The sequence below is a fragment of the Yoonia ponticola genome, from assembly GCF_014199395.1.
Taxonomy (GTDB): Bacteria; Pseudomonadota; Alphaproteobacteria; order Rhodobacterales; family Rhodobacteraceae; genus Yoonia; species Yoonia ponticola.
On sequence record NZ_JACIJM010000001.1, the window covers coordinates 452761 to 509016 of the forward strand.

Annotated in this window: 56 protein-coding genes and 1 pseudogene (2 of these 57 cut by a window edge); 39 read left to right on the forward strand and 18 right to left on the reverse strand. The window is 55.0% G+C overall.

Features of this window, described 5'->3' with window-relative positions; translation table 11 throughout:
* Together betB and betA are read left to right on the forward strand one after the other, a co-directional pair.
* Positions 1-1133, forward strand: partial view of a betaine-aldehyde dehydrogenase gene (gene betB, locus FHS72_RS02275; RefSeq protein WP_183524889.1) — the 3' portion only. It extends 319 nt beyond the left edge of the window; the window shows 1133 of its 1452 coding nt (coding positions 320-1452); the start codon falls outside the window, past its left edge; it ends in the stop codon at positions 1131-1133.
* Positions 1133-2791: a choline dehydrogenase gene (gene betA / locus FHS72_RS02280; protein WP_183524902.1), complete on the forward strand. Its 1659-nt coding sequence runs from the start codon at positions 1133-1135 to the stop codon at positions 2789-2791. The genes betB and betA overlap by 1 nt, the downstream gene beginning before the upstream one ends.
* Here betA and FHS72_RS02285 read toward each other — a convergent pair.
* Together FHS72_RS02285 and FHS72_RS02290 are read right to left on the reverse strand one after the other, a co-directional pair.
* Entirely contained in the window at positions 2788-4188 is a 1401-nt protein-coding gene (locus FHS72_RS02285; protein ID WP_183524904.1) for a helix-turn-helix domain-containing protein, read from the reverse strand. The two genes, betA and FHS72_RS02285, sit on opposite strands and share 4 nt — an antisense overlap.
* Before the next feature lie 57 nt (positions 4189-4245).
* Positions 4246-5460 (reverse strand): multidrug effflux MFS transporter, encoded by a 1215-nt coding sequence (locus FHS72_RS02290; protein ID WP_183524906.1) that lies wholly within the window; start codon positions 5458-5460, stop codon positions 4246-4248.
* 202 nt (positions 5461-5662) lie between these two features.
* On the opposite strand from FHS72_RS02290, the gene FHS72_RS02295 reads away from it, so the two are divergent.
* From FHS72_RS02295 to FHS72_RS02320, 6 genes are all read left to right on the forward strand, one after another.
* Positions 5663-7192, forward strand: coding sequence for an acyl-CoA carboxylase subunit beta (locus tag FHS72_RS02295; protein WP_183524908.1), 1530 nt, complete (start codon positions 5663-5665; stop codon positions 7190-7192).
* 60 nt (positions 7193-7252) lie between these two features.
* The gene (locus tag FHS72_RS02300) at positions 7253-7639 is read left to right on the forward strand and encodes a DUF6497 family protein (RefSeq protein WP_183524910.1); all 387 of its coding nucleotides are present in this window, start codon (positions 7253-7255) and stop codon (positions 7637-7639) included.
* 196 nt (positions 7640-7835) lie between these two features.
* The gene (locus FHS72_RS02305; protein ID WP_183524912.1) at positions 7836-7976 is read left to right on the forward strand and encodes a hypothetical protein; all 141 of its coding nucleotides are present in this window, start codon (positions 7836-7838) and stop codon (positions 7974-7976) included.
* Positions 7977-8000: 24 nt separating this feature from the next.
* Entirely contained in the window at positions 8001-8354 is a 354-nt protein-coding gene (locus FHS72_RS02310) for a hypothetical protein (RefSeq protein ID WP_183524915.1), read from the forward strand.
* Positions 8355-8676: 322 nt separating this feature from the next.
* Positions 8677-8886: a hypothetical protein gene (locus FHS72_RS02315; protein WP_183524917.1), complete on the forward strand. Its 210-nt coding sequence runs from the start codon at positions 8677-8679 to the stop codon at positions 8884-8886.
* Between the two features lie 92 nt (positions 8887-8978).
* A complete protein-coding gene (locus tag FHS72_RS02320) occupies positions 8979-10976 on the forward strand; it encodes an acetyl-CoA carboxylase biotin carboxylase subunit (protein ID WP_183524920.1) in 1998 nt (665 codons plus the stop codon).
* Between the two features lie 25 nt (positions 10977-11001).
* On the opposite strand, the gene FHS72_RS02325 is transcribed toward FHS72_RS02320, so the two are convergent.
* A complete protein-coding gene (locus tag FHS72_RS02325) occupies positions 11002-11436 on the reverse strand; it encodes a DUF4174 domain-containing protein (RefSeq protein WP_246414421.1) in 435 nt (144 codons plus the stop codon).
* 90 nt (positions 11437-11526) lie between these two features.
* Here FHS72_RS02325 and scpA point away from each other — a divergent pair, with 90 nt between their 5' ends.
* From scpA to FHS72_RS02355, 6 genes are read left to right on the forward strand one after another with little or no spacing between them, the layout of a single operon-like run.
* Entirely contained in the window at positions 11527-13653 is a 2127-nt protein-coding gene (gene scpA / locus FHS72_RS02330) for a methylmalonyl-CoA mutase (RefSeq protein ID WP_183524926.1), read from the forward strand.
* Entirely contained in the window at positions 13654-14253 is a 600-nt protein-coding gene (locus FHS72_RS02335; protein ID WP_246414423.1) for a VOC family protein, read from the forward strand. It begins immediately after the preceding gene.
* Entirely contained in the window at positions 14253-14726 is a 474-nt protein-coding gene (locus FHS72_RS02340; RefSeq protein WP_221235312.1) for a GNAT family N-acetyltransferase, read from the forward strand. Before FHS72_RS02335 ends, FHS72_RS02340 begins: the two co-directional genes overlap by 1 nt.
* Before the next feature lie 31 nt (positions 14727-14757).
* Positions 14758-15462: a molecular chaperone DjiA gene (locus FHS72_RS02345; protein WP_183524932.1), complete on the forward strand. Its 705-nt coding sequence runs from the start codon at positions 14758-14760 to the stop codon at positions 15460-15462.
* A gap of 8 nt (positions 15463-15470) precedes the next feature.
* Positions 15471-16481, forward strand: coding sequence for an endonuclease/exonuclease/phosphatase family protein (locus FHS72_RS02350; RefSeq protein WP_183525325.1), 1011 nt, complete (start codon positions 15471-15473; stop codon positions 16479-16481).
* Positions 16482-16517: 36 nt separating this feature from the next.
* Complete coding sequence (locus tag FHS72_RS02355; RefSeq protein ID WP_183524935.1) at positions 16518-16889, forward strand: hypothetical protein; 372 nt, start codon at positions 16518-16520, stop codon at positions 16887-16889.
* Between the two features lie 55 nt (positions 16890-16944).
* On the opposite strand, the gene FHS72_RS02360 is transcribed toward FHS72_RS02355, so the two are convergent.
* From FHS72_RS02360 to FHS72_RS02375, 4 genes are all read right to left on the reverse strand, one after another.
* Positions 16945-18495, reverse strand: coding sequence for a Ppx/GppA family phosphatase (locus FHS72_RS02360; protein ID WP_183524938.1), 1551 nt, complete (start codon positions 18493-18495; stop codon positions 16945-16947).
* Positions 18496-18564: 69 nt separating this feature from the next.
* Positions 18565-20742: an RNA degradosome polyphosphate kinase gene (locus FHS72_RS02365; protein WP_183524941.1), complete on the reverse strand. Its 2178-nt coding sequence runs from the start codon at positions 20740-20742 to the stop codon at positions 18565-18567.
* Between the two features lie 60 nt (positions 20743-20802).
* The gene (locus FHS72_RS02370) at positions 20803-21471 is read right to left on the reverse strand and encodes a P-loop NTPase family protein (protein ID WP_183524946.1); all 669 of its coding nucleotides are present in this window, start codon (positions 21469-21471) and stop codon (positions 20803-20805) included.
* A 3-nt stretch (positions 21472-21474) separates the two neighbouring features.
* On the reverse strand, positions 21475-22533 hold the full coding sequence (locus FHS72_RS02375; protein WP_183524949.1) for an AI-2E family transporter: 1059 nt from the start codon (positions 22531-22533) through the stop codon (positions 21475-21477).
* Between the two features lie 133 nt (positions 22534-22666).
* On the opposite strand from FHS72_RS02375, the gene proS reads away from it, so the two are divergent.
* From proS to FHS72_RS02390, 3 genes are all read left to right on the forward strand, one after another.
* Complete coding sequence (gene proS / locus FHS72_RS02380; RefSeq protein ID WP_183524953.1) at positions 22667-24004, forward strand: proline--tRNA ligase; 1338 nt, start codon at positions 22667-22669, stop codon at positions 24002-24004.
* 256 nt (positions 24005-24260) lie between these two features.
* Entirely contained in the window at positions 24261-25550 is a 1290-nt protein-coding gene (locus FHS72_RS02385) for an ABC transporter permease (protein ID WP_183524956.1), read from the forward strand.
* The gene (locus FHS72_RS02390; RefSeq protein WP_183524959.1) at positions 25543-26223 is read left to right on the forward strand and encodes an ABC transporter ATP-binding protein; all 681 of its coding nucleotides are present in this window, start codon (positions 25543-25545) and stop codon (positions 26221-26223) included. Before FHS72_RS02385 ends, FHS72_RS02390 begins: the two co-directional genes overlap by 8 nt.
* Before the next feature lie 93 nt (positions 26224-26316).
* Here FHS72_RS02390 and FHS72_RS02395 read toward each other — a convergent pair whose 3' ends face one another.
* On the reverse strand, positions 26317-26751 hold the full coding sequence (locus tag FHS72_RS02395) for a DMT family transporter (RefSeq protein ID WP_183524962.1): 435 nt from the start codon (positions 26749-26751) through the stop codon (positions 26317-26319).
* Positions 26752-26850: 99 nt separating this feature from the next.
* Between FHS72_RS02395 and FHS72_RS02400 the strand changes: the two genes are divergently transcribed.
* Positions 26851-27246 (forward strand): c-type cytochrome, encoded by a 396-nt coding sequence (locus FHS72_RS02400; RefSeq protein ID WP_183524966.1) that lies wholly within the window; start codon positions 26851-26853, stop codon positions 27244-27246.
* An 85-nt stretch (positions 27247-27331) separates the two neighbouring features.
* Positions 27332-27973, forward strand: a complete 642-nt coding sequence (locus FHS72_RS02405; protein ID WP_183524969.1) for a DUF3047 domain-containing protein — start codon at positions 27332-27334, stop codon at positions 27971-27973.
* Positions 27974-28196: 223 nt separating this feature from the next.
* Here the strand turns inward: FHS72_RS02405 and FHS72_RS02410 are convergent, their stop codons facing one another.
* Positions 28197-30164 (reverse strand): DNA gyrase/topoisomerase IV subunit B, encoded by a 1968-nt coding sequence (locus FHS72_RS02410; protein ID WP_183524972.1) that lies wholly within the window; start codon positions 30162-30164, stop codon positions 28197-28199.
* Positions 30165-30360: 196 nt separating this feature from the next.
* On the opposite strand from FHS72_RS02410, the gene FHS72_RS02415 reads away from it, so the two are divergent.
* The gene (locus FHS72_RS02415) at positions 30361-31299 is read left to right on the forward strand and encodes an isopenicillin N synthase family dioxygenase (RefSeq protein WP_183524976.1); all 939 of its coding nucleotides are present in this window, start codon (positions 30361-30363) and stop codon (positions 31297-31299) included.
* 219 nt (positions 31300-31518) lie between these two features.
* Entirely contained in the window at positions 31519-32814 is a 1296-nt protein-coding gene (locus FHS72_RS02420; RefSeq protein WP_246414424.1) for an MATE family efflux transporter, read from the forward strand.
* Positions 32815-32908: 94 nt separating this feature from the next.
* Here FHS72_RS02420 and FHS72_RS02425 read toward each other — a convergent pair whose 3' ends face one another.
* From FHS72_RS02425 to FHS72_RS02435, 3 genes are all read right to left on the reverse strand, one after another.
* Positions 32909-33187, reverse strand: a complete 279-nt coding sequence (locus FHS72_RS02425) for a hypothetical protein (protein WP_183524982.1) — start codon at positions 33185-33187, stop codon at positions 32909-32911.
* A gap of 221 nt (positions 33188-33408) precedes the next feature.
* Positions 33409-33822, reverse strand: coding sequence for a hypothetical protein (locus FHS72_RS02430; protein ID WP_183524985.1), 414 nt, complete (start codon positions 33820-33822; stop codon positions 33409-33411).
* Between the two features lie 80 nt (positions 33823-33902).
* Positions 33903-35105, reverse strand: a complete 1203-nt coding sequence (locus FHS72_RS02435; protein ID WP_183524987.1) for a pyridoxal phosphate-dependent aminotransferase — start codon at positions 35103-35105, stop codon at positions 33903-33905.
* Positions 35106-35187: 82 nt separating this feature from the next.
* Between FHS72_RS02435 and FHS72_RS02440 the strand changes: the two genes are divergently transcribed.
* The 3 genes from FHS72_RS02440 to FHS72_RS02450 all read left to right on the forward strand — a co-directional run bounded on the left by FHS72_RS02440 (position 35188) and on the right by FHS72_RS02450 (position 36449).
* On the forward strand, positions 35188-35577 hold the full coding sequence (locus tag FHS72_RS02440) for a helix-turn-helix domain-containing protein (RefSeq protein WP_183524990.1): 390 nt from the start codon (positions 35188-35190) through the stop codon (positions 35575-35577).
* Entirely contained in the window at positions 35574-35846 is a 273-nt protein-coding gene (locus tag FHS72_RS02445; protein ID WP_183524993.1) for an FAD assembly factor SdhE, read from the forward strand. The genes FHS72_RS02440 and FHS72_RS02445 overlap by 4 nt, the downstream gene beginning before the upstream one ends.
* An 84-nt stretch (positions 35847-35930) precedes the next feature.
* Entirely contained in the window at positions 35931-36449 is a 519-nt protein-coding gene (locus tag FHS72_RS02450) for a MarR family winged helix-turn-helix transcriptional regulator (protein ID WP_183524996.1), read from the forward strand.
* 56 nt (positions 36450-36505) lie between these two features.
* On the opposite strand, the gene FHS72_RS02455 is transcribed toward FHS72_RS02450, so the two are convergent.
* The 3 genes from FHS72_RS02455 to FHS72_RS02465 form a co-directional block, all read right to left on the reverse strand.
* Complete coding sequence (locus FHS72_RS02455; protein ID WP_183524999.1) at positions 36506-36934, reverse strand: VOC family protein; 429 nt, start codon at positions 36932-36934, stop codon at positions 36506-36508.
* A 65-nt stretch (positions 36935-36999) separates the two neighbouring features.
* Positions 37000-38274: a tetratricopeptide repeat protein gene (locus FHS72_RS02460; protein WP_183525002.1), complete on the reverse strand. Its 1275-nt coding sequence runs from the start codon at positions 38272-38274 to the stop codon at positions 37000-37002.
* Positions 38275-38368: 94 nt separating this feature from the next.
* On the reverse strand, positions 38369-39421 hold the full coding sequence (locus FHS72_RS02465) for a hypothetical protein (protein WP_183525005.1): 1053 nt from the start codon (positions 39419-39421) through the stop codon (positions 38369-38371).
* Positions 39422-39737: 316 nt separating this feature from the next.
* On the opposite strand from FHS72_RS02465, the gene FHS72_RS02470 reads away from it, so the two are divergent.
* The 3 genes from FHS72_RS02470 (at position 39738) to FHS72_RS02480 (ending at position 42141) form a co-directional block, all read left to right on the forward strand.
* Positions 39738-40544 (forward strand): thymidylate synthase, encoded by an 807-nt coding sequence (locus tag FHS72_RS02470; RefSeq protein ID WP_183525008.1) that lies wholly within the window; start codon positions 39738-39740, stop codon positions 40542-40544.
* Between the two features lie 2 nt (positions 40545-40546).
* Positions 40547-41032 (forward strand): dihydrofolate reductase, encoded by a 486-nt coding sequence (locus FHS72_RS02475; RefSeq protein ID WP_183525011.1) that lies wholly within the window; start codon positions 40547-40549, stop codon positions 41030-41032.
* Positions 41033-41145: 113 nt separating this feature from the next.
* Positions 41146-42141, forward strand: a complete 996-nt coding sequence (locus FHS72_RS02480; protein WP_183525014.1) for an ATP-binding protein — start codon at positions 41146-41148, stop codon at positions 42139-42141.
* A 26-nt stretch (positions 42142-42167) separates the two neighbouring features.
* Here FHS72_RS02480 and FHS72_RS02485 read toward each other — a convergent pair whose 3' ends face one another.
* Positions 42168-42374: a cold-shock protein gene (locus FHS72_RS02485; protein ID WP_183525017.1), complete on the reverse strand. Its 207-nt coding sequence runs from the start codon at positions 42372-42374 to the stop codon at positions 42168-42170.
* Between the two features lie 125 nt (positions 42375-42499).
* Between FHS72_RS02485 and FHS72_RS02490 the strand changes: the two genes are divergently transcribed.
* Together FHS72_RS02490 and FHS72_RS02495 are read left to right on the forward strand one after the other, a co-directional pair.
* A complete protein-coding gene (locus FHS72_RS02490) occupies positions 42500-42826 on the forward strand; it encodes an arsenate reductase family protein (protein ID WP_183525020.1) in 327 nt (108 codons plus the stop codon).
* Between the two features lie 36 nt (positions 42827-42862).
* Positions 42863-43231, forward strand: coding sequence for a hypothetical protein (locus FHS72_RS02495; protein ID WP_183525023.1), 369 nt, complete (start codon positions 42863-42865; stop codon positions 43229-43231).
* Between the two features lie 162 nt (positions 43232-43393).
* Here the strand turns inward: FHS72_RS02495 and thrS are convergent, their stop codons facing one another.
* Positions 43394-45340, reverse strand: coding sequence for a threonine--tRNA ligase (gene thrS / locus FHS72_RS02500; protein ID WP_183525026.1), 1947 nt, complete (start codon positions 45338-45340; stop codon positions 43394-43396).
* A gap of 135 nt (positions 45341-45475) precedes the next feature.
* Between thrS and FHS72_RS02505 the strand changes: the two genes are divergently transcribed.
* From FHS72_RS02505 to FHS72_RS02515, 3 genes are all read left to right on the forward strand, one after another.
* Positions 45476-46231: an alpha/beta hydrolase gene (locus FHS72_RS02505; protein WP_183525029.1), complete on the forward strand. Its 756-nt coding sequence runs from the start codon at positions 45476-45478 to the stop codon at positions 46229-46231.
* 82 nt (positions 46232-46313) lie between these two features.
* Positions 46314-47186, forward strand: a complete 873-nt coding sequence (locus FHS72_RS02510; RefSeq protein WP_183525032.1) for an alpha/beta hydrolase — start codon at positions 46314-46316, stop codon at positions 47184-47186.
* Positions 47187-47302: 116 nt separating this feature from the next.
* The gene (locus FHS72_RS02515; protein WP_221235314.1) at positions 47303-48013 is read left to right on the forward strand and encodes an alpha/beta fold hydrolase; all 711 of its coding nucleotides are present in this window, start codon (positions 47303-47305) and stop codon (positions 48011-48013) included.
* A 447-nt stretch (positions 48014-48460) separates the two neighbouring features.
* Here the strand turns inward: FHS72_RS02515 and phaZ are convergent.
* Positions 48461-49720, reverse strand: a pseudogene (gene phaZ / locus FHS72_RS02520) (polyhydroxyalkanoate depolymerase); the annotation flags it as partial.
* 79 nt (positions 49721-49799) lie between these two features.
* On the opposite strand from phaZ, the gene FHS72_RS02525 reads away from it, so the two are divergent.
* The 7 genes from FHS72_RS02525 to proC form a co-directional block, all read left to right on the forward strand.
* On the forward strand, positions 49800-51593 hold the full coding sequence (locus tag FHS72_RS02525) for a PHA/PHB synthase family protein (protein ID WP_183525035.1): 1794 nt from the start codon (positions 49800-49802) through the stop codon (positions 51591-51593).
* A gap of 224 nt (positions 51594-51817) precedes the next feature.
* Positions 51818-52264 carry a phasin family protein gene (locus FHS72_RS02530; protein WP_183525038.1) on the forward strand — a complete coding sequence of 149 codons (447 nt, stop codon included), beginning with the start codon at positions 51818-51820 and terminating at the stop codon, positions 52262-52264.
* A 226-nt stretch (positions 52265-52490) separates the two neighbouring features.
* Positions 52491-52949, forward strand: a complete 459-nt coding sequence (locus FHS72_RS02535) for an NUDIX hydrolase (RefSeq protein WP_183525042.1) — start codon at positions 52491-52493, stop codon at positions 52947-52949.
* Between the two features lie 69 nt (positions 52950-53018).
* Positions 53019-54506, forward strand: a complete 1488-nt coding sequence (locus FHS72_RS02540) for an inorganic phosphate transporter (protein ID WP_183525046.1) — start codon at positions 53019-53021, stop codon at positions 54504-54506.
* Between the two features lie 126 nt (positions 54507-54632).
* Entirely contained in the window at positions 54633-55178 is a 546-nt protein-coding gene (phaR, locus tag FHS72_RS02545) for a polyhydroxyalkanoate synthesis repressor PhaR (RefSeq protein ID WP_183525049.1), read from the forward strand.
* A gap of 25 nt (positions 55179-55203) precedes the next feature.
* Complete coding sequence (locus FHS72_RS02550) at positions 55204-56166, forward strand: LysR family transcriptional regulator (RefSeq protein ID WP_183525052.1); 963 nt, start codon at positions 55204-55206, stop codon at positions 56164-56166.
* A gap of 62 nt (positions 56167-56228) precedes the next feature.
* Positions 56229-56256, forward strand: partial view of a pyrroline-5-carboxylate reductase gene (gene proC / locus FHS72_RS02555; RefSeq protein ID WP_183525055.1) — the 5' portion only. The gene runs 788 nt beyond the window's last position; 28 of the gene's 816 nt are visible here — the first part of the coding sequence; the start codon lies at positions 56229-56231; the stop codon falls past the right edge of the window.

The window sequence follows — 56256 nt, forward strand, 5'->3', positions numbered from 1 at the left end:
CATCTGGTGCCGATGCACTCGAATATTTCGGCGGACTTGCAGGCAGCTTGACGGGCGAGCATATTCAACTTGGCGCTGATTTCGTCTATTCCCGTCGCGAGGCGCTTGGCGTCTGTGTCGGCATAGGCGCGTGGAATTACCCCACACAAATCGCGTGCTGGAAAGCAGCCCCCGCCTTGGCCTGCGGCAACGCGATGGTTTTCAAACCGTCTGAAACGACGCCGCTATCCGCGCTCAAGGTCGCAGAAATTCTGAACGAAGCAGGCGCACCCGCGGGTACTTTCAACGTTGTTCAAGGGCTTGGCGCTGTCGGTGCGTCACTTGTGACGGACCCACGCGTGGACAAAGTATCGCTCACTGGATCGGTGCCGACGGGTCGTAAAGTCTACGCCGCTGCGGCCGAGGGTATGAAGCACGTCACGATGGAACTCGGCGGCAAATCTCCCTTGGTGATCTTCGACGACGCTGATCTTGAGAACGCGGTTTCTGGTGCGATCTTGGGGAATTTTTACTCAAGCGGGCAGGTCTGCTCGAACGGCACCCGTGTTTTTGTGCAAAAAGGGATCAAGGACGCGTTTTTGAAACGCCTGTCTGAACGTCTGAAAGGCGTCATCATGGGGGACCCGCAAGACCCGAAAACCAACTTTGGGCCGATGGTTTCCAAAAACCAGCGCGACATCGTTGAAGGCTACATCGCCAAAGGTATCTCCGAAGGTGCGCATGTTAGCTTCGGTGGGAAACGTGTTGATAAAGCGGGGTTTTTCATCGAGCCGACAGTGTTCTCTGATGTGACTGACGATATGACCATCGCCCGCGAAGAAATCTTTGGTCCTGTCATGTCGGTGCTCGACTTCGACACCGAAGAAGAAGTTATGCGACGTGCAAACGACACCGAATTCGGTCTCGCTGCGGGCGTATTCACCGCGGATTTGACTCGTGCGCACCGCATGGCGGCAGGATTTGAAGCAGGTACTTGCTACATCAACACCTATAATCTCGCACCCGTTGAAGCGCCGTTTGGCGGTATGAAAATGTCCGGTGTTGGGCGTGAAAACTCAAAAGCCGCGATTGAACATTATTCGCAACTCAAGGGCGTTTACGTCGCCATGACCGATGTCGAGGCACCGTTTTAATGCAGGCTGATTATGTAATCATCGGGGCAGGGTCCGCGGGCTGCGCTATGGCCTACCGCTTGGTCGAGGCGGGCAAAGATGTGCTGGTGATCGAGCACGGTGGGTGGGACGGCGGCCCCTTCATCCAGATGCCTGCCGCACTGTCCTATCCGATGAATATGCCTATGTATGACTGGGGTTTACAGACCGAACCTGAACCACATTTAGGTGGTCGCAAACTGGTTACACCGCGCGGAAAAGTCATCGGTGGATCGTCATCAATCAATGGCATGATCTACGTGCGCGGCCACGCGATGGACTACGACCACTGGGCGGACAGCGGGGCGCAGGGTTGGTCCTACGCTGACGTTTTGCCCTACTTCAAACGCATGGAAAACTGGCACTCTGGCGGGCACGGCGGCGACGCAGAATGGCGCGGCAAGGACGGCCCGCTGCACGTCACACGCGGACCACGCAAAAACCCGTTAACCCTGGCATTTGTCGAAGCAGGCAAGCAGGCAGGCTATCAGGTCACCGGAGATTACAATGGCGAGCAACAAGAAGGTTTTGGGCCTTTTGATGCGACGATCTGGAAAGGGCGGCGCTGGTCGGCCGCCAACGCATATCTGCGCCCAGCATTGAAAAAAGACAATTGTAAGCTGGTTCGCGCCTTTGCACGCCGCATTGTGATTGAAAAAGCTAAAGCCGTCGGCGTCGAGGTCGAAATCAAAGGGCAAGTGCAAACGATCAAAGCCAACATCGAAGTCATCGTCGCGGCCTCGTCATTGAACTCGCCAAAGCTGTTGATGTTGTCGGGCATTGGTCCAGCAGCGCACCTCGCAGAACATGGCATCGACGTCGTCGCCGACCGTCCCGGTGTCGGTCAAAACCTGCAAGATCACCTCGAACTTTACATCCAGCAGGCCGCGATCCGTCCTGTTTCATTATTCAAATATTGGACCTTGCTTTGGAAAAGCCGGATCGGACTGGAATGGCTGATCCGCAAAACGGGTCTCGGCACGTCGAACCAATTCGAAAGCGCGGCGTTCATTCGGTCCCGTGCTGGCGTGAAATACCCCGACATTCAGTATCATTTCCTGCCCATCGCAGTGCGTTACGACGGCACAGTCGCGGCTGAAGGGCACGGTTATCAGGCTCATGTCGGTCCGATGCGCTCTGTTTCGCGCGGTCAGGTCACGTTGCGATCTGCCGATCCGCAGGACAATCCGAAAATCCAGTTCAACTACATGTCTGATCCCTCGGATTGGGACGATTTCCGCAATTGTATTCGCCTGACACGCGAAATTTTTGGCCAGGACGCCTTCGCGCCGTACCGTGGTAAAGAAATCCAACCGGGTGATGATGCGCAAACCGACGAAGCGCTGGATGCGTTCATCAAAGAGCACGTGGAAAGCGCGTATCACCCCTGTGGCACCTGTAAAATGGGGGCTGTGGATGACCCGAGTGCGGTTGTTGATCCTGAAGGGCGTGTCATTGGTGTGGACGGGTTACGTGTTGCTGACAGCTCGATTTTTCCGCGGATCACGAACGGCAATCTCAACGGGCCATCGATTATGGTTGGTGAAAAGATCGCAGACTTTGTGCTTGGTAAACAGCCGCTTGCCCCGTTGAACGAAGCGCCTTGGATCCATCCACAGTGGGAAACGCAGCAGCGTTAATCGACTTGGTACGGCAGCATGCCACGGTAGTTCGGATCGACGCGCAATTGCCGTTCAAGCGGCGGAACAGCACGTTGGTGACAGTTCTTTCGCTCGCAAATGCGGCACGAAATACCAATTGGTTCATAGGCTTCCGGCGCGCTTGTGTTCATGTGATCGGCGTAGACAACGGCGCCCGCGTGTTTCACTTCGCAGCCCAATCCGATTGCGTATCTTCGGACAGGCGCAGTGTAGGAACCGCCCGATTTGCTGACGTCTCGTGCCAGGCAAAAGTAGCGTGCGCCGTCGGGCGTTTCTGCCAGTTGACGTAGGAATTGCCCCGGTGTTTCAAATGCACGGTGCACGTTCCACAACGGGCAGGCGCCGCCGTAGCGTGCGAACTGCAATGTCGTTGCCGAGTGCCGCTTTGTGATTGTGCCGGCTTGGTCAACGCGGACAAAAAAGAAAGGTATTCCCTTTGCGCCCGTACGTTGCAGCGTGGACAAGCGATGTGCGATTTGTTCAAGTGATGCGCCGAACCGTGCGGACAGTATTTCCAGATCATGTCGGGTGCTTTGGGCGGCTTCGTGGAAGGCGGTGTAGGGCATCAGTGCGGCCCCAGCAAAGTAGTTGGCTAACCCAACTTTCGCGATGTTCCGCGCCGCTTCAGATTGAAAACGTGCAAGATCCAATGTTGCTTCTAACAATTCTCCGCGTGTCAGCAGGGCAAGCTGCAACAACAGTTGAAACCGCTGTGTTTCAGTAGGTGAAAACTGGGAAAGTGTAAGGATTTTTGTTGATGAATCATAAGACCTTATAGCATCGACGGCTGCAATTTTAACTGTAACGCCGGCCGCATTCAGCGCGTCGGTTGTTGCCTGAATCAGTGAAATGTCAGGACGCTTTGCCCGCGCAAAACGCTCTGCTGCGCGGTCAACAGGATCAATGTAATTGTCGCAATAGTGAAAGAAATCGCGCACCTCTTCCCATGGGCTCGGCGTAGGTCGTGCGTCTTCGCGACCCAATGCTTCATCCAGCGAGGCCAGCCGTTCTTGGCTCTGCCGATAGCCTGTATGCAGGTCTAAAAACGCCCGAACGAGCGCGGGCGCATTTGCGGCTGCAAGTCGCAAATCTACAAGTGGTGGCGTGGTCCCTGTGAAGACTGGATCAGCCAGCGCCTCTCTCATATCGCTCACAAGCCGCGCTTCGTCGCCTGCTTGTAGCTCGGTAACGTCGAACCCGAATTCTTGCGCGAGACCCAAAACAACGGTCGTGCTGACGGGCCGATTGTTGTTTTCCATCTGGTTCAGGTAGGGCAGGGACACGCCCAATCTGTCAGCAAAAGCCTTTTGCGTCAGCGCGACGCGGCCCCGCAATTCACGTAGCTTTGCGCCTGCATATAATTTCTGAACCGCCATGATGTCGACCTTTGCAGTTTAGCTGTCTCTCGACATAGCGCCTGCAAATGTTGCAAATCAAGCGTTGATCTGTTTCGTGCGTTGCATGACCAACAATAGCGACACCATCGCGAGGACCGACACGATAAGCATGAGCCATTGCAGTGGGACCGTGCCGGTTTCGACGGTCAGCAATCCACCTGCAAGCTGCGATAGTCCTGCGCCTCCGCCGACCATGATCGCGCCGCCAAGCCCGCTGGCCGTGCCCGCTAAACGTGGACGAACAGATAGCAAACCCGCGGTGGCGTTAGGCATGGTGATGCCGTTGCCCAATCCTAGGAATGTGCAAAAACCAAAGAAAATCAATGGGTGATGAATGCCAGCGAGTGCTAGCAGCAACGAGGCGCCCATCCCTGCAACGGTGACGATTGTCCCGATCAAGGCCATCCGGTTAATCCCGAGTTTGACTGAATACCGTCCCGACAAGAAATTGCCAGCTGCATAGCCGATCGCAGGGGCGCCAAGACCGACGCCGCTCCAGAATGGTGATAGGTTAAACACCGCGCCCGCGATGAATGATGCACCACCTAGCAGTGCGAAAAACGCGCCGGACGCAAAGGCCGTGCATAGTGCATAGCCCCAAAAACGAGGCGATGCGAACAGATCTGGATAGCTTTTAAGTTGCTCGCCAAAGCCCATGCCGCCGTCTTGCACCGTTTCACCCAAATCCAAGAAGCAGAGCACCCACACCATCGCGCCGGAGATCGTCAGAAAAGCAAAGGTCGTTTGCCAGCCAAAGAACTGCTGAAATACGCCGCCGATCATCGGCCCGAACATCGGGACAAGCGCCATGCCCATCGTGACGTAGCCGATCATCGACGCGGCTTGGTCTTGCGGGACCATATCGCGGACGATCGTGCGGCTCAGGACAAGGCAGGTTGCGACTGCCGCTTGAAGCATCCGAAACCCGAGAAAGACTTCGATCGACGTCGCAAACATTGCGCCGAACGACGCGACGATAAAAATCCCAATCGCGATCAGCGTCACATTGCGGCGACCCACTTTGTCCGAAATCGGCCCGACGAACACCTGCAAAACCGCAGTGACGGCCAGATAACCTGATAGCGAGATTTGCATCACGGCGTAGGACGTGTCGAAGTATTCTGTCATCGCGTTAAGCGACGGCAGGAAGATCGACATGTTTAACGCACCAACTCCGGCGAGCAGAATGAGCGTGACGATGTGGGGCGGGGTCGTGCGGTCCAAAAACCGAACCTGTGCTCGTGTTGTCATGGCATAGACTTATGCGGGGCGGCCCATCCTGTCCATGGTCGGTGGTGCGAGAGGGGTGTGCAAATGCGCAGGGGTGGAGGGTTTGCAGATTTGCAAAAAATGAAATCGTAAATAAACGATATTTGCAAATCTACTCATTCATGCTTCCCGTAAGAGGCGAATAACATTACCAATATGGCAACCGCAGCAAAAGAGATCCGTCATGAATATTCTCCAAGAGCTTCAAGATCGTCGTGAAATTGCCCGTTTGGGTGGTGGCGAAAAACGGATCGTGGCACAGCACGCCAAAGGCAAGCTGACAGCGCGCGAACGCATTGATCTGCTGCTGGATGATGGGTCATTCGAAGAATTTGACATGTTCGTGGCTCACCGTTGCACCGACTTTGGTATGGAAAAACAACGGCCTGCGGGTGATGGCGTTGTGACGGGCTGGGGCACGATCAACGGGCGGATGGTCTATGTGTTCTCTCAGGATTTCACCGTTTTTGGCGGGTCTTTGTCCGAAACGCACGCGCAGAAAATTTGCAAAATCATGGATATGGCCATGCAAAATGGCGCGCCAGTGATCGGTTTAAACGATTCCGGTGGTGCGCGTATTCAAGAAGGCGTGGCGTCGCTTGCGGGATATGCCGAAGTTTTCCAGCGCAACATTATGGCGTCCGGTGTCGTGCCGCAGATCAGTGTGATCATGGGGCCATGCGCGGGTGGTGCCGTGTATTCACCTGCGATGACCGACTTTATTTTCATGGTGAAAGACACGTCCTACATGTTTGTGACCGGCCCCGACGTCGTGAAAACCGTCACAAACGAAGTCGTCACCGCAGAAGAACTCGGCGGTGCATCGACACACACCAAGAAGTCATCGGTCGCCGACGGTGCGTTTGAGAACGATGTCGAAGCTTTGATCGAAGTCCGCCGCTTGGTTGATTTCCTGCCGCTCAATAACCGGCAAAAAGCGCCGGTGCGTCCGTTTTTTGACGACGTGAACCGCATTGAGGATAGTCTTGATACGCTGATCCCTGACAACGCGAACACGCCTTATGATATGAAAGAGTTAATCACCAAGCTCGGTGATGAAGGCGATTTTTACGAAATCCAAGAAGATTTTGCCAAGAATATCCTGACTGGTTTTATTCGTCTCGAAGGCCAGACCGTAGGCGTCGTGGCAAACCAACCGATGGTTCTGGCTGGGTGCCTCGATATCGACAGCTCGCGCAAAGCGGCGCGGTTTGTGCGATTCTGCGATGCATTTGAAATTCCGATTCTCACGCTCGTAGATGTGCCAGGTTTCTTGCCGGGGACGGGGCAAGAATATGGCGGCGTGATCAAACACGGCGCGAAATTGCTCTTTGCATATGGCGAAGCGACGGTGCCGAAGGTCACAGTCATCACCCGCAAAGCCTATGGGGGCGCCTACGACGTGATGGCGTCCAAGCATTTGCGCGGCGACTTTAACTATGCATGGCCGACGGCCGAGATCGCTGTGATGGGCGCTAAGGGTGCGACTGAAATCATCCACCGCGCTGATTTGGCCGACGCTGATAAAATCGCACAGCACACTAAAGATTATGAAGAACGCTTTGCGAACCCGTTTGTCGCGGCGGAAAAGGGTTTTATCGACGAGGTGATCCTGCCGCATTCAACTCGTAAACGTGTATGCCGCGCCTTCGCGTCTTTGCGGGGTAAAAAAGCCGAGAACCCGTGGAAAAAGCACGACAATATCCCGCTGTGATCTGAATAATCCCTGCATTTCAACCACAAATTCGTGCCGAAGATCAGAAAGGAGCCAGTAATGATTTACAAAACCCTCGCACCAATTACGCTGGCTCTGGTCGCCACTGCTGCGACGGCTCAAGAAGTGATTGTGCCGTCCGGCATCGATGTCCAACTCTACGATGTGATCTTGGAACCTGCGACTCAAACCGCCCGTTTCCGGTTCCACGCGCCAGACATTGGCGGCGAAAATGGTGTCAGCTTTGCGCAGGCCGTGCCGGATATCCAATACCTCTGCGATGAGATCGTTGTGCCCGGTTTGGCTGAAAACGGATGGATGGGCGGCGACGTCGTGATTAGTCTTTCTGCAAACAAAGTCGCATTTGGCGTGGCGCACCCCGAGACCATCCAGTATTTCCAACCCTTCAGTATCCAGGCAGGCGCCTGCATGTGGGAGGATTTTTGATGACGACACACAATATAGTAGGGGGGATTTCCGCTGATGCACCCCCACCACAGACCACCAGTTTTGACCTAATGTTCTTTGGCGAATCTCAAGTTGCTGCTAACACCAACCCATGCGGGGCTAACACCGCACGGGCAATCAGATGGACGAGGTCGAATGACCCGACATCTGTCGTAGAGCAGAGCAGGACATCCCGATGGCAATTGGAAAAAAGACCTTTATGGTCGCAACTTTCATGGCAATCACCGCACTTTTCGGCAACATCGGCGCGTCTAACGCAGACACGTTGCACAAAGCGCCCGCTACCGAAAACATCACCGACTTTAACATCAAATAGCGCAATCGCGCTTGGGTGGTCGTGATGGAAAAACATCGCGGCTTCCCAGGTCGGCTTGCTGGCACTGATTTTCAATTCACCATTCGTCGTGGCACCAAAGACGGTGTGGCAACGGCGATCACAGAACGGGCGCGCCATCCTGATCGCAGACCTGCGGACAGGCGGGCTGATGCGGGCTTTATGAAAGCGCTGTGGGAACAATTTGGTGACCAGCCATTTGAACGCGGCAATCTCGACGCAGGCCGGCTTAGCTGGCTTTTCGGGCGCGAAGTCATCCCCGCCCAAGATCCATTTGACCCCGAAGACTACTACGCGCTTTTGCAAATCGACGTGAAGCGCGCGCGGATCAGTTTTCCCGAGATTGCAGGCATGGGATGACAGCAACCGTCGGCACGAATTCGCAAAGCGATCCGCAGTATCAGCAAGATTTAGCGCATTGGCGCGCGGGTTTTGGTGATGTCTTTGCAGGTTTATTCGGATCATGCCAACGATTGGGTACGCAGCGCCGGACCCCACGTCTTGCGTCATATGATTATGTGCGTGTCCCTCACTCCCGCCGGTCTGGCCCTCACATGGGTCAGCCGGTCCCTTTTTCTGCACGATGCGCAGAAAAATGCCGGAACTGTGAATTTTCTCTTGTCGAAACTGCACGTTCAGTTGATTTGTTGGCTATTGCAAATCTTGAAAAGGGTACAACGATATGCTTAAGAAAACTTGGATCATCGCAGCTGCAGCTTCATTCGCTCTGGCCGGTTGTTTGGAAACTGACCTGCAGCGCGGCGTCGCTGGCGCAGCTGGCGGTCTCGTCACTGCAGAAGTTCTTGGAACAGACCCAACAGCAACTGCTGTTGCTGGCGTTGCCGCTGGTCTGCTCTGTGACGACGCTGGCATCTGCCGCTCCGCACGCTAAGACTTTTCGCGCTACACCGGCGCGTCACACTATCATGAACAGCCGTCAGGGTCCGTCCTTGGCGGCTGTTTTGCGTTCAAAGGATAATAGATATGTTTAAGAAAATCCTCATCGCCAACCGGGGCGAAATTGCGTGCCGGGTCATCAAAACTGCCAAGAAAATGGGCATTCAAACGGTGGCAATTTATTCCGATGCAGACCGCAACGCGCTGCACGTGAAAATGGCGGATGAGGCTGTGCATATCGGGCCTGCGCCTGCGAACCAATCCTACATTGTGATCGACAAGGTCATGGACGCAATCAAGCAAACTGGTGCCGAAGCGGTGCATCCGGGCTATGGTTTCTTATCCGAGAATTCAAAATTCGCCGAAGCATTAGAAGCCGCTGGCGTCGCATTTATCGGACCGCCAAAAGGCGCAATCGAGGCGATGGGCGATAAAATCACCTCGAAAAAACTGGCCCAGGAAGCAAACGTTTCGACTGTGCCGGGCTACATGGGCTTGATTGATGACGCGGAACACGCCGTCAAAATCGCCAACGAAGTCGGCTATCCTGTGATGATCAAGGCGTCAGCAGGCGGCGGCGGCAAGGGCATGCGAATCGCGTGGAACGACACCGAGGCCCGCGAAGGATTTGCATCGTCCAAGAACGAGGCGGCCAATTCCTTTGGCGACGACCGGATCTTTATCGAGAAATTCGTGACCCAACCGCGTCATATCGAAATTCAGGTTCTTTGCGACAAACACGGCAACGGCGTCTATCTGCATGAACGTGAATGTTCGATCCAACGCCGCAACCAAAAAGTCATCGAAGAAGCGCCGTCGCCGTTCTTAGACGAAGAAACACGCGCGGCGATGGGCAAGCAGTCCGTGGCACTTGCACAAGCGGTCGATTATTCTTCTGCGGGCACCGTCGAATTCATCGTGGATGGCGACCGTAACTTCTACTTCCTTGAAATGAATACACGTTTGCAGGTGGAACACCCTGTGACCGAACTGATCACTGGCGTCGATCTAGTCGAACAGATGATCCGAATTGCCTACGGCGAAACGCTGCCATTCAAGCAAGAAGACCTGAAAATCAACGGATGGGCGATGGAAAGCCGCCTGTACGCCGAAGATCCTTATCGTGGTTTTCTGCCGTCGATTGGCCGTTTGTCCCGCTACCGTCCACCTGCGGAAGAGGCCACAGAAACACGTGCTGTGCGCAATGATACTGGCGTCTTTGAGGGCGGCGAAATCAGCATGTACTACGATCCGATGATCGCAAAACTCTGCACGTGGGCACCGACCCGCGACAGCGCGATTGAGGAAATGCGCCTTGCCTTGGACGCGTTCGAAGTCGAAGGCATCGGTCACAACCTGCCGTTCCTCGCCGCCGTCTACGACCACCCGAAATTCACATCCGGCAACATGACCACCGCCTTCATCGAGGAGGAATACCCCGAAGGCTTCGAGGGCGTGACTCTGCCAGATACCGACATCACCAAGATTGCAGCAGCGGCAGCCGCAATGCACCGCGTCGCTGAAATCCGGCGCTCGCGTATTTCGGGCCGGATGGATAACCACGAACGGGTCGTTGGTAGCGATTGGGTTGTGAACATCCAAGACAAGTCGATTGAAACGGTCATTTCCGCCGACAAAGAAGGTGCGAATATCAAAATCGGAGACGACGTTTTCCGCGTGGAAAGCGATTGGACTCCGGGCCAGCCGCTTGCCAAACTTTTGGTGAACGGTGATCCGCTTGTGTTGAAAATCGGTAAACTGCCGGGCGGTTTCCGTATCCGCTATCGCGGCGCGGACATGCCCGTGCACGTCTACACACCGCGTCAGGCCGAACTCGCGGCCTTGATGCCGGAAAAGGTGGCGGCGGATACGTCGAAACTGCTGCTCTGCCCAATGCCAGGCCTGATCGTGGCCGTGAACGTCGAAGTTGGCGATGAAATCCAAGAAGGTCAGGCGTTATGCACCGTCGAAGCCATGAAAATGGAAAATATCCTGCGGGCTGAAAAGAAATGCATCGTGTCCAAAATCAACGCTGCCGCAGGTGAAAATCTCGCGGTTGATGACGTGATCATGGAATTCGAGTGACCCGTCAGCCCGCCATAAATGCAGGCTATTCGCCTAAGCGCCGGTTGGATATTTCCTGCTGGCGCAACGGCATTTTATCGATGGAACGTGACAATTCACGAACGTCCCAAGGTGCGGGTTTGCGCAGCGCCACATTGCCGTCCTTGCCGATCAGCACCAGCATAAATGCACGCGGCCGCAGTTTGCGCCGCAGATCATTCAGCACAGTCGGATCAGAATCGGCAATGACAATCACGTCACGCTCGGCCATCTCGTCGATCCGCGACGTAATCAAATCCATCTGTTCGATAAATTGCGGATCGTTTTCGTTTTCGCCAAACACAACAACCGCACGCAGTTGCCATTGCAGGTCGGCCAAGTCGACTTCGTCTGCGGAAAACACCTTTGTGGGGTCCGCTCTCCATGCCTCGACCGTGTCGGCAAGGGCTGCAAACGGTAACGCGGCGATGGCCGCTATCATCAAAATTCTCTTCATACTGAAAGATATAGGCGCATTTTTGCGGATTGCTAACCCCACAGTCGACATTCGCGCCCAACATCGGAGACTCTTATGACGAACAAAGCCAAATGGTCAGAAATCGCTGCCAAAGAACTGCGCGGCAAACCGTTAGACGACCTGACATGGAACACGCTCGAAGGTATTCCCGTCCAGCCGCTTTACACCGCTGAAGATACTGCTGATCTGCCCCACATGGGCGGTATTCCGGGCGAAGCGCCCTACACACGCGGCGTCAAAGCCACGATGTACGCAGGCCGTCCTTGGACCATCCGTCAATATGCGGGGTTCTCAACGGCCGAGGAATCGAACGCGTTCTACCGCAAGGCGCTGGCGTCCGGCCAGCAAGGCGTTTCTGTGGCTTTCGATCTGGCAACGCACCGCGGCTATGACAGCGACCACGAACGGGTCGAGGGTGATGTTGGTAAAGCTGGCGTGGCGATTGACAGCGTCGAGGACATGAAAATCCTGTTCGACGGCATCCCGCTGGATAAAGTCAGCGTTTCCATGACGATGAACGGCGCAGTTATTCCAATTCTCGCGAACTTTATCGTCACCGGCGAAGAGCAAGGTCACGACAAATCTCTGCTCGCAGGCACGATTCAGAACGATATTCTCAAAGAATTTATGGTGCGTAACACCTACGTTTACCCGCCCGAGGCGTCGATGCGGATCATCGCGGATATCATCGAATATACGGCCAACGAGATGCCGAAATTCAACTCGATCTCGATTTCCGGCTACCACATGCAAGAGGCGGGCGCGAACCTCGTCCAAGAGCTCGCGTTTACCATCGCGGATGGGCGTGAATACGTGCGCACGGCGATTGCAGCGGGCATGGACGTCGATAAATTCGCGCCGCGCCTGTCGTTCTTTTTCGCCATCGGCATGAACTTTTTCATGGAAGCGGCGAAATTGCGGGCGGCACGTCTGCTCTGGTCCCGCGTCATGGCGGAATTTGAACCAAAGAACGAAAAGTCGTCGATGTTGCGCACGCACTGCCAGACCTCTGGCGTGTCCTTGCAAGAACAAGACCCGTACAACAACGTGATCCGCACAGCCTACGAAGCGATGTCAGCGGTACTGGGCGGGACACAGTCGTTACACACCAACGCGCTGGATGAAGCCATTGCGCTGCCCACAGATTTCTCTAGCCGGATCGCACGGAACACGCAGTTGATTTTGCAAGAAGAAACCGGCGTGACCAATGTCGTCGACCCGTTAGCAGGCTCGTATTATGTCGAAAGCATGACGCATGAACTCGCTGAAAAAGCGTGGAAATTGATCGAAGAAGTCGAGGAAATGGGTGGCATGACCAAAGCGGTGGCGTCGGGTATGCCCAAGCTACGCATCGAGGAATCCGCAGCCACCCGCCAAGCGATGATCGACCGCGGCACCGAAGTCATCGTGGGCGTGAACAAATACCGCAAAGACAACGAAGACCCGATTGATATCCGCGACATCGACAACGCCGCCGTGCGCGATGCCCAAATCGCACGATTAAACAGCACCAAAGCAGGGCGCGATCAGGCTGCATGCGATGCGGCATTGGCCGAATTAAGCCGCCGCGCCGCAGAAGGCGGCAACCTACTTGAAGCAGCAGTCACAGCATCGCGCGCACGCGCAACCGTTGGAGAAATCAGCATGGCGATGGAAAAGGTATTCGGTCGGCACCGCGCCGAAGTGAAAACTTTGGCAGGCGTATATGGGGCGGCATACGAGGGCGACGCAGGTTTCGCCGCAATCCAAAAATCTGTTGAAGACTTTGCCGAAGAAGAGGGGCGCAGGCCGCGTATGTTAGTCGTGAAAATGGGCCAAGACGGGCATGATCGCGGGGCCAAAGTCATCGCCACCGCGTTCGCCGACATTGGTTTCGATGTTGACGTAGGTCCATTGTTCCAAACTCCAGCAGAAGCAGCACAAGACGCCATCGACAACGACGTGCATGTGATCGGCATTTCATCCCAAGCAGCTGGCCACAAAACGCTCGCACCAAAACTGGTCGCAGCGCTGAAAGAGGCCGATGCAGAAGACATTATCGTGATCTGTGGCGGTGTTATCCCACAGCAAGATTACCAATTCCTTTACGATAGCGGCGTCAAAGCGATTTTTGGCCCCGGCACCAACATTCCCAAAGCGGCAGAGGATATTCTGGCGATCATTCGCGAGACGCGCCCATAAATGATGCTCGAACTTGACCATATCGCGGTTGGCTGTACCGATCTGGATGAGGGCGTTGCTTGGGTCGAAAAACGGCTCGGGGTGTCGTTGTCTGAAGGTGGGGAACATGCTCATTTCGGCACGCATAACCGACTGCTGGGACTTGCCGACGGGCTGTATCTAGAGGTCATCGCAAAGAACCCGCATGCGACTGCCGCTGAACGACCCACTTGGTTCGATTTGGACAATTTCACCGGCCCGCCGCGCCTAGCAAACTGGATATGCCGCACTGATGAGATTGAAAAAGTGCAAGCGATCACGGGGCCTGCGGTATCGTTGACGCGTGATGATTTGCACTGGCAACTGACGGTTCCTGACGATGGTAGCCTGCCGATGCAAGGCGGGTTTCCGTCCCTTCTAAAGTGGGGCGCTGGCATCGTGCCGCCCTCCGGATCGTTGCCGGACAGCGGTTGTCGATTGACGGCGTGGGAGGTCTGGCATCCAAAGGCCGACTGGCTGCGCGACACGGTTAAATTGAACAGCGATATCGTCACATTCCACACTGGTCTTGTCGGCTTCAAAGCCCGCTTCAATACCCCAAACGGGCCGTGTGCGTTGTGATGATCAGGCAAGCGACTGCGGCTGACGCGCCGATGGTGGCCGAGATCATGAACCACGTGATCGCCAACACCACCGCGACTTTCACGACGATAACGAAATCCGTTAACCAAGTGGCAACTGAAATCACGTCGCCGCAGCCATGTCTTGTCGCCGAAATCGACGGGACAGTCTGCGGCTACGCTCGTTATTTCCCGTTCCGATCCGGACCGGGCTACGCACATGTGGCCGAATATTCCATTGCACTGTCGGCATCTACGCAGGGCCGCGGAGTAGGGCGCCAATTGCTTTCCCAGCTGTGCGACATGGCACGCGCGGACGGGAAAACCCAGCTCATCGGCGCAGTAAGCAGCGACAATGAAACGGCCCTCAAGTTCCATGAAACAAACGGCTTTTCACAGGTCGGACGTCTGCCGGATGCGGGACTGAAGTGGGATAAACCGCTTGATCTCATTTTTATGCAAAAACGGCTCTGACATCCGGACGCGAACCCGTTAACATTCGCGCATGTCGATCTGGACCCGCATTGCTGACGCGCTCGCTGCCCTCGCCTCTGGTGAAGGGCTCTCTGCCGTGTTCGAACGCCTGCGCACGTCGCCTGATAAATCCGTGGCATTTACGATTGCCGTGATCGCCTTAGGCGCGAAAATGGCGAAGGCGGACGGCAAGGTTACGCGGGTCGAAGTCACGGCATTTCGCGAAGTTTTCCAGATCGCACCAGAGGACGAACCGAAAGCCGCGAAGGTGTTCAACCTCGCGCGACAAGACGTGATCGGCTTTGATGATTACGCGCGTCGGATCAAAGCGATGTACGCGGATGACACTGCCCCGCTATGCGATCTGATGCAGGGATTGTTCCATATCGCCATCGCTGACGGGATCTACCATCCGAACGAAAACATCTTTCTCAAAGAGGTTTCCGAGATTTTTGGCTTTAGTGATCAGCAGTTTACGCGGATCAGGGCGCAATTTGTGCCAGACGCGGAACGCGATCCCTACGATGTGCTTGGGGTGGCTGCCGATGCCGACCTCAAGACGGTCCGCGCGGCATGGCGGCACTTAGTCCGCGAAACACATCCCGACAGATTACGCGCACGCGGCGTCCCAGAAGAGGCCGTAAAACTGGCTGAAGCGCACCTGATTGCAATCAATCGTGCATGGGAACAGATCAGCGCGGCGCGATCGTCGCAAGATGATTTCACTCTCGCATGACGGGTGCGCTGCGCATCGCGACGTACAACGTCGAGTGGTTTAACACGCTGTTTGATGACGCAGGACAGCTACATAATAACGACGAATGGTCGGGGCGCTGGAACGTCACGCGGGCACTGCAAACGGCAGCGTTGGGGCAGGTTTTCCAAGCGATGGATGCCGATGGAATCATGATCATCGAAGCACCCGACACCAGTCGCCGCCGTAGCAGCGTGACCGCGCTGGAAACATTCGGCGCTCATTTCAATTTGCGGGCGCGTAAAGCTGTGACGGGGTTTACCAACGACACCCAGCAAGAAATCACGTTTTTATATGACCCCGACGTGATCACGGCCATGCACGACCCCATCGGTGACTTGGATATGGCCAGCCCCGCGCCGCGTTTCGACGCCGAGTTGCGAATTGACCTCGATACCGACGCGGCGCTTGACGTGGTGCGGTGGTCTAAACCGCCGCTCGAACTGTCGCTGACAGTCGGCCAAAAGGCGTTTCGCGTCATTGGCGTTCACGCAAAATCTAAAGCTCCGCATGGAGCAAAGAATGACGCAGATGCGGTGCGAATCTCGATTCAGAACAGGCGCAAGCAGCTCGCGCAATGCATCTGGTTACGTCAAAGGGTTAACCAACATTTGGAAAAGGGAGAGGATCTGATCGTGTTAGGGGATTTTAACGACGGTCCCGGGCTCGACGAATTTGAGCAGCTATTTGGGCGCTCTGGCGTCGAAATCGTCTTGGGTGAACACAGCGCAGCACGCCTCTATGATCCACACGCGACGATGGTTCTGGGACGTAAAATTGGTGCAGCACCAACGACCGCGCGGTTCAAACACCGCAACGGGACCTATCTAAACGCTCTGCTTGACTATCTCATGGTCTCGCCTGGGATACGAGATATGCAGCCGAAATGGCAGATTTGGCATCCGTTTGATCACGTGGCCTGTTACGAAAATATTGCCCTGCGCGAAGCATTGTTAACCGCGTCCGACCATTTCCCTGTGACACTGGATATCACAGTTTGATTTGGTGATTTGCGTCATCGTGCCTATATTAGGGGTATGAAACAGCTTTTGATCCCCGCTTTTGCCCTATCGCTCACCACCAGTCCACTGGCTGCGCAGACGGACACGCCCACGCCGGAGGAAGGTTTCAGCCTGATGGAAGAAGGCGCACAACTGTTGTTGCGTGGCCTGATGTCTGAACTCGAACCGGCTTTTGACGACCTGCAGGACCTCGCCACGGAGATGGGCCCACGTATGCAAATGTTAACCGAACAGATGGGGCCAGCGTTCGCGGAATTGTTGGGGCAGGTCGATGACTTCACGCGATACCACCCGCCAGAATTTCTGCCAAATGGGGATATCATCATGCGTCGGCGCGATGATGCGCCTGATTTTGAACCAGAGCTACCACGAGAGATTGAGCTTTAGCTGCGACAGTTGGATGCCTCCGGCGGGAGTTGTTACGGCGAAATGAAGGGCGCGGTCATTTCGCGAATTTGATCGTGCCTTGACCACCCAGCGCTATGGCCAGGGCGTTAAACCGCGCTTCTGCAACTTCGCCAAAAAGCGGTTCAGCGTCTTTCGTCAGGCGTAATTGCAGATCGCCGGATTTCGGTTTCCACTTTAACGTGCCGGGTTCCTGTTCCGCGTTAACCCACAGCATCGCGCCAAGCCGCATTGCGCGCCCGAGAATTTCGGCTTCTTTGATTTGCTTTTCGTTCAACATGGCGATCAACGCATCAAAACGTCCACCGCCCGGTTTGGACGTGTAGCGATACATCAACGCGAGGCCCATCAGCACGCGTTCGTAGTGTTTTAGGCCGCCCAAGTTAGCGCGTGTCGCGTTGTCAAAAGTAACCTCAGCACGGTAATCAGGGTGGGCACGCCAACTGACGTCATGTAGCAGACAAGCCGCTTTAATAATCCGTTTGCGTTGCCAATTTGCCCTTGGAAACAGGGGGATAACGAAATCATACAAAACGCGCCCAAATCCGGGAAGCCGCGCATCTTTGCTTTCCGCAAAACGGCAGGCCTCGATAAGCGGATCACGTTCACGCAACTCGCGCGGCATTTGTTCGTACAGCATCCCTTCGCGAATCCCGTAAGACGACACGGCGATATCTTTGGGTTTGAACTTGCGTAGCAGCGCCTTCAATACCAGCACCGCAATCGGCACCAGCGACATGCGGCTGTCTGAAATATGGCACCGCGCCCGCAACTCTTGCAGGTCAGATTGGGCGATATAATCAGCGGTTCTAGAGACCTGCCGCGCCGTCATTCGGTATTCATGCAGAACGGTTAACGGATGGCCGCGCCGTTCCATATCAATCCGCGCGATCGCCCGCCACGACCCGCCAACGAGGAACAATCGCATCGCTTCGGCGTGTCCCATTTCCGTGTGTAAGCCGTCGATCACCTCTACGATATGAGCTTTGACGGCTTTTCTACCACCTTTGATATCGCGCAATTTCAACGGACCAAGCGGCGAGGTGACGCGTTGGCCGACGCGGCCATCGGCCAAATCGGCCAATTCTAACGACGATCCGCCGATGTCGCAGACCAAGCCGTATGAGCCGGGCCAACCCAATAATACGCCTTGCGCGGATAGCCGGGCTTCTTCTTTGCCGTCGATAATCCAGATTTTAATGCCAGTTTCACGCTCGACCTCGTCGCGGAATTCACGGCCATCAGTGGCTTCGCGCACGGCGGCGGTCGCCACGGCGGTGAGCGGCAAAATGTCCATTCCCTTGGCCAATGCGGCAAAACGGCGGATCGCGGACAGCGCGCGCACGCGGCCTTGCGGGTTCAAACGGCCAGTTTCTGACAGGCCAGCGCCCAATGCGCACATGATTTTTTCGTTGTAGAAATAGGCAGGTGAACGGGCCGCGCCGTCAAACACCACCATGCGCACCGAGTTCGATCCGACATCAATCACGCCAACGCGGTTCAGCCCCATCGCGGCGGCATCTTCGAACAAAGGACGCCCAAAGCCGCCCCAATCGATGCCTTGATCCGTGCCGTCATCTTCCAACATGGGATTCCCTCGTGTTGCGCCGTTCGACCTTGTGACAGCGGCGACGCTCGTGTCAATTGCTGACGGGCGTTAACCTTGATCTTCGTCCGTGTGGGTCAGTTGCGGCACATCAGATGCACCCGCAGACCCGCGACCAGATAGCGACGGATTTTCCATAAAGAACCGATGGCAATTGAACGCAAATTCACCATCAGGAATGATCGCGCGGGTGAATTCACCAGTCGGCTCCATCACCCAGCTTTGCGCCACATCATGCAGGTTTGCGGCCATGATCTGGCTGACAATCTGTGCTTTAACAGTGTTGTTTGTGATCTCGACTAGCGTTTCGACACGTCGGTTGAGATTCCGGCTCATCCAGTCGGCAGAGGAAATAAACACGGCCGCTTTTTTGGACGGCAGCTTGTGACCATTCCCAAAACACACAATTCGCGAGTGTTCTAAAAACCGCCCGACGATTGATTTCACACGAATATTTTCCGACAAACCGACGACGCCGGGACGCAGACCACAGATGCCACGGATTACCAGATCGATTTTGACGCCTGCCTGCGATGCTTCGTAGAGCGCGTCAATCACGTCCGGTTCGATCAGCGAATTCATCTTCGCCCAGATTACACCGGGTTTGCCGTTTTGCACATTTTCGATCTCGGTTTTGATCCGCGTAAGTAGCGTTTTCTTCAAGCAAATCGGCGAGATCGCGAGGTTTTCTAACCCTTCAGGTTGCGCATATCCGGACAGGTAATTGAACACTTTAGTCGCATCGCGTCCCAAGTCGGAATCACAGGTGAATAGACTCAGATCGGTGTAAATCCGTGCCGTAATCGGGTGGTAATTTCCGGTTCCAAAGTGCGTGTAAGTCACCAGTTTATCGCCCTCGCGGCGGACAACGGTGCTGATCTTGGCGTGCGTTTTGTAGTTCAGGAACCCGTAAACAACATGCGCGCCCGCGCGTTCTAGCCGCCGTGATTGGCGAATATTCGCGGCCTCATCAAAGCGGGCTTTGAGTTCAACCAATGCGGTGACTGATTTACCTTCTTCGGCCGCTTCGCACAGCGCCTCGACAATCGGGGATTGGTGCGATGTGCGGTAAAGTGTCTGTTTGATCGCCACAACATCGGGGTCATGCGCCGCCTGACGCAAGAACCGCACAACCATATCAAAGGTCTCGTAGGGGTGGTGCAGCAACATATCTTTTTGGCGGATGGCTGCAAACATATCTCCGTCATGATCCTGCACACGCTCTGGCACACGCGGCGCGAATGACGGCCACAGCAGGTCAGACCGTTCGTCGATCACCAATTCCTTGAGATCAGCAATCCCAATCAGCCCATTCACCTCAACCATTTCATCAGAAGTTAATCGCATCTCGGTCTTAATAAATGATTTAAGCGCATCAGGAGCGCGAGCCGCCATTTTCAGCCGAACAACCTCACCACGACGGCGGCGTTTCAGGGCAGTTTCGAATTCGCGCACCAGATCTTCGGCTTCGTCTTCGACCTCAAGATCACTGTCACGCAGCACGCGAAACGCGCCATGGGTTTTTAGTTTATAGCCCGGAAAGAGCTGGCTGACATGCATCAGCAGCAGTTCTTCCAGTGGTAAAAATCGATGACCCTGCTGCGTTGGCAGCGAAATAAACCGATCAATCTGCGCGGGCACAGGCAAAAGCGCACGTAAGTGGCGTTTGTCGCTGGCACGTTCGAGGTCCAGCGCGAGCGCGTAACCTTCGTTTGGTAAAAACGGAAACGGGTGGGCCGGATCAATCGCAAGCGGCGATAGCACTGGGAACACTTGGTTCAGAAAAAATTCGCTCAAGAACGGTTTGTCGGCGTCCTCAATTGTCGCCCGTGTCAGCAAGTGCATGTCTTGCACGGCCATCTCGTTAACCAGTTTCACGAACACCGCTTGTTGGCGCTGCATCAAAGCGCGGGCTTCGACGTCGATCAGTTTTAGCTGTTCAGCAGGGGTTAACCCGTCAAGGCCGGGTGTCACGTTTCCAGCGAGCGCCAATTCACGCAAGCCTGCCACACGAACGGTGAAAAATTCATCAAGATTTGTGGCGGAAATCGACAAAAATCGCAGGCGTTCCAGTAATGGCACCCGCAGGTTTTCGGCTTCTTCCAGCACGCGGTTATTAAACCCAAGCCAGCTTAACTCGCGGTTCATAAACCGCGCAGAGCTGGTCATATCAAGATCAAGAGTTTGCGGCTCTGGTGCAGAACCTTCTAGGAAATCAGCGTAAATCATGGACCCTGCCTACGCGTGAAAAGTTGCGTTTTTATGACGGTTTAGCGGTTAATCCCGAGGTTAGACTTCGGCTTCAACCTGCGCAAGCACCTGTCCTGCCAGCTTTTCGTTAACATCGCGTTTATTGGTTAACGCGGCCGCGTCCATCGCCGCGACAATTTCAGCGGCAGCGCGATACGACCGCTCGATCCGCATCGTCAGATACGACGGCAATTTGGGCGATGGCATGATTTGGCGATCCGCGAACAGCTTCATAATAATCGCCGTCAGTAGGTCGTCGTCCGGATTGCCAATAACCGTTGGCGTCGCGGCTTGCATCCGGCTGGCCAGATCGGGCAGGGCGATATTCCACCGACTTGGCGCACTGCGCGCGGTGATCAGCAACGGCAGGCCGACCTCGCGCATGTGATTATGCAGATGGAACATCGCGGTTTCGCCCGATTTGCTCAGCTGTTCGATATCCTCAATCACAACAGGGCGCTTCGGGCGTGTCATTTCACCCGTCAGGGTTGCGGCGGGAATGATCATCGCATTCTCGTTCGTGGCAAAAACGCGGGCCAAATGGCTTTTGCCGGACCCTTCAGGACCGGTCAGCACCAGCTTGCGTTCTGGCCAAGAATTCACATGCGTCACAAGCACATAGGCCGTGGCATTGGCCTCTGAAACAAAGAAATCCCCAGCGGTCAGCGCCACACCCGCGGGCAATTCAAAGGTTAGCTGCGTTGCCATCACTTAGCCGCCCGTCTGCCCACGATACAACATGCTCGTCTTGTATTTCGCGATGCCAAAGCGAATCAAAACGCCAATCATCGCGGCCACAGGGACAGCAACAAGCATCCCGACAAAGCCGAACAAAGCACCAAAAACGGATAGGGCAAAGATCAGCCAAACAGGGTGCAGGCCCACTGAATTCCCAACAAGGCGCGGCGTGATGATGTTGCCTTCTAGGAACTGACCTAAGGCGAAAATGATCGCGACGGCAGCCAGCCACCCCCATTCGCCCCAGAATTGAAAGATCGCGAGACCAATCGCCAAAGCACCGCCAACCAGCGCGCCGACGTAAGGAATGAATGTAATCAGCCCGGCAAACGACCCCACAACAAGGCCAAAGTTCAGACCAACAGCCATCAACCCAACAGCATAAAACGTGCCCATGATTAGACAGACGGTCCCTTGGCCACGAATAAACGACGCCAAGGTTTGGTCAATGTCACGGGCCAGTTGGCGCAATGTCGCGGCGTGATCGCGGGGGATCAACTCGTCGATGCGCGCAACCATGTTGTCCCAGTCCAACAGCAGGTAAAACGCGACCACTGGCACAATCACCAATAATACAAGGACATTCAGCAGACCCGCCGCAGAGGTCAGCAACCCTCCTAGCAATTCGCCGCCTTTAGATTGGATCGTCTCGCCAATCTTCAAAAGCTGTTTGTAGATCGTGCTTTCTTCGTCCAGCAGCGCAGGGAAATTAGTCGCGAGAAAATCCCGCAGTTTTTCCGGCGCACCGGGGGCCGCTTCAATCAAGCCGGAAATCTGGGTCACAAGCGTTGGAATTACCAGCAGTACCAACAATACGAAAATCAGAAAAGCGACAAGCGTGATCACCGTCACCGATAACACGCGACTGAGACCCAGCCGTTCCAGCCGATCAGCGACCGGATCAAGACAATAAGCAATCGCACCGCCCAAAATAAACGGCATGATCACATCGCCCAGAAACCACAACACTCCACAAAAGACCGCCGCAGCGATCCCCCAATATGCCGTTTGATGTTGCACGGTCAGCGCCATGTGTGTCGTCCTCTTTTTGATCCCATAACAGATGGTACACACGCGCACGAAGCGCAAGGCAGGACCTTGCCACGCAGTCGCGTGCCGCTTAAACCTTTCCGCTGAAACACTCCTCCTGATAAAGGCCGCCCCCATGCGCATGAGCCGCTATTTCCTGCCCGTCCTCAAAGAAACTCCGCGCGAGGCGCAGATCGTGTCGCACCGCTACATGCTGCAAGCGGGGATGATTAAACAAGCCGCCGCTGGCATCTACTCTTGGTTGCCACTTGGGTTTAAGGTGCTGAAAAAGATCGAAAATATCGTGCACGAAGAACAAGCACGGGCTGGCCACCACGCCATGCTGATGCCGACGATTCAATCCGCTGATTTGTGGAAAGAAAGCGGGCGCTACGACGCATATGGCGACGAGATGCTGCGGATCAAAGACCGCCACGACCGCGACATGCTGTTCACACCAACGGCAGAAGAGCTGATCACCGATATTTTCCGCGCAAATGTCACGTCTTACAAAGACTTGCCGCTGACGATGTACCAAATCCAGTGGAAATTCCGTGACGAAACCCGTCCGCGCTTTGGCGTGATGCGGGGTCGCGAATTCTATATGAAAGACGGCTATAACTTTGATTTGACACGCGAAGACGCGCTGCACGCTTATAACCGCCACCTCGTCTCTTACCTGCGGACCTACGAACGCATGGGTCTTAAGGCGATTCCGATGCGCGCTGATTCCGGTCCAATCGGCGGCGAAGACACGCACGAATTCCTCGTTCTGGCCGACACCGGCGAATCCGAAGTGTTCTACGATAGCGCCGTTACCGATCTGACCTTTGGCGACCGAGAGATTGATTTCGACGACAAAGCGGCCTGTGCGGCGGTGATGGAAGAATTCACCAGCAAATACGCGCGGACAGACGAAACCCACGACGAGGCGCTGTTTAACGAGGTGCCAGAAGAGCGGCGCAAGACCGCACGCGGTATCGAAGTCGGGCAAATCTTCTACTTCGGCACGAAATACTCCGACGCGTTGAATGCAGCCGTGGACAACGGCGAAGGCGGCAAGGTCAACGTGCACATGGGCTCGCACGGCATCGGCGTATCACGTCTGCTTGGTGCAATCATCGAAGCAAGCCACGACGACAAAGGCATCATCTGGCCTGAAGGTGTCACACCTTTCGACGTTGGAATCCTGAACATGCGCGTCGGTGACGAAGCCTGTGATGCGGCGTCCGAGGACCTTTATAAGCAGTTCATCGCAGCAGGTCTCGACCCGCTTTATGACGACCGCGACGAACGGGCAGGGGCTAAATTCGGCACGATGGACATGATCGGCCTGCCTTGGCGGATCACCGTCGGGCCGCGCGGCATCAAAAACGGCGTCGTCGAGGTTACATCGCGCCGCACCGGCGAGAGCGAAGAGATGCCAGCAGCTGACGCCATCGCAAAAATCAAAGCAATCTACGCGGCGCTCTAGTCGCCCGCGCAATTAACAATAGGGGCGGCCTCCAAATGGGCCGCCAGTTCGCGAGATTTTCAATCTCATGCACAAAAGCCCCACCGCTGACATCACGCGCAACTCCCACCTTCATTCCGCCAAAACAACTCCCGCCGGAGGCTCCACCAGTCGCCGCGACCACACCATCGGCGTTCAACTGCAATTGCCGCATCCATCGGCTTGACCAATCCCGCCGCAAGCCTCACCTTGCGACCTGAGCAGTAGGAGACCCAAAATGGCAGGCAAAACCGCCCCATTTGCGAAATTTGAGTGGATGATCGCGTGGCGCTACATCCGGGCCAAGCGGGCCGAAGGTGGGGTCAGCGTCATGACGTGGATCAGCCTGATCGGCGTCACGCTTGCGGTTTTCGCCTTGATCGCGACACTCGCGGTGCGCTCTGGGTTCCGCGCTGAATTTGTCGATACCATCCTCGGCTCCAACGCCCATGTTTCGGTCTACCGCCAATCAGAAGTCGTGCCGGATTCTGGCCGTTACACGCAGTTAATCAAAGATTACGACACGCTCGCCAGCGACCTCGCGCAAGTCGAAGGCGTGACGCGCACTGCGCCGCTCGTTCGCGGGCAGGTCATGGGCAACTTTGGCGACAGCAATGCTGCCGTTGATGTCTACGGCATTTCCTTTGACAATCTCTTAACGATCCCGCGCATTGCTAATCCCGAAGAATTTTCAGGCGATATCAATGACTTTGAAGACGGTATTGCCATCGGGTCAGCGCTTGCCAAAGATCTTGGCGTCGGTGTCGGCGACCGGATCAAGATCATCTCGCCCAACGGCGCACGTACCGCGCTTGGCACCACACCGCGTGTGAATGTCTACGATGTGGTCTATATCTTCACTGCCGGACGTTACGACATCGACAAAATCAGGGCCTATCTGCCGATCACTGAAGCGCAACTTTTCTTCAACCGCGATGGTGTCGCAACCGAGATCGAAGTCATGGTCGAAGACCCCGATGAGATCGAAAAGTACCTACCAGATATCATGGCAACAGTCGGCGACGGTGGCTACGTCTGGACGTGGCGCGATAGCGCAGGCGCATTTTTGCGCGCCCTCGAAGTCGAAGACAACGTGATGTTCGTGATCCTCTCGATCCTCGTTTTGATCGCGTCGATGAACATCATTTCAGGCCTGATTATGCTGGTCAAAAACAAAGGCCGCGACGTCGGCATCTTGCGCACCATGGGTCTGACCGAAGGCTCGATCCTGCGGATTTTCTTTATCTGTGGCGCGGGCATCGGCACAGCAGGCACGTTATTTGGCGTGATCTTGGGCTGCCTCTTTGCGCTTTATATCGATCAAATCTTTGGCTTCGTGAATTCCATCGGCAACGGCGGCGTCTGGGACCCATCCATTCGCGGCATCTACCGTTTGCCCGCCGAACTCCAACTCAAAGACGTGATTTCGGCGGTATCCCTATCGCTTTCACTGTCATGGATTATCACAATTTTTCCAGCCCGTCGCGCGGCACGGATGAACCCAGTCGAGGCCCTGCGTTATGAATAATATCTTAGACGTCGCAGGGATCACCAAGACGTATAACGCGGGCAAACCCAACGCGGTAACCGTGTTGCAAGGGGCCAGTCTGTCCGTGCAACCGGGCGAAGTCGTGGCGCTCGTCGCGCCATCGGGTGCCGGGAAATCAACGCTGCTGCACATTGCGGGTCTGCTCGACAGTCCCGACGAAGGCACAGTCACGATCAATGGCACCGATATGACGAACCTGTCTGACCGTAAACGGACAGCGGTGCGGCGGTCCGAAGTGGGCTTTATCTACCAATTCCACCACCTGCTGCCCGAATTCACGGCACTTGAAAATATTGTCCTGCCGCAGCTTGCGAACGGTATCGACGAAGCCGCAGCAACGGACCATGCCAAGAATTTGCTGGCACGTGTCGGTGTTGAGACACGGGCTGAGCACCGTCCAGCTGCGCTCTCTGGTGGTGAACAACAACGTGTCGCGTTCTGTCGGGCCTTGGCGAATAACCCATCGCTCCTGCTGGCGGACGAGCCTACCGGCAACCTCGACCCGGACACCTCCGACCGCGTGTTCGACGCGCTGATGGAGCTTGTGCGCGGCACCGGATTGTCTGCCGTGATCGCCACGCACAACCTAGACCTCGCGGCGCGCATGGACCGGACTGTGCGCATGGATGCTGGGACATTAACCCAAATTTAGAGCTGGGTGCGGTGGACGGGCAGGAGCCTCCGGCGGGGATTTAGAAAAAGTCAAAGAAGCGGGGGATGCGTTCAGTGTCGTCTGCTAGGGCTGCTACGCTTTTTGAGTGAGAAAGACGCCCATTGCCATCACTGCAATTCCTGAGATGCGGGTCATATTTAACGGCGTGACGTTTGCACCGAACAGGCCAAAGTGATCAATCGCAGCTGCAGAAATCATTTGCCCGATCAACACCAAGAACACTGCATTTCCGATACCGATAACGGGCGCGATCCAAGAGATCGACAACAGATAAAACGCGATCAGAAGCCCTGCTAAAAACAGGTATTTCGGGGCGCTGGCCAGCTTTGCAATCGCGCTTGGGGCCGTGAGTAGTGCCACCACGAGGGCACACACAAACGCCACGATGAACAACGCCGCCGCAGCGGCTGCAGGTGATCCGATCAACCGCCCCAGCGCAGAATTTAAAGCCGCCAAAATCGGAATGCCAATGCCCGCTGTCAGCATGATAAAGTAGTAATTTGACACGCGATCTCCTATCATTTGAACATCTTAGAACCACACTGATCCATATCAAAGCACCGACGGATTTTTTCAGTCAACGTCGGTGCAACCAAGGAGCTTAAGATGCGTAAATCCATGATGCTTTTCCCGCTTTTGCTTGCGGCATGCGTGACCGAAACCGAAATTCCGGATGGGCGCAATGCCTTTATGCAGGATTGCGCGGGCTGTCACGGCACCGACGGCAAAGGGTCCGGCCCGCTCGTGTCTGGTGTTGGCCTGATCGCCGCCGATCTGACGAAAATTTCCACACGCAATGGTGGGGTGTTCCCGCGTCAAGAAGTCATGGCAATTATCGACGGGCTAGATCGCGAACCGCATTTTTCCCGCGCGATGCCCGAATTTGGCGCTGGTGATCTAGGCGAAGCGGTCATTGTCGAAGGCGCCGACGGGCTAGGCACACCGACCCCCATCGGCCTGATCGCGCTCGCTGATTATCTCGAACAGATCCAAGAGCTGTGACAAAACTGTGACCCACGCAAACGTGTGGTGAAACTTTGGCTGATCCTGCTACGTGTTTTCTCAACCAAACGCTAAGGAGCCTCCAATGACGTTTTTCCGCACCGCTTTGATCGCCGCAACGCTTGTCGGAACTGCGGTTTCTGCCGGTCCTGTCAGCTTTGCAAACGGGTGGTCAGAACAGAAGTTGTCGCTGTTTTCCAACAACAGCTATAGCTTTGGCACCGCGCTCAGCATGTCGTCGAATGGGGGCGTGTCCATCGCGTGGACGCGTCTGCCGCAGTCTGAATGGCAATCCAGCACCGCCCAGTGGACATGGACCGTCGAGCAATCCGTGCCCGCGACGGACTTGCGCCAAAAAGGTGGTGATGACCGCAACTTGTCGCTCTATTTTGTGTTTGTACCTGACGATCAGGCCGAAGCGCTTCAAGGCGCTAACATCCGGCAATTGCTGGGAAATAGCGACGTGCGCGTCCTGCTTTATGTCTGGGGTGGCAACCATACACGCGGATCGCAATTCGCATCGCCCTATCTACAAGGGCAAGGCGTCAACGTGATGCTGCGCCAAGCTGGGACGGGATCATTCACCGAAAACGTGGACCTCGCGGCGGACTATGCGCGGGCATTCGGAGGGCAACCCGGATCACTCGTCGGCCTCGCTGTATCGGGTGATAGCGATGATACGGATAGCGCCATTCGAGCGGCGATTGGTGGGATGTCATTGGGGTGATAAGGGCGTTTTACCACCCACAGGTATCGCGTAACTCACTTATAGGGTGTCAATGCCACGTATATCAAATGTAGCGGTTACCGAGCTTTCACTGAACGACATCCGTCCTGAGCATGCGTAATGTCGCGCCTGAAATGCAAAAAAGTAAAAGCTGTGAAAAGCGCATCCCCAGTCCTCTAATTAATCACGGCATGGTTACGTGAGCTTTGGAGAGTTTCAAGAATCAAACATCCAACTCCTCCACGAACCGCGCGTTTTCCTGAATATACTGGAACCGTAGCTCCGGTTTCTTCCCCATCAGTCGCTCAACCAAATCCCCAGTTTCACCCGGCAGATCGTCGTCAATCGACACACGGATCAGCTTGCGGGTCTCGGGGTTCATCGTCGTGTCTTTCAGGTCTTTTGCGTCCATCTCGCCCAGACCCTTAAATCGCTGCATGTCGATTTTTCCTTTGCCGCCCAGACCCTTCTCCATCATCAGGTTCTTTTCGGCATCATCGGCGACGTACAAACGCTTGGCCCCTTGGGTCAGGCGGTACAGCGGCGGGCAGGCCAGATAGAGGTGGCCGTGATCGATCATCGGCCGCATCTGCGTAAAGAAGAACGTCATCAGCAGCGCCGCAATGTGCGCCCCGTCAACATCCGCATCGGTCATGATGATAATTTTGTCGTAACGCAGATCATCGACGACAAATTTCGGCCCAAGTTGCACACCCAGCGCCTGCGTCAGATCGTTAATTTCGGCGTTCGAGCCCAGCTTGTTGGACGCAGCCCCCAGCACGTTCAAAATCTTACCGCGCAAGGGCAGCAACGCCTGCGTTTTACGGTTCCGCGCCATCTTGGCAGAGCCGCCCGCAGAATCACCCTCGACGATGAACAACTCTGTGCCCTCGCGGTTTGTGGCCGAACAATCGACCAGTTTACCGGGCAGGCGCAGTTTCTTTGTTGCGGTCTTACGTGCGGTCTCTTTTTCCTGTTTACGGCGCAGGCGTTCTTCGGCCCGCAGCACAAGGAAATCGAGGATCGACCCCGCCGATTTTGTATCTGCCGCCAACCAGTTGTCAAAGTGGTCGCGCACGGCATTTTCAACCATACGTTGCGCCTCGGTGGTGGCCAAACGGTCCTTTGTTTGCCCCACAAATTCGGGCTCACGGATAAAGCAGGACACCAGCGCACCGGCCCCCGTCGTCAGGTCATCGCGGCTGATCGTGCTGGCCTTGCGATTGCTCACCAATTCGCCATACGCCTTGATGCCTTTCAAGATAGCAGCCCAGAAACCCGCCTCGTGTGTGCCGCCCTCGGGCGTGGGGACGGTGTTACAATACGACTGGATGAAACCGTCGCGTGTCGGCGTCCAGTTGATCGCCCATTCGACCTTACCCGGAACCCCAAACTTTTCTTTAAAATCAACAGTCCCTGCAAATGGCGCATCCGCATAAGTCGTCGCACCAGACAGCGTTTCGTTCAAATAATCCGCCAAGCCTCCGGGGAATTTGAACATCGCTTCTTTAGGTGTTTCGCCGTCATCAATCCCCGTTTTCCAACGAATTTCAACGCCTGAAAACAGGTATGCTTTCGACCGCGCCATCTTGAACAAACGCGCTGGTTTCAGCTTCAATGACCCGAAAATATCCGGATCAGGGTGGAACGTCACAGATGTCCCGCGCCGATTAGGGGCAGCTCCGATTTTCGCGAGCGGCGCCTGCGGCACACCGCGCGAAAACTCCATCATGAACAGTTCTTTATTCCGCGCCACTTCAACCCGAAGGTGATCGGACAAGGCGTTCACAACAGACGAGCCAACACCGTGCAACCCACCCGATGTCTCGTAAGAATCCCCCGAGAATTTACCACCCGCGTTCAGCGTACAGAAAATGATCTCAAGAGCGGTTTTCGAAGGGTCTTTCGGGTGCGGATCGGTCGGAATACCCCGTCCGTTATCGCGCACCGTGCAATGGCCGTTCTCGTGCAGTTCAATCTCGATCCACGTCGCGTGACCTGCAACGGCTTCGTCCATCGAGTTATCGACAATTTCTGCGACCATATGGTGCAAAGCGCGATCATCCTTGCCGCCGATATACATGCCGGGGCGCAGGCGGACGTGCTCCATGTCCTCCAGCACTTGAATGCTGGACGCGTCATATGTGCTTTTTTCGTTTTCACCAGAGCCTGAAAGAAGATCGCTCGCCATACTGCCGCCCCTTATTTGTTTGCCGCATTATGAGGCCGGCGACGGGCAAGGGCAATCAGATGATTGCGCTTATCCACAAGATGTTGAGGGCGGACCTGCACTTCACCACTTGCGCGGACCGCTGCGACACGGTTTGGTGTGCCGGACACAGTAAACCCGACACAATAACAAGACATTAACAAACCAGAGGCGCACCATGACCATCGCGGCATTCGATCTAGCACAATTTGAAACCGCGACGGGGGCAGATCGCGCCGCATTGGCCGCGCAGTTGGACGACATGTGCCGCAGCACAGGCTTTGTTATTCTGACCGGACATGGCGTTGCGTCCGAGACTATCACTGACATCTGGGCTGCCGCGAATGCGTTTTTCGCGCAGGACGTCGCGGCCAAGCAGGCGGCGGCACCCGTCTACGCGGGCGCGCCCTACGGCTATCTTGGCCCGAACCAAGAGGCGCTCGCGAAAAGCAAAGGCGTTGATACACCCCCAGATTTGAAAGAAAGCTTTAACGGTCGCGCCCGCACCCTAAACGCACAGGTCGATGATCCGGACGCGCGGGCCTTCGCGCTGGCCGAAACCCCATGGCCGGACCTTCCCGGATTTCGCGAGGCGTGGACCGCATATTACACTGCCGTCGAAGACCTTGCCGCGCGGATCATGGTTGCTTTTGCCGAGGCGTTGAACCTGCCGTCAAACTTCTTCGAGCCGTTCAACACCGACCCGGTGTCCGCCATGCGCGCGCTGCATTACCCCGCGACGATCGGGCAGGCCGAAACTGGCCAGCAACGCGCAGGTGCGCACACCGATTACGGGGCGCTTACGATCCTGCTGCCGCAACCGAAATCCCAAGGTTTGCAGGTCATGCAAGACGACGAATGGCACGATGTGGCGACAGTCGAAGGGGCTTTTGTCATCAATATCGGCGACCTGATGGCGCGGTGGACCGCTGATCGTTGGGTCAGCACATTGCACCGCGTTGTGGCCAAGCCTGACCAACCGAAACGCCTGTCGCTCGCCTATTTCCACCAGCCGGATTGGAATGCGGAAATCACACCGCTGGACGGCTCTGACGCTTATCCCCCGATCTCTTTTGGCGCATATTTGATGGGTAAATTTAACGCTGCTGCGGGCTGACATATAGGCGGTTAGCGGACGGGCGATCCAGAGGTCGTTTTTCACCACGAAAACGCCGCAAAGGGTCCGTCGCTTTGCATTCGCTCTATTTTCAAGCAACTGATCGATTTGCGCCAAAAGATTACGCTGGACGCATGCAAAACCGCGCCCTAAGCGTATCTGATGCAACTAGTAGCCTTAACATATCCGCAACACTCTCGCGCTATTATGAAGCTCGGGATGCCCCTTGTTCTCAGTAACCTCGCTCAGTTCGCGATTCACATCACGGATACTGTAATGCTGGGGTGGTATTCGGTGGCAGCGCTCGCCGCGTCGACTATCGCGGGGACGTTCTTTTTCCTGACGTTTATTGTCGGCGCAGGCTTTGCCCAAGCGGTGACGCCCTTGGTCGCAACTGCCGCAGAGGCGGGCGATGACCAGCAGGTCCGACGCGCCACGCGCATGGCGCTTTGGTTGTCGGTGATCTACGGCGGCGTAATGATGATCCCGTTCATCTGGACTGAAGCGATCATGATCGCCATTGGCCAAGACCCTGAAGTCGCGGCACTGACCCAAATCTACCTGCACATCGTCGCCTTCCAGATGATCCCCGCGTTGCTCGTCATGACGCTGAAAAGCTTTCTCGCCGCGTTGGAAAAAACGGCGATTATCCTGTGGTCCACAATCGGGACCGCCGTGTTGAACGGTTTCTTCAACTACGCGTTGATCTTTGGCAATTGGGGGGCGCCGGAACTTGGGATCAAGGGCGCTGCAATTTCGTCGGTCACAATGACCGTGTTGAATGTGGCGATCTTGCTGACCTACGCGCTATGGAAAACACCGCAATTCCAACTGCTTAAAAACGTCTTTGCACCTGATACCGAAGTGATGAAGCGGGTCTTTTCCCTCGGCTGGCCCATCGGTCTGACAGCCATGGCCGAAGGCGGATTGTTCAGCGCATCAGCTGTGATGATCGGTTGGTTGGGGCCTTTGCCGTTGGCGGCACACGGGATTGCGATCCAATTGGCCAGCCTCACATTCATGGTCCATATCGGCTTTTCACAGGCGGCAACCGTGCGGGCAGGGCGCGCGCTAGGGCGCAACGACGAGGACAGCTTGCGCAAGGGCGGCAAAGTCGCAATCACGCTTTCCGCGATTTTTGCGGTCGCGACGATGTTCGTGTTCCTGCTGTTCCCGGAACCGCTGATCGCTGCCTTCATCGACCCGGACGAGCCTGCCAAAGCAGAGCTGATGAAAATCGGCGTAGCATTGCTGGCCTGCGCAGGATTGTTCCAAGTCGTGGACGCGCTGCAAGTCATGGCGCTCGGCCTATTGCGCGGTGTGCAAGACACTAAAGTCCCGATGATTTACGCGACAATCAGTTACTGGATCATCGGCCTTCCGGTCAGTTACGTCCTCGCATTCCCACTCGGTCTCGAAGGGGTCGGCCTCTGGCTAGGCCTCGTCGTCGGCTTGGCCGTCGCAGCGGTGCTGCTGCTAAGACGGTTCTGGGGCCGTTCGGTTTACATTTCGTAAACATGAAAAAGGGACGCGCCATCTCAGGCACGTCCCTGATTAACTTAGCACTAGGAACATCTCGTTAACTTAGTACTAGGTAAAGTCGACGAACTTAGCCCTCTTGTGGCTGCTGCTCTAGGACATCTGCGAGTGCCTTTTCGTCGTTGCCATTACATGACAGCATGATTGACGAGATTGTGTCGTCGTCACGTTCAACACCTTCAACTTCGCCATAAAGCTCGTTCAAAGTGGACGTTTGTTCTTGGCGATCCAGTGCTGCAAATTCTGCACAAGTTACCATATCGGCGGTCTCGTGACCGTCAGCGAATGCAGTAGTTGCGGCAGTCATTGCAAAAAGGCTCAGGGCGGATGCTTTTACGAAAGTATTCATTCTAATTCTCCAGTTATTTGCTTTCAGCGCTGCATTAACAGCTTGTGATATAACAACAGGTGAAGCGGGTATTGGTTGCGTCGAGATGTGAAATAAAGTCAGAAATACAGCCGATTTGCGTGTAGTGCATTGTTTTTCATAGGTTTAATTCGTCAATTTGGATTGACGGGACGCACCCGCACCCAAACAACAGACCGCAAAATCAGATTTCCAATGCAGATTTAAGCGTCGTCTCTGTCTTTCATCACCCGATCAGCCTTTTTGCGAACCAGAACAGAACGCAGGTCGTGCATCGCGAGTAGCAGCACGTCGGTCACTTGCTCTAGTTGCTCTTCGGTCGCGCGTGCTTGAACCCATTGGGTCGTCAGGTTCATGTGATCCACAGTCCGCAGAATATCATCTACATCCCGCTCAGCTAGCAAGGCGACACGGTCGTTCAGCCAGTCTTGGATCGCAGAGATATCAGGTTCTGTCAGTACATGATCGCCGTGCGGTTTGACCTCGCCATTGCGCACGTTCACCGCCGCGATGTGATCCATCTCGATCCGCCGCTGCCGATTGTCCGTATCAACACGAAACACAAATGCACCGTTTTCGCGCACGCGGAAGTAATAGTCTGGAAGCTCGGATGACATGGATAACACTCGTATGATCGACAGGATAAGTCTGCAAACCTTAACAGCAGGTTTAAGGACGCGCTACCGTGGCGTTGCGGTTAACGCAGACCTTCGCAGAACGTGATAATCCGGTTGCAGGCGTCGGTCAGCGTGGCGTTTGCCGTTGCATAGCTGACGCGGAAATTAGGCGACAACCCAAACGCGGCACCAAACACCACGGCCACGCCCGTTTCCTCTAGCAATGCGGTCGCGAAAACTTCGTCATCGGTAATCACGACGCCCGCCTTTGAGGTCTTGCCAATGCAGCCCGCAATCGACGGATATACATAAAACGCGCCTTCGGGTTTCGGGCAAACGATGCCGGGTGCTTTGTTCAGCAGATCGACGACCAGATCGCGGCGACCGATAAACAATGCGTTGTTCGGGGCAAGGAAATCCTGCGTGCCGTTCAACGCTTCAACCGCCGCCCACTGGCTGATCGTGCAGGGGTTCGACGTGGACTGTGACTGCACCTTGCGCATCGCCTTGATCAACACGTCAGGCCCACCCGCGTAGCCGATCCGCCAGCCCGTCATCGCATAGGCTTTGGACACGCCATTGACGGTCAATGTGCGGTCATACAAGGCAGGTTCGACCTGCGCAGGCGTGCAGAATTTGAAATCGCCGTACGCCAGATGTTCATACATATCATCCGTCATCACCCACACATGCGGGTGGCGCAGCAGCACATCCGTCAAGGCTTTCAATTCGTCCCAAGAATATCCGGCACCTGTCGGATTGGACGGCGAATTGAACAAAAACCACTTTGTTTTCGGCGTAATCGCGGCCTCTAGTTGGTCGGCAGTGATCTTGTAACCTTGTTCCATCACACCGTCGATGAACACAGGCTCGCCGCCACCCAGCTTCACCATATCAGGGTAGGACACCCAATACGGGGCAGGGATGATCACCTCGTCATCGGCATTCAAAGTCGCGACAAAAGCGTTATACAACACTTGCTTGCCGCCCGTACCGACTGTGACTTGGGCGGGTGTGTAAGACAGGTCATTGTCGCGCTTGAACTTGTCGCAGATCGCTTGCTTCAGCTCAGGAATGCCATCCACAGCCGTATATTTCGTCTTGCCCTCAGCAATGGCTGCGATGCCCGCGTCCTTGATGTTCTGCGGCGTATCAAAATCCGGCTCGCCCGCACCTAGGCCAATCACATCACGCCCAGCAGCTTTCAATTCTTGTGCTTTGGTCGTGACCGCGATGGTCGGTGATGGTTTCACACGATCAAGTGTCGCAGACAGAAAAGTCATGGGGTGCGTCCTGTGGTCAACTACGTTTAGCCATGTCATATGTTGGACATGGCCCCTGACGCAAGCGACAAGGACACGAGCAATGACTGACGAGAATAACTGGTATAGCGACGATGCTGCGACCCTCGGTGATCGGCTGGTTGCAGCCCGATCCGCATCGGGTTTGACGCAAGAAGCGCTGGCAAACAAACTCGGGGTTAAAATTGTGACGCTCGACGCTTGGGAAAACGACTGGAAAGAACCGCGTGCGAACCGCTTGCAGACGCTTTCCGGACTTCTCGGTGTGTCACTGCGTTGGCTCTTGACCGGCGTAGGCGATGGGCCCGACAACCCCGAAGACACGGCCGAAATCCCCACGGACGTCAACGATATGTTGGCCGAAATGCGCAAACTTCGCGCGCAAATCGCCCGCTCATCGGTGAAACTAGGGGAACTAGAGAAACGATTACGCAAGGCACTGACGATCCAATGACCGAACCCCGAGAAACCAAACTAAAGCGGCTGCATATGCGGTCAATCCGACGCGGGATCAAAGAAATGGACCTGATCCTGACCGCCTACGCGACGGACCATATGCCGGGACTTTCTGACGCGGAATTAGTCACTTACGATGATTTTCTGGCGGAATATGACCACGACATATACGGCTGGATCACCGGCACCGGCACCGCACCTGCAGAATATGCGCATATCATGTCCGATATCATGAAATTGGCGTCGGGTTTGACAAGGCCAAATTGAACTTTGCGGCTTTACTGTAAATTTAACGAAATATTGGGATTCTCCTGTCATTGCTTGTGGACGCAGTGATTGACGGAGAAAAAGATGAGCATTCATTCCCAAGTAGCGACGGAACAAGACGTGCCAGAACAAGCCAGCACCGTCGCATTTATGGCGAGCTATCTCGAAGGTCTGACATTAGTCGAACGCCTTCATCGATTGTTGCTAGATGTGATTAAAGACGAATTCGAACGAGTCGGCGTGTTGGAAATCAACGCGGTGCAAGCGCTGTTGTTGTTCAACATCGGTGACAATGAGGTAACAGCAGGCGAGCTGAAATCGCGCGGCTATTACCAAGGTTCAAACGTCAGCTATAACCTCAAGAAACTCGTTGATATGGGCTACATGCACCATCAACGATCAGAGGTGGACAGGCGTTCTGTGCGGGTTAGCCTGACTGAAAAAGGGCGGCACGTCCGGACGATCGTCGCAAAACTTTTCGCGACCCATGCCGAGGGCTTGATGAGCCGCGGTGTTCTCGATCATCAAGGAATGGAAGATATCTCAACATCGCTGCGGCGGGTTGAGCGGTATTGGACAGAACAGATCCGCTACATCTACTAGGCTGGGGTAAATGGTCTTTGCGCTGACCACTGGCCAGCGCAAATCACGTTTCGTGATCACCAGTGTCCGGTGTTTTCCATGCTCGCCCAAGGCTCTTGAGCGGGCAGGCGGTCACCGTCTTGTAGCAACTCGATAGAGACGTTGTCTGGCGAGCGTACAAACGCCATGTGCCCGTCGCGCGGCGGACGATTGATCGTGACGCCATTGTCCATCAAATGTTGGCACAGCGCGTAGATATCGGACGTGCCATAGGCAAGGTGGCCAAAATGGCGGCTGTCAGATGGCAGTGCATCGTCGCCGTCCCAGTTATAAGTCAATTCAACAGGGCAATCCTCGTCGCCGGGGGCCGCCATGAACAACAACGTAAAACGACCACCTTCGTTTTCGATCCGACGTGTTTCAGTCATGCCAAGCAGTTCGAAAAACGCGATTGACGCATCTAGATCTTTAACACGCACCATTGTGTGCAGGTATTTTAGTGACATTGGGGGACTCCTTCAGTTGTCAGCGCAACCTAGGGCGACACCCCACAATGTCCAAGTCGAAACATCTAGAATGACGACGAGATATCAAAACCCACGTTCACATAATCGCGTTCAAATAATGCAACACTTGCGTCACGCACGACCTTTTCAACGTTCACGACAGGGCGGAACCCCAAGAACTCGATCTCGGTGAAAACGGCACGCACTGAGACAGAGGTTGTCTGCTCGTCGCGACCGGTGATCGGCGCAAATGCCGACGTCTCATATTCGCGGTCTTCGTAACTGACATTCGCGCTCAACTGCACACCCATAATGGGCTCTGGAAATCCGTAGCTGACGCCGTATTTGACGGATTCAAACACGCTATCCGTATCGACCGACTGGCTTTCTGTCAGGGCGACACTCAAGCCGAACGCGCCCAGATTTTCCAGATCCCGCGCCCATGTTGTCGTCGCACTAAACGTCGTCACCGCGTCATCACCCTTATAGGCGAGCTGTTTTTGGGCAAAGCCAGACAAAGATATCGTATCGCGTTCGGACAATTCCCACGATTGGCGGGCGGATGCCGTGACAAACCGTGCATCGGGATCACCCGCGCTCCAGCTTTGTGCAAAGGACAATGTCGCAGTGGTCGGCTGCATATCAGGGGCCAAGATAAAGCGATGCGTCGCACCAAGGCTCAGCGTTGCGCTCGAAAAGTCGCCGCCATCGACGCCGTCTTCGGCCTGATCACGCGCATTTTCCGTCAAACGATACGTCCGCGCTGAAATACCTGCATTTAAAAATGTGGCCGACGTCGCGCTGCTATGCACCCGATAGCGCAAATCCGCGTTGCCCGCGATTTCCCAACCTGACAACGCTTGCGCGTTCCCATTCAGACGGAACGGCAACCCAAGATCGAACAGGTCCGTTGTTTCGCTAGAACTGCCGTTATTCACGTTCGTGGTCGGCGTGATCCCAAACCGCAGATTGACAGACATAGGGTTGCGAGACCGCAAAAACTGGTAGTCCTGCGCAACAGCAGCACTCGCTTCGTCGTTCGGCGCCGTTTGACGGGCCAAACGCAGCCAAACCTGCGAACGCGTGTAATTTTCCTGCTGGGCATGTGCAAAGGCTACAAGGCGAGACGCGGAAAAACGTTGGTTTGGCGTCGCCGCATTCCAATAAGCCCGACGTCCGAATTCTACCGCGCCTTCAAAGTCATTTGCCAATAACGCGGCTTCCGTCCGCATCATCAACGCAGCAGCGTCAGATGGATCACGTTCCAGCAACGCATTCGCAGCTTGAGCCGCAACACCTGCGTCGCCTTGCTCTAGCGCGGTCACAGCTAACTGTTGCACTTGACGAACGCTAAGCTGCACTTGCTGGGATGCAGCAGGTGCAGCGAATAGGACCGAGGCGAGTGCCGCTGCGGGAAGGCAGCGGCGCCAAATTCTAGCGTGTGGCAATGAACCCACCTGTTTCTTGTGCAATAACATTACCAAACCGTGAATCTTCCACTTCAAACACCAAAATACCAACAACTTCACCACCGTCCGCAACATCTGTCATATCGCCAGCGAGTATACCGAAGTAATTACCAACTTCATAATCGACGTGATCGCCAGATCTAGGGTCAATAATCCGGTTGCTCACTTCTCCAGCGATTTCTCCACTAGTCGAGATCGTTGTGCCACCTGCGCGGACAACAAAGTTCAAATCGGGTGCCTGAATGGCGGCGTCATCATGATCGTCCGTGCGCAATTCGTCAGTGAAAACGGTGATCTCTGCTCCGTTCGCTGCATAATAGTGACGGTTCGTCAGCACACCCTTCAGGCCCGGTGTTCCGTCAAAATCGTCAAAGTCGATATCGAGCGAGACATCTGCCTGCGACAATTCGATCTCCGAGATTTTGTCAAAGACGCGCAGCCCAGCGTAGGTGCCGGTAAAGGTCGCTTGGCCTTCTGTCGGCAAGACGTGATTGCCAGCGCGTTGGTACGAATAACTACCAAAGCCATAATCAGTATATCCACCCGTCCGAACAATCGCGAGAGCAGAGCGCGGTGTACCATCTTCCAACGTAACTGTGCTGGCGTTGTACAAGGCAAAGTACGGAATACTCTGTCCAACGGGGGCGCCAGTCAGTGAATCTTCCACCACGAAATCGGCTTGAAACACCTTGTTATCACCGATCGATTCGATTGCGCCGAAACGCTGATACGTATTCAGACCGTCAAATGCCAAACCATCGACGAAAAAAGTGTCCTCATCGACGTTGAAAACAAGCGCAGACGCGATGCCGCCATTTCCATCAGTCGGTTCTTGGCGGATGATATCACCGCGATCCGCGAGCGCGTCATCAAGAGCGATCGAGTCAGTGTTGTCCGAGAGAAACTCATCAGGGCTGCCGACTTCGATGGCCGCTTCTTCTTCGTTGAAAAACGGCTGTCCGTCTCCACACGCTGCAAGGGTGGCCAACAGGGCCAGGGAAATCGGTGTGCGTATCATGTGTGAAGTCCGCTTTTTACTACAAAATAAAGATTTGTATCACTGTCGGGTGCGGTGTGGTGCGTGTCAACGGAACACACACCGCAGGGGCGGACAGGGGCGCATTTTCCAAGTCATATCGTTACTTTTGAGCAACTCTGACCCACATGTTGTTGATTGTGTGACGCCGGCTGGATCGTTTCAAGACGCCTCCGACGCCGCCAGCACACTACGCAAAATGCGCCAATCTTGTACCGTTTCAAGACAACCCTGACGCGCTCCGCTAAGTCTATTACCAATCAGCTGCGGCGATTCGAGCACCACCAAGGGGACCAGCATGCAAGAATACCTTAACGCACTCCAAACCGTCCTGGACGAAGGCGTGCCATCCGATGACCGCACCGGCACCGGCACAATCTCGCATTTCGGACTGCAATGCCGCTACGATCTGCGCCAAGGCTTCCCGCTCGTGACCACCAAAAAACTCCACCTGCGCTCGATCATCCACGAACTACTCTGGTTCCTCGCAGGCGATACCAACATCACCTACCTCAAAGACAACGGTGTGCGGATCTGGGATGAATGGGCGGATGAAAACGGCGACCTCGGTCCTGTCTACGGGCATCAATGGCGGCACTTCCCGCAGGTTAAAAACAACACCTTCGTCGGTGAAATCGACCAAATCCAAACGCTGCTCGACGCGATCAAGACCAATCCATCCAGTCGCCGCCACATCGTTTCTGCGTGGAATCCGGGCGACGTGGACGACATGGCGCTGCCGCCGTGCCACACGCTGTGGCAGGTGCGGGTGCAGGGCGACACGATGCACATGCAGCTCTATCAACGCTCCGCTGACATGTTCTTGGGCGTGCCGTTCAACATCGCATCCTACGCGCTGCTGCTTGAGATGCTCGCGCATGTGACAGGGTACAAAGCGGGGAATTTCATCCACACCATGGGCGACGCGCACATCTATTCCAACCACATGGATCAGGTCGCGACACAGCTTGCACGCAAACCGCACGAAGCACCGCGCTTGATCATAAATCGTCAAGTATCATCGCTGTTTGACTTCAAATACGACGACTTCACGTTCGAAAACTACAATCCTGATGCGGCGATCAAAGCGCCCGTGGCGGTGTAATCATGATCTCACTCATCGTTGCACGGGCCAAAAACGGGGCCATCGGACGGGACGGGGACATGCCATGGGACTTGCCCGAAGACCTCGCGATGTTCCAACGCGAAACGCGCGGCGGGGCGGTCATCATGGGGCGGCGTACATGGGAAAGCTTGCCCGAAGCCTACCGCCCCCTCAAAGGTCGCTTTAACGTGGTCGTCACACGATCCGACCTGTCGGGACCGGAGGCAGTTGTCGGATCAATCGAAGACGCCATCGCAGCCTGCATGGCCGCGAAATACACCCGCATCTACGGCATCGGCGGCGCGGGCATCTACAAAGCACTCCTGCCACACGCCCACCGCCTACTCATCACCGAAGTCGACCTCACAATCGCCGACGCCGACACGTTCTTTCCTGATTTTGATGAAGCGGAGTGGTCAGAGATCGGGCGGCACGTATTGCGGGACGAGGGGCCTGAGTGTGTTTTACGGGAGTTGGTAAACAACTGAAGGGAAAATTTTCTGTTTTTAGTAGTTTTGAGATACCCCCCCCATATCCCTTAGATTGTGTTATCTAAATTGTACTTTAAGAACGTTACTCTGCGAGTATGGGGGCAAATAGCTTGTCGAAGATAAACGTTAAATTACCTAGCCGATTAGACACGATAACCGCAATTTTTAATATCGGCCTAGGAAAGCTAGACCTCTCGAACAGCTCGGAATGCCACTTACATTTCACGGAATGTAGCTTCGGTACTCCGTTGCCTATGTTGTTGTTGGGACGTGAAATTCTTGCCTTGGTGCGAAAATTCCCTCACGTAGATTTCAAATTTTGGACTAGAGATGGCAATTTTCAAGGCTATGCAGACCATGTCGGCTTTTTCCGGTTTTGTGGTATTGCCAGAGGCAACCCGGTGGGCGCTGTCGATGGGACAGGAAACTATCAGCCAATTCAAATTATGAAGCTCAATCAATTGAGAGAAGATGCTGGCGAGGAACCCTACGCAAATATTGCGCAAGAGAGAGCAACCGCTTTAGCAACGGTATTGTCTCAGAACGCTGGAGATGATTGTCATCAGGCATTGCAATATGTTCTTCGTGAAATAATTCGCAACGCGATGGAGCATAGTAGGGCTGAATTCCTTGTTTATTTCGCGCAGCATTGGAAGAATTTAGACAAGGCTGAAGTAGTCTTGTTTGACACGGGTATTGGCGTCCATGGTTCCTTTAAAGAAAAGCCAGAGTTTGCGGACGCGTCGGACGTGGAAGCACTGAACATGGCAATGACGCCTGGACTAACCTGCGCCACTGAAGCTGAAATTGCCGCGCAACACCCTGACGCAAGAAATTCGGGGTTTGGTTTGTATCTGAGTAGCCGTATTTGCTCTGACAATGGAGGCCGATTGAGGCTAATGAGTGGAAGTAGAACGGCTACAGTAACGGCTGGAAATCTAACCCACAATGATTGGGGATTTGATGGAACTTGTGTCGAGATGTCCCTCAAGCCTTCAAAGTTGATAAATTTCAAGGAGCGTTTTGAGACCTATATTAAGGACGGTGAAAAGTTGTCACCAAAAGGCTCTAAGGCATCAAGTTTTAGCAAGATGATGACAATTTAAATTTTCCGGTAACTTGAGCAACCTTTTCACACCTTCACAATATTTCCAGCCATTTGCCGCCCGTCGCGTCCATCAATCAAATCGTAGGTCACTTTCTCGTCGTCGGTCACTCCGCTGATCCCTGACTGCTCGATGGCCGAGATATGCACAAAGACGTCCGGCCCGCCTGCGTCGGGCGCGATAAATCCGAACCCTTTGGCGGTGTTGAACCATTTGACTGTTCCGCTTGGCATGTGGGGTCTCTCGCTCTTCAATTCCTGTTGATGGTGTCCTAAGGGTAAAGGGATTTTAGCGAGGGCAAATGGCGCAAGGGGCATCGCGGCCCCTCAGGTTTCATTTGTCTAAAAAGGAGGCATCGATGCGCTTTATTGGTTTAAAAACATGCGACACCTGCCGCAAGGCGCTCAAGGCGCTGACCGCTGCGGGCCACGACGTCACCGTCACGGACGTTCGCGCTGACGGGCTGTCGGACGCGGATATTGACCAAATCGTCGCAAAATTCCCCCTCAAGGCAATCAACAAATCCTCAACGACGTGGCGGGGCCTCACGGACGCCGAAAAAGACAGCGATCCCAAAGAGTTGCTAAAAGCTAACCCAACATTAATGAAGCGTCCGGTCATCATCTCCGACGACTGGACCATCGGCTGGGACAAAACCACCCAAGCCAAATGGCTTGGCGAATAACCCCCGCGTTCCTATCTGCAAGCAAAGGAGAACGACATGCGCAACGCAGCTGGCATCTTAGGAATCATCGCGGGCCTGATGGGGATCATCGTTGGATTGGTGGGCTACGGCTTCGCTGAACTGACAGCCAATAGCCCCGACATCGGCGAGGCGTTTTGGGTGGTTGAGAACCCCGATTTCATCCGCGCGGCAAGCTTCATCGCGCCGCTTCTGGCGATCGCGGGCGGCGCAATGGCCAAGACGCGCGCGTTGTGGGCAGGCATCGCGCTGCTGCTGTCCTGCGCTGCATTCTATAGCGCGTTTGGGTTCAACATCGGGACCATGTTCCCGATTGGCTTTGCCGGGTTGGGTGGTCTGTTGGCCATCGCTGCAGGCAAGCCGGACGAGGAGAAGGCCCACTTCTGATTGCAATGCTGCAGGTGAAACCTTCCCCGCGGGGAAGACGTGCCGTGTGTTTACGGGTTGGTAATGCCCGAAGTGTTGTGTCGCGTGGCAGATGTGGGCCATGAGTTGTTATGGCGAAATGAAGCACGGGGCGGCGCAGGATAGCGCCGCCCCGTGTTTGTTTTAACGTAGATCTGGTGGCGTTGCTTCGACTTTGAGGTCGTTCAGGATCTCGTCGAGGGCAATCACTTTGGTTTGCTTTTCGCCCAGGCGCCGTAGATTGACGGTCCGTTCTTCGACCTCACGCGCCCCAATCGCGAGGATCGCAGGCACCTTACCAAGCGAGTGTTCGCGGACCTTGTAGTTGATTTTCTCGTTGCGGGTATCGGCCTCGGCCCGCACGCCAGCGGCTTTCAAGGCTGCCACGATTTCATGCACGTAATCGTCCGCGTCCGAGATAATCGAGGCCACAACGACCTGACGCGGGGCCAGCCAGAACGGCAGTTTGCCTGCGTGTTCTTCGATCAGGATGCCGATGAAACGCTCGAATGACCCCAAGGTCGCGCGGTGCAACATGTAAGGCAGGTGCTTTTCGCCATCGGTGCCGATGTAGCTAGCACCCAAACGGTCCGGCATGTTGCTGTCGACTTGCAACGTGCCACACTGCCAATCGCGGCCAATCGCGTCGGTCAGCACGAATTCGAGTTTCGGCCCGTAGAACGCGCCTTCACCTTCTTGCAATTCGTATTCATATCCGGCGGCGTTACAGGCTTTGCCCAATGCGGCCTCGAGTTTGTCCCATGTTTCCTCAGAGCCGATCCGTTTTTCAGGGCGGGTCGAGAGCTTGATCGACCAGTTTTCAAAGCCGAGTTCCGCGTAGATTTCCGACAGGAACGCGATGAACATTTCTGTCTCGGATTCGATCTGGTCTTCGGTGCAAAAGATGTGCCCGTCGTCTTGGGTAAAGCCGCGCACCCGCATGATGCCGTGCAACGCGCCAGAGGGTTCGTAGCGGTTGCATGAGCCGAATTCGGCCATGCGCAGCGGCAGTTCGCGGTAGGATTTCAAACCTTGGTTAAAGACCTGAACGTGGCACGGACAGTTCATTGGTTTCAAGGCGTTGATGGTTTTTTCGCGGGCGTGGTCTTCGTCAACTTCGACGATGAACATGTTCTCTTGGTAGCTTTCCCAGTGGCCTGATTTTTCCCACAACTGGCGGTTCACAACCTGCGGTGTGTTCACTTCGACGTAGCCGCCAGCCCGTTGGCGGCGGCGCATGTAGTCTTGCAGTTCGGTATAGATCGTCCAACCGTTCGGGTGCCAGAATACCTGTCCCGGGGCCTCTTCTTGCATATGAAAAAGGTTCATTTCGCGGCCCAGTTTGCGGTGATCGCGCAGGGCTGCTTCTTCAAGCCGGTGAAGGTGCTGCTTGAGCCCTTCTTTGTTGGTAAACGCGGCCCCGTAGATGCGTTGCAGCATGGGGCGATTGCTGTCGCCGCGCCAATAAGCACCCGCGATGGACATCAGTTTGAAGCCGTCAGCAGGGACTTGGCCAGTGTTTTGCAGGTGCGGCCCACGGCACAAATCCTGCCAGTCGCCGTGCCAATACATGCGCAGTGGCTCGTCGCCCGGAATGCTTTCGATCAATTCGACTTTGTACGGCTCGCCCTTGTCCTGATAGTGCTGGATCGCGCGGGGACGGTCCCAGATTTCGGTGCGGACTTCATCACGCTTGTTGATGATTTCCTTCATCTTTTTCTCGATCAACGCGAGGTCTTCGGGCACAAAAGGTTCTTTGCGGTCAAAGTCATAGTACCAGCCGTCTTTGATGACAGGCCCGATTGTGACCTGCACATTCGGCCAAAGTTCTTGCACCGCACGCGCCATAATATGCGCCAGATCGTGCCGCACGAGTTCGAGTGCCTGTTCGTCATCTTTCATGGTGTGCAGCGCGATGCTCGCGTCTGTCTCAATCGGCCACTGGAGGTCGTAGTGCTGACCGTTCACAGTCGCAGAAATCGCCTTTTTGCGCAGGCTGCTTGAGATATCAGCGGCCACGTCAGCGGCGGTGATGCCAGCCTCGTATTGGCGTGCGTTACCATCGGGAAATGTAAGAGAGATTTGGGCCATGCTGTGCGGCTCCTCGTCAGTTTGGCGCCTACAAAGCGCCCGGTTGCGGGTAAGATATTCGGCCTAAATGGCGAATGCGGGCAGGGGGGTCAAGTGGGGCTTGCGGCGCGGCTGTTGCTGTGGTGATTTGGGAACATGACACAGCAACATGAACCCAATTTTTTCACCTCGCCCGACGGTCGGCGTATCGCGTATCATTTGACTGATGGTAGCGGTCCTGCCGTTATTTTCTTGGGCGGTTTTAAATCCGATATGCAGGGTACTAAAGCCGTGTACCTCGAAGAATGGGCAAAGCGTGAAGGCCGCGCGTTTCTGCGGTTCGACTATTCCGGCCATGGCGAAAGCGACGGCGCGTTTGCCTACGGTGCGATTGGCGATTGGTTTGAAGATGCGCGTGCGGCGATCGGCTTGCTTGCTGGCAAGGTTGTGCTGGTCGGGTCGTCGATGGGCGGCTGGATTTCACTGCTGTTGTCGCGCGAGATGCCAGAGCGGATCGCGGGTCTTGTGACGATTGCTGCGGCCCCCGATTTCACCGAAGACGGCATGTGGGGCGGCTTTGACGACGCGCAAAAGGCCGCGTTGGAGAACGACGGGCAGGTGGCGTTGCCGTCGGAATATGGCGAACCTTACATTATCACAAAGCGGTTAATCACCGAAGGCCGGACACGTTTGGTTCTGCGCGATCCATTGGATCTGCCGTTTCCTGTGCGGTTTTTGCAGGGCACGGCTGACGCTGACGTTGATAAGGCCGTGGCGCTGCGCTTGCTTGATCATGCAGCGGGTCCGGACATGCGGTTAACCTTGGTTGACGGGGCGGATCATCGGTTCTCGGATGACGCCTGTTTGGATTTGATCAGCACTGCCGTCGAAGAGGTTCTGACGCGGTCGTAAAGGATGCCGCACTTTGGTGCTTTCGTTTTTAGGCCGAGCCTTGGTATAAAGGCCGCTCGCACAGGCAGCATTTGGCAGTTCAATGTTCGACATACACACACTCGACACGGACCTCGCATCGGCAGAGGCGAAGGTAGCCAACCTGCGGGACGGCTGCGCGAAATGTGTGACTTGGGCGGGCGATGCTGGTGTGAAAACGGACATCGCCGTCGTGTTTATCCACGGATTTTCAGCAACTTGCGGGGAATTGCGACCATTGCCAGAGACGGTAGCGGCTGCGTTGGGCGCGAATTTGTTTGCGACACGGCTGATGGGCCACGGACAAGATGGCGCTGCGATGGGCGACGCGACGTTGGACGGTTGGCGGGCGGATGTACGCGAGGCGGTGGCGGTTGGCCTGACAATCGGGAAACGGGTTCTGATCGTGGGCTGCTCGACGGGCTGCACATTAACCACGTTGGGGCTGTCGAACGGTGATATTCCATCGGGGCCAGAGGTGATCGGGGTGTGCTTCGTATCGCCGAACTTTGGCTTGCGGCATAAAGTGGCGCAGCTGGTTTTAGACCTTCCGCGGTCCGAAAGATGGGCCCCGTTTTTGATCGGCAAAGAGCGTAAGTTTGACGTGCATTGCGCGCAACATACCCAGTTTTGGACGACCCGATATCCGACCAAAGCGGTGAAGCCGATGGGCGATGCGATCCGTGCCGCACGGCGGTCTGATTTGTCAAAAATCATGACACCGATGTTCATGGCCATTAACGCAGATGACCAAGTGATTAACCCAAAGCGTGCCCGCAACGTGATGATGGCATGGGGTGGCCCGACTGATAAGCTGTCGCTGGTTCAGACGGCTGACGACGATGCAATGGGGCACGTGATGGCAGGCGACGTGTTTAGTCCTGGCCAAACCGCGCCGCTGGCTACGCGTATTGTGGAATGGGCACAGAAACTCTGACAAGTTACGAATGATCGCACGAAGGCTTGCACAGAACAGGCGCGGGCGGCACTGTTAAAAATGTTAATGTACAAAGGCATAGAGTTCGATGATGACGCTAAAGGCGCGCCTTAACTATGGGTGATCCGGTTGTTCTTATACCGCCGATTTTGTGTGATGCGCGCGTATTTGCGGGCCAAATCGCAGAGCTTTCGCGCGATCACCCCGTCCTTTTTGCGCCCACACGCGGGGCTGAAACGATTGAAGTGGCGGCAGCCAATATCTTGGCATGGGCCCCGCAAGAGTTCGCTTTGGCGGGCGCTGGCATGGGGGGGATGGTCGCGCTGGAATTGCTGCGCCGAGCCCCGAAACGGATTACGCGGGTCGCATTTATTAACGCCAATGCGCAAGCTGACACGCCCAAGAAAGCTGCCGACCGCGAGCCGACAATCATCGCTGCAAAGTCTGGCCGTTTTGAGGACGTGATTAACGAAAAGTTCGCGGCATGTCGGTTTAGCGATCAAACGAATGTACCGGACTTGATGCCACTGCTACGCGATATGGCGAATGGCATTGGCGCTGATGCTTACATTCAACAAGTCCGCGCTGTGCAGCGTCGCAAGGATCAACAGGCCGTTTTGCGTAAAATTACGCAACCCGCATTGGTGATTTCGTGTGATGGTGATCCCGAGAATACCCAGCGCCGTCAAGAATTTCTGGCCGAGATGATCCCGTATGCCAAACATGTTGTGATCAAAGGGGCAGGGCTGCTTCCGTCGTTGGAACAGCCTGCGAGATTGTCCCAGATTTTGCGGGATTGGTGTCGGCAGCCATTGGTGCTGCGGTAGCAAAAAGGCGGCCACTGGGGCCGCCTTTTGATCTTATTTCTTAGCGTTTGCAGCTTTGCGTGCTGCCCGTGATTTGGGCTGCGCAATTTTCGCTTTCACCGGTTCCGCTTTTGGCGCTACCGGCGTTGCCGCTGCTTCAACCTTGGCGACTGCGGGGGCTGGTGCCGCTTCCACTTTTGGGGCTGCAGCGACAGGTGCGGCTTCGGCCTTTGGTGCTGTCGGTGCTTCAGCTTTCACGGCTGTTGGCACGGCTTTGACGTCAGCTTTGGCCGCCGCTGGTGCTGCTTTCGCTTTCGGCGCCGCCGTTTTCGCAGGTTTCGCTGCTGGCTTTGCCTTTACCGCAGCTGGTTTGGCTGGTGCCGCTTCAGCTTTGGGTGCTTCTGACTTTTTCGGCTCGCTGGACGAGACGATTTTCAGCTCTGCTTTTGCAGGCGCTGCTGCTGGCGTCGCTTTTTTCGCGGCGGCAGGGGCAGGTGCACCTGAATTGGCGTCGATGAAATCTAGCACCAATGGCCGGATGTTATTGCGCCAGCTACCGCCCGCGAAAATACCGTAGTGACCCGCACCTGGTTCGAGGTGCGATGCTTTTTTGCCGTCGTCGAGGCCAGTTAACAGATCAAGTGCTGCCAAACATTGACCCGGCGCAGAGATATCGTCTTTTTCGCCTTCGACGATTTTCACGGCGACGTTGTTAATCTTGCCGATGTCTACTTTTTTACCAGCAACGACAAAATCGTTACGGGCAATGTCGCGGCCTTTGAAGATGCGCTCGACGGTAGAGAGGTAGAATTCAGACGTCATATCCATGACAGCCAAATATTCATCGTAGAACACGTTATGTTTGTCGTGCTCGCGTGCTTCGCCTTTGGCGCTGCGGATGATCTGGTCGCGGAATGCGTCGGCGTGCGTTTCGCCGTTCATCGAGATGAACGAAGCCAACTGCAACAAGCCCGGATAGACCGTGCGGCCAACGCCCGCATATTTAAAGCCAACGCGCTGGATCATCGTCTGTTCCAGCTGACCCATCGTGACAGAGCGGCCAAAATCGGTGACTTCGGTATGGTTCGCTTCGGGATCAACGGGGCCGCCGATCAGCGTCAGGGATCTTGGCTGCGCTTTTGGATCTTCTTCAGCGAGATACGCAGTTGCGGCAAGCGCAAGCGGCACGGGCTGGCAAACGGCAATCACGTGAATGTCTGCACCGAGCTCTTTCATGAACTCGACAAGGTATAGCGTGTAATCTTCGACATCGAATTTACCGGCGCTGACTGGAATGTCGCGGGCGTTGTGCCAGTCGGTGATATAGACATCACAATCGGGCAAAAGGCTAATCACGGTTTTGCGCAGCAACGTGGCATAGTGGCCGGACATCGGTGCGACTAACAAAACGCGGCGCGGCATCGGGTCACGACCTTGCACTTTGATTTGGATCAAATCGCCAAAGTCGCGTTTGAGTACAATCTCGGTATCAACAGAGTGATCTCTGCCATCACCAGACGGAACAGGAGGGATATTCCAGTCAGGTTTGACGACCATTCGGCCAAAGGTCCGTTCAGTGACCTCGCCCCATGCGCGTAACCAATCCATTCCAGGGTTTGTGGTAAGCGACATCATCGGGTAGTCTGCAAATGCGCGTGCTGTAGCGCCCAACCATTGGTTGGTGTTGCGAGTGGCTTCCATGAGGTCGTAGGTCATCATGTATTTCATTTGAAACGGCTCCTTTACGCACACGTTAGTGTAATTTTAACGCAATGCTGCAGTTGCACGGTAGGACGCAAACATTAAAATGACAACAACAGAATCAGACGACCGCGCCTTAGATGAACCCAGTGTGACAAAGCTCGAAGCTAATTTGTCGCGAATAGAACAACTTACGCAGCGGCTTTTAATTGCAATGAATCCGAAACGTCACGTTCCGACGTCGCTTCAGGGGCCATCACCCGACCTTTATGCAAAGGCAGCATCGGCATATATGTCCGATATGATGAGTAATCCGGGCAAGATGATCGAGCAACAGGTCGCGTTCTGGGGCAAGTCTGTAAAGCATTTTGTCGAATCACAACACCTTTTGGTGCAAGGCAGGCTCGAACATCCGGTTGATCAAACCGGTCCTGATCGCCGTTTTGCACATGAATTGTGGGACACGAATCCTTATTTTAATTTCATCAAGCAACAATATTTGATGAACGCCGATGCAATTCGCGAAACAATTTCGACAATTGAAACGCTGGATGCAGGCGAAAAGCGCAGGCTGGAATATTTTGGCGAACAGATCGTTGATATGTTTAGTCCGACCAATTTTTTAGCGACAAATCCAGAAGCGCTGAGCCTCGCTGCCGAAACCGAAGGCGAAAGTCTGGTTGCCGGATTAGAAAACCTGATCCGTGATTTCGAAGCAAATGACGGCGATCTTGTTGTGACTTTGGCTGATAAATCCGCGTTTGAAATTGGCAAAAACCTGGCCACGTCGCCGGGTGAAGTCGTTTTCCGCAATCATTTATTTGAATTGATCCAATACACACCGACCACCGAAAAAGTACACGAGATTCCGCTCGTCATTTTCCCGCCGTGGATTAACAAATTCTACATCCTTGATTTAAAGCCGGCCAATAGCTTGATCAAATGGGCGGTAGAGCAGGGGTATACTGTCTTTGTCGTGTCATGGGTCAATCCGGACCCGTCATATCGCGACACGTCGATGACCGACTATATAGAAGACGGGTATTTGACCGCGATTGACCAAGTGAAATCGATTTGCGGTGTGAAAAAGGTCAACGCGATCGGCTATTGCATCGCGGGCACAACATTGTCGCTGACAATGGCGATGATGGCGCAACGCGGTGACACCTCTATTAATGCCGCGACGCTCTTTACGACCCTGACCGACTTTTCGGATCGCGGCGAAGTGGGCGTGTTCCTGAACGATGACTTCGTTGACGGGATTGAAGCCGAGGTCAATCAGGCGGGCATTCTCGATCACTACTATATGTCACGCACGTTTTCGTTCCTGCGGTCGAACGATCTGATCTACGGGCCGGCGATCAAAAGCTATATGATGGGCAAAGCTCCGCCAGCCTTTGATCTGCTGTATTGGAACGGCGACGGCACGAACCTACCAGCCAAGATGGCTGTGGAATACTTGCGCGGGCTGTGTCAACGCGATGAATTCGCGACCAAGGGCTTTGACGTGGCGGGGACGACCGTTCACCTGTCCGAAGTCCAAGTGCCGATTTGCGCAATTGCGTGTGAAACCGACCACATTGCAGCTTGGAAAAGCAGTTTCCGTGGCGTGCAGGGCATGGGGTCAAAAGATAAGACGTTCATCCTGTCTGAAAGCGGGCACATCGCAGGCATCATCAATCCGCCGAGCAAAAAGAAATACGGACACTATACAAACCCCGAACTTGGCCTGACGGCTGACGACTGGTTGCTGGACGCGGACAAACACGACGGGTCATGGTGGCCAACGTGGGATGCGTGGTTAGCGCCGCGATCGGGCAAAAAGGTGGATGCACGCACGCCGGGTGGTCCAGATCACCCCTCTCTTGCCCCTGCTCCGGGGACCTATGTGACCAAGTGAGTCGTGAAAAATCTCTCGCGTGATGCGTGTTTTTTATCGACGTAACTGCGTTTTATAAGGGGTTTTGCGGCTAACTCTACGTAAAGATTGAATAATTCAACGGCGTAAAAATATGATGCTGCAGTGCAGAAAATACTTGAAATGCTGCACTGCAGCATGTATCTAGAGGTTAGACGAAAAAAGCGGTTATCCCCCGCGCTCATACAACCTGAAAGGTCAGTACCATGGCTAATACACAAGACTTCACAGCTGTTTTCAAAGACATGATGGGTTCTTTCCCAGTAGACACAAAAGCAATGGAAGGTTCTTTCAAGAACTCTACTGCTTTGGCTGAAAAAATGTCCGGCGTTGCAATCGACGCTGCTGGCAAATCTGCTGAGCTGTCCGCGAAATGGACACAGGACACATTGGCTAAAGTTGAAGCAATGGCAAAAGCCAAAGCTGAACCAGCTGACTACGCAAAAGCAATGACAGACTTCGCGTCTTCACAAGCTGAATCCGCTGCTGAACACATGTCTGCTTTCGCTGAAATCGCGAAAAAAGTACAAACTCAGACAATGGAATTGATGATGGCTGCTGGCAAAGACCTGTCAGAAGACGTGTCTGCTGCTGCGAAAAAAGCACAAGCTGACATGACGACAGCTGCGAAAAAAGCAACTGCTACTAAGTAAGCGGTGACTGAAAAATAACGGCTCTTTCCTCCCAAGAGCCTGCATTTTCGAGGCGGTCTGCAGTGCAGGCCGCCTCTTTTCATTTCTTGATTTGGGTTCATCAATTATGAACCTTTATCGCGGATGATGGCGGGATTGGGCGCATGCACATCACTGTTATTTGCAATTTCAATCTCTTAGCGGTAAGATGTGTCCAATAAAAATAATAGTTTGAGCGGTTTTAACGATGATCTCTATACTGAATAATCTCTGGGTAAATTATCTTGGCCCACTTTTGCAGCGTCCGAAACGGCAGCAAGTCGCGGCTCTTTGCTATCGCGGCAAAGGGGACGGTAAAGAGGTATTGTTGATCACCAGCCGTGGCACAGGCCGTTGGATTATTCCCAAAGGCTGGCCCATCCGTGGCAAAAACGGCCCGCAATCCGCAATGCAAGAAGCATGGGAAGAAGCAGGCGTGCGCGAAGGTACTGAAAACCCCGACGCAATCGGCTCTTACACCTATGACAAACGCCAAGCGTCAGGGTGGTCGTTTCCGGTCGAAACCATGGTTTACCCCTTTGCGGTTGATGCCCTAGAGGACGAATTCCCAGAGGTTGCAGAACGTGAACGCAAATGGGTCAGCGCGGATGATGCCGCCAACCTTGTGCAAGAACCCGAATTGAAAACGATCCTGCGTAATATCTGACGCGTTCAGAACCCTGTTGATTTGTGACCCGCGATCGGTGAAACCTGCCGCGACACAAAGGGATGGGAAATGACTGACAACTCCTCTGGCGACAGCCGTCACTTAGAAACGCTCGACCGCGACCTAGCGCGATTTTCAAATCTGGAATTAGCGACACAATATGTGTCCCGCCCAATGGTTGGGCCGGGAATATCAATTTTGTTCGTGGTTTTGGCGGGGCTGCTGGCCTTGTTGTTTTTAGGTCAAACCAACAACACATTGATCGTCGTGATTGCGGCAAGCCTTGGCGCATATATGGCGTTGAACATCGGCGCGAACGACGTGGCTAACAACATGGGGCCTGCGGTCGGGGCGAATGCCTTGTCGATGGGCGGTGCTATCGCGATCGCTATCGTCTTTGAAAGCGCCGGTGCATTGATCGCTGGCGGCGACGTGGTCTCGACCGTGGCGAAAGGCATTATCGCCCCCGAAAATATGGGCACAGCGGATACGTTCATCTGGGCAATGATGGCGGCACTTTTGTCGGCCGCACTTTGGGTGAATTTGGCGACCTACATCGGCGCACCAGTCTCCACGACGCATTCCGTCGTCGGCGGCGTCATGGGGGCAGGGATCGCTGCGGCTGGTTTTTCTGCGGTGACTTGGTCCACGATGGGCGGCATCGCGGCTAGCTGGGTGATTTCCCCGATCTTGGGCGGCGTTGTCGCGGCTGGTTTCTTGTGGCTTATCAAGGCCAAGATCATCTACACGCCCAATAAAATCGAAGCGGCGCGCAGGTGGGTGCCGATCTTGGTGGGCATTATGGCCGCAGCCTTTGCCGCATATCTCGCGTTGAAAGGCATCAAGCAGCTGATTAAAATCGACATGGTGACGGCTCTGCTGATTGGCGCTGGAACTGGTGTTGTCTCATGGCTGGTAATGATCCCTGTGATTAAGAAACAGTCAGAAGGTCTTGAAAACCGGAACAAATCTCTGAAGGTTCTGTTCGGTATTCCGCTGGTGGTATCCGCCGCATTGCTCAGCTTTGCGCACGGCGCGAATGATGTTGCGAACGCTGTTGGCCCGCTTGCGGCCATCGTGCAGGTCTCGCAATCCGGCGACTTCACCCATGCGTTTACCATTCCAATCTGGGTGATGATCATCGGTGCGTTCGGTATTTCCTTTGGTCTGTTCCTGTTCGGCCCGAAATTGATCCGTATGGTTGGCGGCCAGATCACCAAACTGAACCCGATGCGCGCCTATTGTGTGGCTTTGTCCGCTGCAATCACCGTGATCGTGGCCAGCTGGTTGGGCTTGCCCGTCAGCTCTACCCATATCGCTGTGGGTGGTGTGTTTGGCGTTGGTTTCTTCCGCGAATGGGATGCTGAGCGCCGGATTAAAGCTGCGCGTAGCACGATGCCGGACCGTCCGAGCTATGGTCCCGAAGAGCGTCGTCGTCGCAAACTTGTCCGCAGGTCGCACTTCATGACCATTATCGCGGCGTGGGTGATCACGGTGCCTGCTGCCGCTCTGCTGTCGGCGGTGATCTTTTACGGCATCACGGCCTTTGTTGGTTAACAAGTCAGGGTAGGGCTGCGTGGCCCTACCTACCTTTCGGTTACGATTTCCCCCATTTTTCTTTTCTTTTGCCGCACCGCCGCTTAGGCTTTGCTGCAACGCAACATGTCCAGGGAGGGACTGACCGTGGCTGAAGCTAACAAACCATTACTGATCAAGCGCTATGCGAGCCGCCGTCTGTATAACACCGAGACGAGCGATTACGTGACCTTGGAAGACATCGCGACCTTCATCCGCGAAGGCCGTGAAGTGCAGATCGTGGATCTGAAATCCGGCGATGATCTGACCCGCCAATATTTGCTGCAAATCATTGCCGAACACGAAAGCCGTGGCGAAAGCGTGCTGGGCGTCGATATTTTGACCGACCTCGTGCGCAGTTACACGTCGCAGGCGTCGTCTGTGGTGCCTGATTTTCTACGTGCCAGCTTTGAAATGCTGCAAAACGGGCAGTCCAAGGCGATGGAAAATATGACAAAGGTTAATCCGATGGCCGCGATGCCCGGATTTGATGCGATGCGTGCGCAGCAAGAACTGTTCATGAAGGCGATGACTGGTGGCATGATGCCAGGCAAAACGGGGTCCACTGCTGAAAAAGGCGATGGCGACGACCTGTCGGACATCAAAAATCAGCTGGCCGCGTTGCAGGATAAACTGTCCAAAATGGGCAAATAACGCCTTTCAGACTAAAGGACCGACAATGGTAACGACCACCGGACGTGTCACCCTTTGGGGGATCGAAGTCTTTGTGGCGACGGCAGAAGAGGGCGCAATTTCCGCGGCCTCTCGCCGTTTGGGGACCTCTGCGGCGACGGTCAGCCAGCAGTTAACAAACCTCGAAGGTGCGATTGGTACCACCCTGCTGGACCGCGGTGCCCGGCCGGTGACATTGACCCCCGCAGGCGAGATGTTCCTGCGGCGCGCCAACACAATCCTGAACGAAGCAGAACAAGCCCGCGCCGAGTTGGCGATGGCCGATCTGTCACGTCTCACACGCTTACGTCTTGGTATGATTGAAGATTTTGGCGCTGACGTGACGCCCGCTCTGCTATCTGAGATGAGCGCTGAATTGATGAACTGCCAGTTTCTGCTTGAGACAGGTGCGACGCATCAGTTGAATGATCTGCTCGATTCCCGCGCCTTGGATGTCATTGTGGCCGCTGAAACGGGCCGCACTGATGTGGGCATGGAGGTCTATCCGCTGATGACCGAACCCTTTGTCGCGGCGGTCCCAAAAGGCCGGATCAAAGAAGGTGACATTGCCAAACAACTTCGCCGTTTACCGTTGATTCAATATACGACGCGGCACCATATGGGCCGCGTGGTTAAGGCGCATCTGGAACAAGTTGGGGTGACGTTCACCCACCGGTTCGAACTCGACAGTTATCACGCGATCATGGCCATGGTCGCCGAAGGCGCGGGGTGGTCTATCCTGACGCCGCTCGGGTGGATGCGGGCCGCACGGTTCCAAGACAAGGTTGATCTGATCGAACTGCCGTTCGCCCCGCTTTCGCGGACGATCACCCTCACGTCGCGTAAAGATGTGTTATCAACGATGCCGAAAACCATCGCTGAACGCCTACGTCCGTTGCTGCAAGACATGATCGTGACGCCCGCCGTGGCCGAACATCCGTGGCTCGCCGAAAAATTACGCCTCGTGTGATTGTTGTTTGCGTGCATAGCCCTTAGACATTGTTCAAAAGACGTGGAAATAAGGGGAAAACGATGCAAATTGATGATGTGGCCGAGCGCG

What these genes read in the sequence shown, in the direction of transcription:
- betA (WP_183524902.1), top strand. Translation starts at nt 1,133, where the DNA reads ATGCAGGCTGATTATGTAATCATCGGGGCAGGGTCCGCGGGCTGCGCT.
- FHS72_RS02285 (WP_183524904.1), bottom strand. Translation starts at nt 4,188, where the DNA reads ATGGCGGTTCAGAAATTATATGCAGGCGCAAAGCTACGTGAATTGCGG.
- FHS72_RS02290 (WP_183524906.1), bottom strand. Translation starts at nt 5,460, where the DNA reads ATGACAACACGAGCACAGGTTCGGTTTTTGGACCGCACGACCCCGCCC.
- FHS72_RS02295 (WP_183524908.1), top strand. Translation starts at nt 5,663, where the DNA reads ATGAATATTCTCCAAGAGCTTCAAGATCGTCGTGAAATTGCCCGTTTG.
- FHS72_RS02300 (WP_183524910.1), top strand. Translation starts at nt 7,253, where the DNA reads ATGATTTACAAAACCCTCGCACCAATTACGCTGGCTCTGGTCGCCACT.
- FHS72_RS02305 (WP_183524912.1), top strand. Translation starts at nt 7,836, where the DNA reads ATGGCAATTGGAAAAAAGACCTTTATGGTCGCAACTTTCATGGCAATC.
- FHS72_RS02310 (WP_183524915.1), top strand. Translation starts at nt 8,001, where the DNA reads ATGGAAAAACATCGCGGCTTCCCAGGTCGGCTTGCTGGCACTGATTTT.
- FHS72_RS02315 (WP_183524917.1), top strand. Translation starts at nt 8,677, where the DNA reads ATGCTTAAGAAAACTTGGATCATCGCAGCTGCAGCTTCATTCGCTCTG.
- FHS72_RS02320 (WP_183524920.1), top strand. Translation starts at nt 8,979, where the DNA reads ATGTTTAAGAAAATCCTCATCGCCAACCGGGGCGAAATTGCGTGCCGG.
- FHS72_RS02325 (WP_246414421.1), bottom strand. Translation starts at nt 11,436, where the DNA reads ATGATAGCGGCCATCGCCGCGTTACCGTTTGCAGCCCTTGCCGACACG.
- scpA (WP_183524926.1), top strand. Translation starts at nt 11,527, where the DNA reads ATGACGAACAAAGCCAAATGGTCAGAAATCGCTGCCAAAGAACTGCGC.
- FHS72_RS02335 (WP_246414423.1), top strand. Translation starts at nt 13,654, where the DNA reads ATGATGCTCGAACTTGACCATATCGCGGTTGGCTGTACCGATCTGGAT.
- FHS72_RS02340 (WP_221235312.1), top strand. Translation starts at nt 14,253, where the DNA reads ATGATCAGGCAAGCGACTGCGGCTGACGCGCCGATGGTGGCCGAGATC.
- FHS72_RS02345 (WP_183524932.1), top strand. Translation starts at nt 14,758, where the DNA reads ATGTCGATCTGGACCCGCATTGCTGACGCGCTCGCTGCCCTCGCCTCT.
- FHS72_RS02355 (WP_183524935.1), top strand. Translation starts at nt 16,518, where the DNA reads ATGAAACAGCTTTTGATCCCCGCTTTTGCCCTATCGCTCACCACCAGT.
- FHS72_RS02360 (WP_183524938.1), bottom strand. Translation starts at nt 18,495, where the DNA reads ATGTTGGAAGATGACGGCACGGATCAAGGCATCGATTGGGGCGGCTTT.
- FHS72_RS02365 (WP_183524941.1), bottom strand. Translation starts at nt 20,742, where the DNA reads ATGATTTACGCTGATTTCCTAGAAGGTTCTGCACCAGAGCCGCAAACT.
- FHS72_RS02370 (WP_183524946.1), bottom strand. Translation starts at nt 21,471, where the DNA reads ATGGCAACGCAGCTAACCTTTGAATTGCCCGCGGGTGTGGCGCTGACC.
- FHS72_RS02375 (WP_183524949.1), bottom strand. Translation starts at nt 22,533, where the DNA reads ATGGCGCTGACCGTGCAACATCAAACGGCATATTGGGGGATCGCTGCG.
- proS (WP_183524953.1), top strand. Translation starts at nt 22,667, where the DNA reads ATGCGCATGAGCCGCTATTTCCTGCCCGTCCTCAAAGAAACTCCGCGC.
- FHS72_RS02385 (WP_183524956.1), top strand. Translation starts at nt 24,261, where the DNA reads ATGGCAGGCAAAACCGCCCCATTTGCGAAATTTGAGTGGATGATCGCG.
- FHS72_RS02390 (WP_183524959.1), top strand. Translation starts at nt 25,543, where the DNA reads ATGAATAATATCTTAGACGTCGCAGGGATCACCAAGACGTATAACGCG.
- FHS72_RS02400 (WP_183524966.1), top strand. Translation starts at nt 26,851, where the DNA reads ATGCGTAAATCCATGATGCTTTTCCCGCTTTTGCTTGCGGCATGCGTG.
- FHS72_RS02405 (WP_183524969.1), top strand. Translation starts at nt 27,332, where the DNA reads ATGACGTTTTTCCGCACCGCTTTGATCGCCGCAACGCTTGTCGGAACT.
- FHS72_RS02410 (WP_183524972.1), bottom strand. Translation starts at nt 30,164, where the DNA reads ATGGCGAGCGATCTTCTTTCAGGCTCTGGTGAAAACGAAAAAAGCACA.
- FHS72_RS02415 (WP_183524976.1), top strand. Translation starts at nt 30,361, where the DNA reads ATGACCATCGCGGCATTCGATCTAGCACAATTTGAAACCGCGACGGGG.
- FHS72_RS02420 (WP_246414424.1), top strand. Translation starts at nt 31,519, where the DNA reads ATGCCCCTTGTTCTCAGTAACCTCGCTCAGTTCGCGATTCACATCACG.
- FHS72_RS02425 (WP_183524982.1), bottom strand. Translation starts at nt 33,187, where the DNA reads ATGAATACTTTCGTAAAAGCATCCGCCCTGAGCCTTTTTGCAATGACT.
- FHS72_RS02430 (WP_183524985.1), bottom strand. Translation starts at nt 33,822, where the DNA reads ATGTCATCCGAGCTTCCAGACTATTACTTCCGCGTGCGCGAAAACGGT.
- FHS72_RS02435 (WP_183524987.1), bottom strand. Translation starts at nt 35,105, where the DNA reads ATGACTTTTCTGTCTGCGACACTTGATCGTGTGAAACCATCACCGACC.
- FHS72_RS02440 (WP_183524990.1), top strand. Translation starts at nt 35,188, where the DNA reads ATGACTGACGAGAATAACTGGTATAGCGACGATGCTGCGACCCTCGGT.
- FHS72_RS02445 (WP_183524993.1), top strand. Translation starts at nt 35,574, where the DNA reads ATGACCGAACCCCGAGAAACCAAACTAAAGCGGCTGCATATGCGGTCA.
- FHS72_RS02450 (WP_183524996.1), top strand. Translation starts at nt 35,931, where the DNA reads ATGAGCATTCATTCCCAAGTAGCGACGGAACAAGACGTGCCAGAACAA.
- FHS72_RS02455 (WP_183524999.1), bottom strand. Translation starts at nt 36,934, where the DNA reads ATGTCACTAAAATACCTGCACACAATGGTGCGTGTTAAAGATCTAGAT.
- FHS72_RS02465 (WP_183525005.1), bottom strand. Translation starts at nt 39,421, where the DNA reads ATGATACGCACACCGATTTCCCTGGCCCTGTTGGCCACCCTTGCAGCG.
- FHS72_RS02470 (WP_183525008.1), top strand. Translation starts at nt 39,738, where the DNA reads ATGCAAGAATACCTTAACGCACTCCAAACCGTCCTGGACGAAGGCGTG.
- FHS72_RS02475 (WP_183525011.1), top strand. Translation starts at nt 40,547, where the DNA reads ATGATCTCACTCATCGTTGCACGGGCCAAAAACGGGGCCATCGGACGG.
- FHS72_RS02485 (WP_183525017.1), bottom strand. Translation starts at nt 42,374, where the DNA reads ATGCCAAGCGGAACAGTCAAATGGTTCAACACCGCCAAAGGGTTCGGA.
- FHS72_RS02490 (WP_183525020.1), top strand. Translation starts at nt 42,500, where the DNA reads ATGCGCTTTATTGGTTTAAAAACATGCGACACCTGCCGCAAGGCGCTC.
- FHS72_RS02495 (WP_183525023.1), top strand. Translation starts at nt 42,863, where the DNA reads ATGCGCAACGCAGCTGGCATCTTAGGAATCATCGCGGGCCTGATGGGG.
- thrS (WP_183525026.1), bottom strand. Translation starts at nt 45,340, where the DNA reads ATGGCCCAAATCTCTCTTACATTTCCCGATGGTAACGCACGCCAATAC.
- FHS72_RS02505 (WP_183525029.1), top strand. Translation starts at nt 45,476, where the DNA reads ATGACACAGCAACATGAACCCAATTTTTTCACCTCGCCCGACGGTCGG.
- FHS72_RS02510 (WP_183525032.1), top strand. Translation starts at nt 46,314, where the DNA reads ATGTTCGACATACACACACTCGACACGGACCTCGCATCGGCAGAGGCG.
- FHS72_RS02515 (WP_221235314.1), top strand. Translation starts at nt 47,303, where the DNA reads ATGGGTGATCCGGTTGTTCTTATACCGCCGATTTTGTGTGATGCGCGC.
- FHS72_RS02525 (WP_183525035.1), top strand. Translation starts at nt 49,800, where the DNA reads ATGACAACAACAGAATCAGACGACCGCGCCTTAGATGAACCCAGTGTG.
- FHS72_RS02530 (WP_183525038.1), top strand. Translation starts at nt 51,818, where the DNA reads ATGGCTAATACACAAGACTTCACAGCTGTTTTCAAAGACATGATGGGT.
- FHS72_RS02535 (WP_183525042.1), top strand. Translation starts at nt 52,491, where the DNA reads ATGATCTCTATACTGAATAATCTCTGGGTAAATTATCTTGGCCCACTT.
- FHS72_RS02540 (WP_183525046.1), top strand. Translation starts at nt 53,019, where the DNA reads ATGACTGACAACTCCTCTGGCGACAGCCGTCACTTAGAAACGCTCGAC.
- FHS72_RS02550 (WP_183525052.1), top strand. Translation starts at nt 55,204, where the DNA reads ATGGTAACGACCACCGGACGTGTCACCCTTTGGGGGATCGAAGTCTTT.